General features: G+C 58.9%; 44 protein-coding genes (1 of these 44 only partly in view). 24 read left to right on the top strand and 20 right to left on the bottom strand.

Annotated elements, in window-relative coordinates:
• Window positions 1-1,277: 1,277 nt before the first annotated feature.
• From repA to serA, 5 genes are all read left to right on the top strand, one after another.
• A complete protein-coding gene (gene repA / locus M2267_RS13325; protein WP_429114945.1) occupies window positions 1,278-2,453 on the top strand; it encodes a plasmid partitioning protein RepA in 1,176 nt (391 codons plus the stop codon).
• Entirely contained in the window at window positions 2,450-3,442 is a 993-nt protein-coding gene (repB, locus tag M2267_RS13320; protein WP_429114944.1) for a plasmid partitioning protein RepB, read from the top strand. Before repA ends, repB begins: the two co-directional genes overlap by 4 nt.
• Before the next feature lie 185 nt (window positions 3,443-3,627).
• Entirely contained in the window at window positions 3,628-4,842 is a 1,215-nt protein-coding gene (gene repC / locus M2267_RS13315) for a plasmid replication protein RepC (protein WP_429114943.1), read from the top strand.
• A 254-nt stretch (window positions 4,843-5,096) separates the two neighbouring features.
• Window positions 5,097-5,342 (top strand): type II toxin-antitoxin system ParD family antitoxin, encoded by a 246-nt coding sequence (locus M2267_RS13310; protein ID WP_327512372.1) that lies wholly within the window; start codon window positions 5,097-5,099, stop codon window positions 5,340-5,342.
• Between the two features lie 145 nt (window positions 5,343-5,487).
• Entirely contained in the window at window positions 5,488-6,726 is a 1,239-nt protein-coding gene (gene serA / locus M2267_RS13305; protein ID WP_429114942.1) for a phosphoglycerate dehydrogenase, read from the top strand.
• A 32-nt stretch (window positions 6,727-6,758) separates the two neighbouring features.
• On the opposite strand, the gene M2267_RS13300 is transcribed toward serA, so the two are convergent.
• From M2267_RS13300 to M2267_RS13260, 9 genes are all read right to left on the bottom strand, one after another.
• Entirely contained in the window at window positions 6,759-7,919 is a 1,161-nt protein-coding gene (locus M2267_RS13300; protein WP_429114941.1) for a site-specific integrase, read from the bottom strand.
• A gap of 186 nt (window positions 7,920-8,105) precedes the next feature.
• Window positions 8,106-9,083 (bottom strand): hypothetical protein, encoded by a 978-nt coding sequence (locus M2267_RS13295; RefSeq protein ID WP_429114940.1) that lies wholly within the window; start codon window positions 9,081-9,083, stop codon window positions 8,106-8,108.
• A gap of 80 nt (window positions 9,084-9,163) precedes the next feature.
• Window positions 9,164-10,266, bottom strand: a protein-coding gene (locus M2267_RS13290; RefSeq protein WP_429114939.1) for an IS3 family transposase whose coding sequence is annotated in 2 segments (ribosomal slippage) — window positions 9,164-10,005 and window positions 10,005-10,266 — 1,104 coding nt in all. Because the reading frame shifts where the segments join, the coding sequence is not laid out codon by codon here.
• Window positions 10,267-10,985: 719 nt separating this feature from the next.
• Window positions 10,986-11,915, bottom strand: coding sequence for a DUF2971 domain-containing protein (locus M2267_RS13285; protein WP_429114938.1), 930 nt, complete (start codon window positions 11,913-11,915; stop codon window positions 10,986-10,988).
• A 191-nt stretch (window positions 11,916-12,106) separates the two neighbouring features.
• A complete protein-coding gene (locus M2267_RS13280) occupies window positions 12,107-13,468 on the bottom strand; it encodes a type II restriction endonuclease (RefSeq protein WP_429114937.1) in 1,362 nt (453 codons plus the stop codon).
• A gap of 147 nt (window positions 13,469-13,615) precedes the next feature.
• Entirely contained in the window at window positions 13,616-15,283 is a 1,668-nt protein-coding gene (locus M2267_RS13275; protein WP_429114936.1) for an NERD domain-containing protein, read from the bottom strand.
• Window position 15,284: 1 nt separating this feature from the next.
• Window positions 15,285-17,111, bottom strand: a complete 1,827-nt coding sequence (drmB, locus tag M2267_RS13270) for a DrmB family protein (protein ID WP_429114935.1) — start codon at window positions 17,109-17,111, stop codon at window positions 15,285-15,287.
• Complete coding sequence (locus M2267_RS13265; RefSeq protein ID WP_429114934.1) at window positions 17,108-20,269, bottom strand: helicase-related protein; 3,162 nt, start codon at window positions 20,267-20,269, stop codon at window positions 17,108-17,110. Before M2267_RS13265 ends, drmB begins: the two co-directional genes overlap by 4 nt.
• Window positions 20,270-20,290: 21 nt before the next feature.
• Window positions 20,291-22,621: a UvrD-helicase domain-containing protein gene (locus tag M2267_RS13260; protein WP_429114933.1), complete on the bottom strand. Its 2,331-nt coding sequence runs from the start codon at window positions 22,619-22,621 to the stop codon at window positions 20,291-20,293.
• Between the two features lie 158 nt (window positions 22,622-22,779).
• On the opposite strand from M2267_RS13260, the gene M2267_RS13255 reads away from it, so the two are divergent.
• The 5 genes from M2267_RS13255 to M2267_RS13235 all read left to right on the top strand — a co-directional run bounded on the left by M2267_RS13255 (window position 22,780) and on the right by M2267_RS13235 (window position 31,800).
• Window positions 22,780-25,746 (top strand): hypothetical protein, encoded by a 2,967-nt coding sequence (locus tag M2267_RS13255; RefSeq protein WP_429114932.1) that lies wholly within the window; start codon window positions 22,780-22,782, stop codon window positions 25,744-25,746.
• The gene (locus M2267_RS13250; RefSeq protein ID WP_429114931.1) at window positions 25,746-28,673 is read left to right on the top strand and encodes an SNF2-related protein; all 2,928 of its coding nucleotides are present in this window, start codon (window positions 25,746-25,748) and stop codon (window positions 28,671-28,673) included. The genes M2267_RS13255 and M2267_RS13250 overlap by 1 nt, the downstream gene beginning before the upstream one ends.
• Before the next feature lie 206 nt (window positions 28,674-28,879).
• A complete protein-coding gene (gene dcm, locus M2267_RS13245; protein ID WP_429114930.1) occupies window positions 28,880-30,136 on the top strand; it encodes a DNA (cytosine-5-)-methyltransferase in 1,257 nt (418 codons plus the stop codon).
• A complete protein-coding gene (locus tag M2267_RS13240; RefSeq protein ID WP_429114929.1) occupies window positions 30,129-30,581 on the top strand; it encodes a very short patch repair endonuclease in 453 nt (150 codons plus the stop codon). The genes dcm and M2267_RS13240 overlap by 8 nt, the downstream gene beginning before the upstream one ends.
• Window position 30,582: 1 nt before the next feature.
• Window positions 30,583-31,800 carry a type II restriction endonuclease gene (locus M2267_RS13235; RefSeq protein ID WP_429114928.1) on the top strand — a complete coding sequence of 406 codons (1,218 nt, stop codon included), beginning with the start codon at window positions 30,583-30,585 and terminating at the stop codon, window positions 31,798-31,800.
• A gap of 229 nt (window positions 31,801-32,029) precedes the next feature.
• On the opposite strand, the gene M2267_RS13230 is transcribed toward M2267_RS13235, so the two are convergent.
• Complete coding sequence (locus M2267_RS13230; RefSeq protein ID WP_429114927.1) at window positions 32,030-33,346, bottom strand: hypothetical protein; 1,317 nt, start codon at window positions 33,344-33,346, stop codon at window positions 32,030-32,032.
• Window positions 33,347-33,940: 594 nt separating this feature from the next.
• Here M2267_RS13230 and M2267_RS13225 point away from each other — a divergent pair.
• Genes M2267_RS13225 through M2267_RS13210 form a run of 4 tightly spaced genes read left to right on the top strand, consistent with a single transcriptional unit; the run spans window position 33,941 to window position 37,217 of the window.
• Complete coding sequence (locus tag M2267_RS13225) at window positions 33,941-34,615, top strand: hypothetical protein (RefSeq protein ID WP_250807282.1); 675 nt, start codon at window positions 33,941-33,943, stop codon at window positions 34,613-34,615.
• Window positions 34,616-34,633: 18 nt separating this feature from the next.
• Window positions 34,634-36,100: a glucosaminidase domain-containing protein gene (locus tag M2267_RS13220; protein ID WP_429114926.1), complete on the top strand. Its 1,467-nt coding sequence runs from the start codon at window positions 34,634-34,636 to the stop codon at window positions 36,098-36,100.
• Window positions 36,101-36,109: 9 nt separating this feature from the next.
• The gene (locus M2267_RS13215; protein WP_250807286.1) at window positions 36,110-36,691 is read left to right on the top strand and encodes a G-protein coupled receptor; all 582 of its coding nucleotides are present in this window, start codon (window positions 36,110-36,112) and stop codon (window positions 36,689-36,691) included.
• Between the two features lie 10 nt (window positions 36,692-36,701).
• Complete coding sequence (locus tag M2267_RS13210) at window positions 36,702-37,217, top strand: hypothetical protein (protein WP_429114925.1); 516 nt, start codon at window positions 36,702-36,704, stop codon at window positions 37,215-37,217.
• Window positions 37,218-37,528: 311 nt separating this feature from the next.
• On the opposite strand, the gene M2267_RS13205 is transcribed toward M2267_RS13210, so the two are convergent.
• A complete protein-coding gene (locus M2267_RS13205) occupies window positions 37,529-37,864 on the bottom strand; it encodes a helix-turn-helix domain-containing protein (protein ID WP_429114924.1) in 336 nt (111 codons plus the stop codon).
• 117 nt (window positions 37,865-37,981) lie between these two features.
• Between M2267_RS13205 and M2267_RS13200 the strand changes: the two genes are divergently transcribed.
• Entirely contained in the window at window positions 37,982-38,872 is an 891-nt protein-coding gene (locus tag M2267_RS13200) for a LysR family transcriptional regulator (protein WP_429114923.1), read from the top strand.
• Window positions 38,873-38,927: 55 nt separating this feature from the next.
• Here M2267_RS13200 and M2267_RS13195 read toward each other — a convergent pair whose 3' ends face one another.
• Genes M2267_RS13195 through M2267_RS13185 form a run of 3 tightly spaced genes read right to left on the bottom strand, consistent with a single transcriptional unit; the run spans window position 38,928 to window position 42,008 of the window.
• Window positions 38,928-39,251 carry a helix-turn-helix domain-containing protein gene (locus M2267_RS13195; RefSeq protein ID WP_429114922.1) on the bottom strand — a complete coding sequence of 108 codons (324 nt, stop codon included), beginning with the start codon at window positions 39,249-39,251 and terminating at the stop codon, window positions 38,928-38,930.
• Window positions 39,241-39,600, bottom strand: coding sequence for a type II toxin-antitoxin system RelE/ParE family toxin (locus M2267_RS13190; protein ID WP_429115113.1), 360 nt, complete (start codon window positions 39,598-39,600; stop codon window positions 39,241-39,243). Before M2267_RS13190 ends, M2267_RS13195 begins: the two co-directional genes overlap by 11 nt.
• Before the next feature lie 56 nt (window positions 39,601-39,656).
• Window positions 39,657-42,008, bottom strand: a complete 2,352-nt coding sequence (locus tag M2267_RS13185) for a hypothetical protein (protein WP_429114921.1) — start codon at window positions 42,006-42,008, stop codon at window positions 39,657-39,659.
• 143 nt (window positions 42,009-42,151) lie between these two features.
• Between M2267_RS13185 and M2267_RS13180 the strand changes: the two genes are divergently transcribed.
• Complete coding sequence (locus M2267_RS13180; RefSeq protein ID WP_429114920.1) at window positions 42,152-43,063, top strand: HNH endonuclease; 912 nt, start codon at window positions 42,152-42,154, stop codon at window positions 43,061-43,063.
• A gap of 285 nt (window positions 43,064-43,348) precedes the next feature.
• Here M2267_RS13180 and M2267_RS13175 read toward each other — a convergent pair whose 3' ends face one another.
• Window positions 43,349-44,254 (bottom strand): LysR family transcriptional regulator, encoded by a 906-nt coding sequence (locus M2267_RS13175; protein WP_429114919.1) that lies wholly within the window; start codon window positions 44,252-44,254, stop codon window positions 43,349-43,351.
• 121 nt (window positions 44,255-44,375) lie between these two features.
• Between M2267_RS13175 and M2267_RS13170 the strand changes: the two genes are divergently transcribed.
• From M2267_RS13170 to M2267_RS13140, 7 genes are all read left to right on the top strand, one after another.
• Window positions 44,376-45,005 carry an RraA family protein gene (locus M2267_RS13170; RefSeq protein WP_429114918.1) on the top strand — a complete coding sequence of 210 codons (630 nt, stop codon included), beginning with the start codon at window positions 44,376-44,378 and terminating at the stop codon, window positions 45,003-45,005.
• Window positions 45,006-45,044: 39 nt separating this feature from the next.
• Entirely contained in the window at window positions 45,045-46,559 is a 1,515-nt protein-coding gene (locus M2267_RS13165) for an ABC transporter substrate-binding protein (RefSeq protein ID WP_429114917.1), read from the top strand.
• A 95-nt stretch (window positions 46,560-46,654) separates the two neighbouring features.
• Window positions 46,655-47,572, top strand: a complete 918-nt coding sequence (locus M2267_RS13160; RefSeq protein ID WP_113554695.1) for an ABC transporter permease — start codon at window positions 46,655-46,657, stop codon at window positions 47,570-47,572.
• 1 nt (window position 47,573) lies between these two features.
• Window positions 47,574-48,497 carry an ABC transporter permease gene (locus M2267_RS13155; RefSeq protein ID WP_429114916.1) on the top strand — a complete coding sequence of 308 codons (924 nt, stop codon included), beginning with the start codon at window positions 47,574-47,576 and terminating at the stop codon, window positions 48,495-48,497.
• Window positions 48,494-50,122 carry an ABC transporter ATP-binding protein gene (locus tag M2267_RS13150; protein ID WP_429114915.1) on the top strand — a complete coding sequence of 543 codons (1,629 nt, stop codon included), beginning with the start codon at window positions 48,494-48,496 and terminating at the stop codon, window positions 50,120-50,122. The genes M2267_RS13155 and M2267_RS13150 overlap by 4 nt, the downstream gene beginning before the upstream one ends.
• The gene (locus M2267_RS13145; protein ID WP_429114914.1) at window positions 50,112-50,693 is read left to right on the top strand and encodes a chromate transporter; all 582 of its coding nucleotides are present in this window, start codon (window positions 50,112-50,114) and stop codon (window positions 50,691-50,693) included. Before M2267_RS13150 ends, M2267_RS13145 begins: the two co-directional genes overlap by 11 nt.
• Window positions 50,686-51,213 (top strand): chromate transporter, encoded by a 528-nt coding sequence (locus M2267_RS13140; RefSeq protein ID WP_429114913.1) that lies wholly within the window; start codon window positions 50,686-50,688, stop codon window positions 51,211-51,213. The genes M2267_RS13145 and M2267_RS13140 overlap by 8 nt, the downstream gene beginning before the upstream one ends.
• Before the next feature lie 893 nt (window positions 51,214-52,106).
• Here M2267_RS13140 and M2267_RS13135 read toward each other — a convergent pair.
• On the bottom strand, window positions 52,107-52,409 hold the full coding sequence (locus M2267_RS13135; RefSeq protein WP_429114912.1) for a hypothetical protein: 303 nt from the start codon (window positions 52,407-52,409) through the stop codon (window positions 52,107-52,109).
• A 108-nt stretch (window positions 52,410-52,517) separates the two neighbouring features.
• Here M2267_RS13135 and M2267_RS13130 point away from each other — a divergent pair, with 108 nt between their 5' ends.
• Window positions 52,518-53,489 (top strand): autotransporter outer membrane beta-barrel domain-containing protein, encoded by a 972-nt coding sequence (locus tag M2267_RS13130; protein WP_429114911.1) that lies wholly within the window; start codon window positions 52,518-52,520, stop codon window positions 53,487-53,489.
• Between the two features lie 55 nt (window positions 53,490-53,544).
• On the opposite strand, the gene M2267_RS13125 is transcribed toward M2267_RS13130, so the two are convergent.
• The 4 genes from M2267_RS13125 to M2267_RS13110 all read right to left on the bottom strand — a co-directional run.
• Entirely contained in the window at window positions 53,545-54,777 is a 1,233-nt protein-coding gene (locus tag M2267_RS13125) for a hypothetical protein (protein WP_429114910.1), read from the bottom strand.
• Between the two features lie 351 nt (window positions 54,778-55,128).
• On the bottom strand, window positions 55,129-56,169 hold the full coding sequence (locus M2267_RS13120; RefSeq protein WP_429114909.1) for a DUF2950 domain-containing protein: 1,041 nt from the start codon (window positions 56,167-56,169) through the stop codon (window positions 55,129-55,131).
• Window positions 56,170-56,190: 21 nt separating this feature from the next.
• Window positions 56,191-57,552 carry a DUF3300 domain-containing protein gene (locus M2267_RS13115; RefSeq protein ID WP_429114908.1) on the bottom strand — a complete coding sequence of 454 codons (1,362 nt, stop codon included), beginning with the start codon at window positions 57,550-57,552 and terminating at the stop codon, window positions 56,191-56,193.
• Window positions 57,553-57,577: 25 nt separating this feature from the next.
• Window positions 57,578-57,671, bottom strand: partial view of an HAD family hydrolase gene (locus tag M2267_RS13110; protein ID WP_429114907.1) — the final stretch only. The gene runs 893 nt beyond the window's last position; 94 of the gene's 987 nt are visible here — the last part of the coding sequence; its start codon lies off the right edge, out of view; its stop codon occupies window positions 57,578-57,580.

Here is a 57,671-nt window from a genome sequence, read left to right as displayed (position 1 = left end):
CGTGGACTTCGTCGCCACCGTGCGCTGATCGTCTGAAAGTTCCCCGCGGGGGACTATTCGGGCCAGTCCGGTCCCTACACGTGTCGGTGGGGCGTGATCGCACGCCGTCGGAGTTTCTGGCCGGGCCTTCTGCGCGACGGGTCCGAGACCTTGTCACCTTGGTTTCATCGAAGTTCCCCGCGGGGAACTTTTGGATGAGCCCCTTATACAAGCGGTTTAGGTTGGTGGTATTAGAGCGCCCCAGGCACGCTCGGGTTGGAGCGGTTCATCGAGAAAGTGGCCCGTGCTCTTTCGAGATCGTCAGGAAGTTCCCCGCGGGGAATTTTGGCAGTGCCGACTTAACTGGCCGCGCCGTCACCCCTAGAATATGCCGCCCTCCAAAAGTTCCCCGCGGGGAACCTCTCTGTGAAAGCGACGGTGGAAACCTTGATGGCCCGCCGCCAGCGGTTCGCCGTCTGGCTTGGCGGCTTATGGAACGGTGTTGGCTCCTTATCGTATGCCGAATTCGCCAGATGAGAGATTTGACCCCGATGTATAGAGGGCGGCCTGTGATCTCGCAGTCCTGTGAAGGAACGAGAGCCGAAAGTTCCCCGCGGGGAACTTTTAGGCAGAACAGACCCAATTGCGGTCAGTCTGCGCTGCGGGCTGTGGATAGCTGGCACGCTCTTAATTTCGATCGTCGCGAAGCTCCCCGTCGGGAAAAATGGCTGCCGACGCCTATGGTTCCTTTCGTCGTCCCGTAGCGGTCTGCCTGAGGTAACGAAAGTTCCCCGCGGGGTGTGCGAGGCCGCAAATCAGGTCATATTGGCGGCAGTCGGCGGACATTTCGTCGTGGTTTTCCGCGGGGATCGTTCGTTGGCGGGCCGGCCCGAAAGCGTTTGGATTAATGGCCAGCTGTGGATGACCCGTTGCCGGCGCATTGCGGTTCGTTTCTTGGTTGGCCCTCGAAAACCGGAAGTTCCCCGCGGGGAACTTTCCGCAAAACCGGGTGGCTGGCTGCCGGTAGCCCGTTGGCGCCTGACGGTCGCCGCCGCTGTTTTGCGGGTTCTGGTGTTTCGCGAAACTGGAAGTTCCCCGCGGGGAACTTTTCGAATGGACCTGTTCACAGCTCGATTGCACCGGCATGCCATAATTGATGCGCCTGCCCGAATCGGGGTACCCCTTAGTTGCGAAGAAAATCCGAAACTTCGGGTTTTTGAGTAGTTACGTGGTTGTTAGCGGATCGTTAACCACAGCGCCCGTTAAGTAGCGACAGTGACCACCGAGGATTCTTATTCATGACGCGACATCTCAGCAGCCTTTCCTTCATGGAGAATTTCTCCAGCAAGCTCGAGTTGGCGTTGAGCAATCTGAGCATGGCGCAGTTTCCGCCAGATGCGCGGCGCAGCATGCGCAAGTTTACCTCGACCGAGGTCGCTCAGCTCCTCGATGTGACCGAAGCGTATATTCGTCAGGTCGCGGCGAAAGAGCAGGGGCCTTCGCCCGAAATCGCCAACGGCCGCCGTCTCTACACGTTGGAGCAGGTCCTCGAATTGCGCTTGGCGCTCGCCGCCAACGGACGCAAGAAATGGATGAACCCTCGCCGCACCGGAAGCGAGCAGTGCCAGATCATCGCGGTGACCAACTTCAAGGGCGGCTCGAGCAAGACGTCGACGACGATCCACCTTGGCCATTATCTGGCGCTGCGTGGTTATCGCGTGCTGGCCGTCGATCTTGACCCGCAGGCATCCCTGACCGCTCTGCACGGCAATCTACCGAACTTCGACTACCGGGGAGGGGACACGCTCTACTCCGCAATCCGGTTCGAGGATCCGATTCCGACGCGGTCGATCATTCATCAAACGCACATTGCAGGTTTCGACGTCATTTGCGCCGGTCTCGAACTGACCGAATTCGAGACTGCAGTTGCACTGGAAATGCGGCGGGCTGGCGGAACAGGCTTCCTGCTTCGCGTTTCGCAAGCCCTCGAACAGGTTGCCGACGACTATGACTTCATCCTCTTGGACTCGGCGCCCTCGCTGAACTTCCTGACGCTTTCGTCATTGACGGCGGCGACCGGTGTCGTCATCCCGGTTCCAGCCCACATGCTGGATGTTGATTCCACGGCGAAGTTCCTCGAGCTCGCTGCTTCCTACATGCAGATTCTCGACGAAGTGGGAACATCGGCTCAGTGGGATTTCGCAAAGTTCCTGGTCACCAAGTTCGAGCCCAACGACCATCCTCAGGCCAACATGTCCGCACTCATGCGCCAGGTGTTCGGTGAGGATCTACTTTTGAACTCCGTCATCAAGTCCACTGCCGTTGCAGATGCGCTCACCTGGAAGCAAAGCCTCTATGAGGTACAACGGACGCGCTTCTCCGCACCGAAGACCTATGACCGCGCCATCGAGTCCATCAATGCGGCGAATGCCGAACTGGAAGCCCTCTTTCGGAAGGCATGGGGGAGAGAATGAGCCGTAAGGATTCCAAAGGTCTTTTTGCAAACGTCCTCAATCAGCTCGACGCGACGCCTGACAGGGCGGGGGCCCAAAGGACGACGTCTCCGCATCTGCTGAAAGTCGCAGCCGGGGTCAGGCAGATCCAGGAACGTAGCGAGCTTGCAGAGCGGCTCTTAAAGGATGGCGGACAGATCATAGAGCTCGATCCGGAAGACGTCCTTGATTCAGCCATTCCAGATCGCTTTGCCTCGGCTTATGAGTCGGCCAACCTTACAGAACTCGTTCAGTCGATGGCTGAGCACGGACAGAGCACGCCAGGCCTCGTTCGGTCGGTCCATGGCGCACCCAAGCCGTTTCAGATCGTGTTCGGGCGCCGTCGTCTTGCTGCGGCCAGGCTGCTGGGTGTCAAGTTCAAGGCGATCGCCCGGGACCTGAGCGATGAAGATGCAATCGTTCTGCAGGGCGAAGAAAACAGCAACCGCTTCGATCTCTCCTTTATCGAGCGGTGCCTGTTTGCACGCGCGCAAGAAATCGCCGGCTTCAGCCGCGACGTCATTAGTAAGTCGCTCAACACCGGAAAGGGCCATGTCTCGGAGATGATCCGTCTGGCAAGCGCGTTGCCCCATGACGTGCTGCAGGAGATCGGCGCCGCACCAGACGTCGGCCGTCGGCGCTGGGTGGATTTCGAAGCGAAGTGGTCATCACATGACGCAGCGCTCCAAGTGGCTCAGTCGGCACTGGCGAAAGAAGACGTTCGCAACGCGGACACCAACGCCCGTTTTAAAAGCGTCTTCGAAGCACTTTCCGACAAGGCCGAGGGGGCACTTTTGTCCGTTGACGCGCCCCAGCTCGTTGCGCACGGTCTCGTGCTTGGGCAGGTAAACCACGGGAAGTCCGGTTCGAAGCTTGCATTCAACAAGTCCGTACCGAGTGGTTTCGTCGATTTCGTCGCCGAGCAGATCGAACACCTGCATGATCAGTTCATGCAGAGGAATGCCCGATAGGGCGTGATAGTTGAAAGCTGGAAGATAACCGCAAAAGAAAAAGGCCCCCAAACGTTGCCGTCGTGGAAGCCCTTCTCAGTGTTGTAGCAAACCGAGAATCGCATTTCCCCGAATCCCCGTCAAGAGTCTTTGGCACCGTTTTTGGTGAGCAGGTTTCTTTTGCCTTCGAAGAGAGGTGAAGGAAAATGCAAGGTGGAAATGTGACGACGCCCTTTGGGCGGCGGTCGATTTCGCTTGCCCATGTGAGAGGGCAGTTGCGGACGGCCGAAATCAAATCCGGGAAAAGCGTCGACAAATGGAAGGTGTTTCGCGACGCTTGCGAGGCGAGGGCCGCGCTCGGTGTACAGGATCGTGCCCTGGCAGTGCTGGATGCACTGCTGACGTTCTATCCGGAGAGTGAGCTTTCCGAAGACCGTGGTCTGGTGGTGTTCCCTTCGAACGACCAACTGTCGGTTCGCGCTCACGGCATTGCCGGAACGACGTTGCGCCGGCATCTGGCAGCCCTGGTCGAGGCCGGATTGATCCAGCGGAAGGACAGTGCCAACGGCAAGCGCTACGCGCGCAAGGGCAATGCAGGCACGATCGAGGAGGCTTTCGGCTTCAGTCTGGCGCCTTTGCTGGCGCGCGCCGAAGAACTTGCACATCTGGCCCAGCAGATTGCTGCCGAGCGCAGGCGGTTTCGTGCGACGAAAGAGGCCCTGTCGATATGCCGACGCGACGTTCGCAAACTGCTCAGCGCGGCGATCGAAGAAGGAGCCGCCGGCGATTGGGACCGTATCGAGGACATGTTTATCGAGCTAACCGGACGTATTCCACGCACCCCGACGGTCACGGATATCGAACCGATCCTCGACGAAATGCAACTGTTGCGCGACGCGATTGTCAACCGGCTGGAAATTCAGGAAAATTCCGAAAATTTGGACAGTAATGATGTCCGAAATGAACGCCACATACAGAATTCAAATACCAAATCCATCCATGAACTTGAACCTAGCTCTCGAAAAGAGCAGGGGGCGAAGTCGAGGCCAGAAATCCGGCCGGTGCGGGAGCCGATAAAGGCGTTTCCGTTGGGCATGGTGCTGCAGGCCTGCCCGCAGATCCGCGACTATGGACCGAATGGCGCGATCGAGAGCTGGCGCGACCTGCTGACGGCCGCCGTCCTAGTTCGATCGATGCTCGGGGTCAGTCCGAGCGCCTATGAGGAGGCCTGCGGGATCCTTGGGGCGGAGAACGCAGCCGCCGTCATGGCCTGCATTCTCGAAAGGGCAGGGCACATCAACTCGGCCGGCGGCTATCTGCGCGACCTGACACGAAGGGCCGAGCGCGAGGAGTTTTCGCTGGGACCGATGCTGATGGCGCTGATGCGGACGAGTACCGGGCCTAGAAAGGCGAGTGCCTAAGCCTGTGATTGTTCGGCGCTTGATTGGCGGAGGAGGCTCCCCATACCTCACTTTCCGATCGCTTCTATGGTTATACCTTTCCACAAAAAAGGTATAACTGCTTCGAAAACCATCGACCCCATGTTCGCGCCGCATGATCGGTCAACCAAACCTCAACGCTACTCGAATGCGGGATTGAGCGCTCACAAAGCCCGATGTCAATAATTGCTCAAATTCTGTTATTGTGACATGCTGTGGGCAATCGGAGGTGTGACATGAACGTTTCCATTGGTGACCGTTGGGAAGCCTTTGTATCCAATATCGTGAAGGACGGCCGTTACGGTTCGGCCAGCGAAGTCGTGCGCGAAGGACTTCGGCTGGTCGAGGAGCGCGAACAGAAGTTGAGGGCTCTGACCAGCCTGCTCAACAAATCTATCTCCGACGGTGGCGAAGTGTCCGACGCAGATATTGACGCGGCGCTTGAAGCCAGGGCCGCTCAACTGACCAAGGAAGGCTTCTAAGGGTGCCGCAGCTTCGTATGCTGCCTTCGGCACTCACAGATCTGGTCAATATTCTCGAGTACATCACTCGACAGAGCGGTAGTTTGGTCTCTGGGCGACGTGCGCGCCGCAGCCGCATCGCCTTCCGCAGATCGGAGCAATAGTTATGACCCGCCAGCTTTCTCTCCCACGCGAGCGCATTTCCGTGCTTCTGCTGGAAGGCATTAGCCAGACCGCCGTGGACTACTTTTCGTCGTCGGGCTACACCAACCTCATTCATTTGCCGAAGGCGCTCGACGACAAGGATCTTAAGCGCCACATCGCCGACGCTCATATCATCGGCATTCGTTCCCGCACGCAGCTGACGGACGAGATTCTCGAATCCGCCAAGAAATTGATCGCCGTTGGCTGTTTTTCCGTCGGTACGAACCAGGTCGATCTGGATGCAGCGCGGCGGCGCGGCATTCCGGTGTTCAATGCACCTTATTCAAACACGCGATCAGTGGCCGAGCTTGTGATCGGCGAGATTATCATGCTGACACGACAGATCTTTCCGCGCTCGGCTTCCGCGCATCAGGGTGGGTGGGAGAAATCCGCTGTCGGCAGCCGGGAGGTCCGCGGCAAGACGCTCGGAATTGTCGGCTACGGCAATATCGGCTCGCAGCTCAGCGCGCTTGCCGAAAGCATGGGCATGGTGGTGCGCTATTTCGATCTTTCCGATCGGCTGCGCCGGGGCAATTCGGAGTCGATGGCCTCGCTCGGCGACCTTCTCGAGATCTCTGACTACGTGACAATGCACGTTCCCGAAACACCCTCGACGCATAACATGATCACCGAAACCGAATTGCGCCGCATGAAGAAGGGCGCCATCTTCATCAACAATTCTCGCGGCACGGTGGTCGATCTCGATGCGCTTGCGAAAGTCCTGAAGGACGGCCATCTGGCGGGTGCCGCGGTGGACGTGTTCCCCAAGGAGCCGGCATCGAACAACGAGCGTTTTGAGACGCCGTTGCAAGGATTGAGCAATGTCATTTTGACACCGCATATCGGCGGCTCCACCGAGGAAGCCCAGGAGCGCATCGGCGGGGAGGTTTCAAGGAAGCTGGTCGAGTATTCCGACATCGGCTCGACGATGGGCGCCGTCAACTTTCCGCAGGTGCAACTCCCCGAGCGCCCGAACGGCACGCGTTTCATTCACGTGCATGAAAACCGCCCGGGCATGCTCATCCAGCTCAACGAGATCTTCTCATCGCGCGGGCTGAACATCGTCGCCGAGTTCCTTCAGACGCATGGCGACACGGGCTATGTGGTGGTCGAGGCCGAAGGAATTTCCGGAAGTACCGATGAAATTCTTCAGGCTCTACGCGATATTCCTGGAACGATACGAACGCGATTGGTTTACTGATAGCTGTTAGCACCGTTCCGCCCGTATTCCTCCTAGACGATCAGTCGCGCCGCTCGTCCGTTCTTGCGTTCGGCGTTGTTGTAGTAGCTCGCGGCCTGCGTGACCGACTTGTGTAGCGACTGCTGCATCGCTTCAGGCAGCGGTATGCCGCGATTGGCGGCCTCGGTCAGGTAGCCTGATCGCAGTCCATGCGCCGAAAACAGGGTCGGGTCGAGCCCCGCCTGCCTGCAGCGGCCCTTCAGGATCAGATTGACGGATTGCGGCGTCAGCGCCCGGCGATCGATGTTCCCCCACTGATCGATGCGTCGAAACACCGGCCCATTGTTGATGCCGGCTTCCTGCAGCCAACCTTTCAACGCCAGCACCGGCCGGCCGATAAGGACCACCCGTTCGTCGTCGTCAGTTGTCGTCGTTTTGGTACGGCCGACGCGGATCGACAGGCAGGGGAGGGGAGGGGAACCAGGATCCGTCGGATCGGCCTGCACGGGATCCTCGTCGCTGAGATCGTCGACACGCAGCCCCGCCAGTTCCGACCGGCGGCGTCCGCCGGATGCAAATGCCGTCAGAAGCAGTGCCCGATCGCGTAGGTCGACCGTGCGCTCGCCGGCGCAGGCCGAGAGCAGCTTGGCCAGGACATCACCGGTCACCGCCTTTTTGCTCTTTCGTTGTCGCGGCCGGGCGCTGGCCCGGACCGCAAGCCGCAACGCCGACTTCAACGAGGGACCATCGAAGGCACCCGTCAAGCCTCGCCAACGGGTGAGGATTGACCAGCTCGTCAGCCGTCGTCGTACGGTCTCGGGCGCATGCGGGCCGTCGGCGCGCAGGAGGCGCTGGCCCCGCAGGCCAGCTCCAACCTCCGCCGGCATGCCGTGGGACGGATCCTCTGCCCGCTTGGCCGGATCCCAGAGATGGTGGGCGACAAACTTCAACAGCAGACTCTCGGGCGCCGGCCAGGGGAGGGGGCTTCCCGTGGCTAGCTGACACCAGGTCTCGAGATAACCGATGTCGGAGGCAAGCGCCCTGAGCGTGTTGTCGCCCATGCCTTCGTTGGCAAGGTGCTTGAGCGTCGCGACGTCGTCGTCTGTCAGAAGGGTGGCGAGCTGATCACGGCGATCGAACGGCAGGATGGCGTCGAGCGCGTCGAGTTCTTCGGCACGCCGGTGGACGGCATCGGACGGTGTCTTTTTCGCCATTTTCGCGGCTCCATCAAGCTTTGGGCCTTTACCGAATCTAGGTGACTCCAAAACTATCACTATCGATACTTGAAACCTATCGATAGTGAGTAGATCCAAAAACCGCAGTCTGGACGACGGAAATAATACGCACATTAGATTCCATTTAGTATATTTCAGACGTTAAATCATATGGTTAATATATGATTAATCTGTCGTGAGACCTGCGGAGAAGGAGGTGCCAAGAATGCGTTCAACATCGGGCCAAGACCGGCGTGAGGCAATGCGAGGATGTCTCGGACCGAAGCTGGCGTCGCCCTCTCCATCGCGCTCGAAGTCGATACGCTCGAGGTAGTCGGCGGCGAATACTGCTGTCTCGCGGTCGGCCGATTGCGTGAGGTCGAAGAGCCCTTCTCGAAGCCTCTTGATGTCGCGCGGGATCAACTCAAACGCGTTCCCTCCAATCGGCTCGTGGTGATACAGCAAGCTTTTCCGTGCGCTCCACCTAAGGTTGGCGATTGCGGTCCGCCCGGCCGGGTCGGACGTGAGCATCAGGAACACGTCATGATCAGCGTCAGCAAGCAGCATCTCCGCTAGATAATGCTTCACCTTCACATTTTCGGCCCGTTCGAAGCGCTCCGGTAGATTTTGGCGATCCTCTGGCGACAGGTCGCCGAATACCTGTTGCGGATAGTCGAACCGCGCCCCGCGGTCTAACGATTTCCCAGCAAATTGGCCCGATACGATTTGCTCCAGAAAATCGAGGGTGAGGGCACCGGGCTTTGGCATCGCCAGGTAGAACTCATACTGCTCAATGAGATCGGGAACCCGTTGGGCGATTCCGCGCAAGAGGTTGATGCGTTCGACTTCCGGTAGGTATTTGATTGAGAGGCAGACGTCCCTCAAGCGCCACCACCCGAAGTCACACTTCGGGGTGATGGCATCGAGACCAACAAAAAAAGCCATAGGGTCGTCTGAATACGGAAGCAGCTTCAGCCAGTCCAGTATCTCGGTCACTTTGCTATCGTCGACCCATGTTCTATCAGCCAGCGATGCAATCCATTCCTGAAGCCCCGACATGATTGTCTGTGAGGCAGGCACCAAGCCACCGACGACCATTAGTTTCGCAAGGTCCAGCTTTGCCCAACTGTCGGAGCTGGATTTGACCTGCCATGGAACTTTCATCCAGCGGCGACTAGAGTCCCTGCGGTTTTGAACCGCCCCAGGTTTTTGGACCAGCGGAGGCTGGAGTTTTCCTGCTTCATTCAGGGAGGCGGACTGGTTGCGCCTCCGGAATTCATCAACGAGATCGGCACCTTGTTGCCGATCGCACCATGCGGCCGAACCTCATTGTAGTCTCTACGCCAATCCTCCATCTTTTCGCGCGCATCCGCAAGGGTCAGGAACCAGTGCTGGTTCAGGCATTCCGCTCGGAAGCGGCCGTTGAAGGCTTCGATGAAGGCGTTGTCCGTCGGCTTTCCCGGACGTGAGAAGTCCAGGGTCACGCCCTTGGCATAGGCCCAGAGGTCGAGATCTCGTGACACGAATTCCGTGCCCTGATCCACCCTGATCGTCTTCGGATAGCCGACCTGCCGGCACACCCGTTCCAATGTCTGCACCACGTCTTCGCCGCGATAGCTGTGACGCGGATCAAGCACCGGGACATAGCGCGAGAAGGTGTCGACCACCGTCAGAACCCGCAGCTTCTTTCCGGTCGCGAGTTGGTCGTGAACGAAGTCCATCGCCCAGACATCGTTCGGTCCCACAGCTTTTTGCCGATCCTCCCGCAGCTTGGCTTTAACCCGGCGCTTCGGAGTTTTGTTGCGCAATTGCAGACCCAAGTCTCTGTAAATGCGATAGGTTCGCTTGATGTTGATGCCCCAGCCTTCGCGTTCCAGGAGCACATGCACGCGTCGGTAGCCATAGCGCACACGGGTCTCGCAGATCTCGCGAATACGACGTTCCAGGCCGGCCTGATCGGCACGGCGAGAGGTGTAGTGGTAGGTCGACCGATCGAAGTTCAACGCTCCACAGGCACGCCGGATCGAGATCATCCAATCCCGGCACATGCCCTTCACCACCTCACGCTTGCGAGCAGGCCTCAGAGCTTTCGGCGGATGACATCCTGCAACATCTCGCGGTCGAGTGTCAGGTCCGCGACGATCTTCTTCAGCCGCGCATTCTCGTCCTCGAGCTGCTTCAGCTTCTTCATCTCCGGCGGCAACATGCCGGCGTATTTTTTCTTCCAGTTGAAATAGGTCGCCTGGCTGATCCCTGCCTTCCGGCAGATCTCAGCAACCGGCAAACCTTCATCACCCTGCTTCAGGATGAACGCCTTCTGGGCGTCCGAAAACTGCGATGCCTTCATCGTCTTCCGTTCCTTTCCCAGCCAGGAAAACACACCGGAAAACTCTAGCCAAAACTGGTCCAGTTTGAAGGGTTCAGATCAGCGAACGCAATGAACCCTGACGCCAAGTTTATTGTCGACCCTAGCCTCCCGAATATACTGGAGCAGCTTAGTGGAGTTGATGCCGTCATACTCAAGTTTTATCACGATTCCTATGAAGAGAAGATAAGGTTGTTTGGCGAGCGCGATCGTATGATGTATGGTAAGGCGGAAAACCGCGAAATTGTAATTATATCCGCGACAATGGTGGCCCAATAGTTGAGTTCTTCGGCAAAGAGACCGCCTCTTCTTCTATAAGTAACCTTCTGAGAAACGGTCTTATTTTTGTTGAGGGGTCGTTTAACGGCTTGAGCGACTTAGTAACAGCAGAACTGGTCTCAGACGCCGAGATAAGCCTTGATACCAGTGAACTTAAAAACGAACTCTCCAACATCTATTACCACCTGAATATGTCCTACGATAACGTGCAGGATCACGAGGTAGTGCATGAGGTTACGTTCATTGGTGGCGGAAAAACGTATTACCTTCCCTACGATTTAACGCGGCTGGCGAAAAGGCTCGTCAAAGCCTGTTCATGACCCGAAAATCTCCGAGTTTGGGGCATTGCGAGGGAAAAGAAGCGAGTCACGATCGGCGCGAAGTATCGGCACCCCAACGAAAAGGATATTGCGTCTACCAGACTATTGGTACGGCTTCCTTGGCCTTGCCGGGTACCTCTCGATATACTCCTCAAGCAGTCCGTGATGCTCAAGTATCCTGAAAGGATTGTTTGCGGCGGCGGCTATCCGATCCGCGTCGTCGATTGAACACCAAGGACACAAATCCCCGTTGGCTCTCAGCGGCTCCGAGCATTCTGCACATTCCGCGATCGGAGGAGCTATCTCCCCGCCCGCAAACACTCTGCCGCTACACGTGTCCGTGATCATGTAAGGCGTCGGGTAGCTGCGACCTATTTTACCCATATAGAAGCCGGCATCGAGTTCTTGTGCAGCCTCCTGAAGAGTGTCTTTCGTTTGCGAGGATGACTTCGCGCCCGATATGATCGCTGCGACACATCGTTTCGGAATGTAGAAGATTCTGTTGCCGCTCACGTCCTCGACATACCCCTCGAGGTTAACGGCTCGCACTTCCTGCTCGTAGCTCCATTCCACATACTTCGAGAAATAGCCTTCGTAGAGGACGGCGTCCCGCAGAGCCATAGCGTCTCTGGGCTTCTTACGGTATGCGGCCATCTGCGCGAACGAGACCAGCGTCTCACTCGGGCGATCTCGGTATGAAATCTCGCGGATCAGGAGATCCGGAAAAACCTCTTGCAGTTCGGAAACGTCGAACCCGATCACGAAGCCTTTATGGTTGTTTCCGTAGTGCGCCCACATGGGGGTCACCACTGGCGATTTCGAAAAGCAGGTGGTCAACAGCGGCGGGATTTCCTGGACTACTTCGCTATACGTCGCCAGCAATTCAGATCCTTGATCAAGATCTACTCCAAGGAATAGCTCAAAGGGATCGTTGTAGTCTTGTGGCAAGGTGCACTTAATGCCGACATGGTCATCGCGAACGAAAACATGCTCAGCGACGTTCTCAGAGAAGTACTTGAAGATCATCTTCATTAATAAGTGCCCCAGTTCCGTGGCATTGATATCTCAGGCAAGCACGAAAGCAATTCTGATTGCGTGGCGAAAGGCGAGACCGTTAATAGAGTCCGTTTGACATTAGAACTGGCGTTCGTCGCGTGGTCACGAGGCCCTCTGCGCTCGGACTGGATGTGCGTCAGCGTGAAGCCGCTGGACCACTCCGCGATTCAATCTGCCCAGGTTGCCAGATGAGGGCGTACGATATCGGTGCAGAACTCCCGGAAGCTCAGCACGTTCTTGTGCCCCTTGTACTCGGTCTCTTTCGATTTGCGCAGGCTTTCCGGAATGACGAGGCTGACGCCAAACGATGCCATATCCTCGATGGCACTGCCGGCGATGTTTTCATCGACCGTGGTCAGGAACAGCTGCCTCGAGCCTTTCTCGCGCTCCACCTGTTTCCAGCGCTCACGCAAGGTGGTTTTCGCGCTGAGGATAAGCCCCGTCTCCGATCCAGGCCTGCCGCTGTCAATAAATGCGAGCGAGGGCAGGATAAAATCCGGACGTTTCTTCGAGGCAAGAATAACCTGCTTCTCGAACAGGATATCGCCATCCGCCAGCATCGCCTCGATGTGATGTTCATACGAATAGCCCGCCCGCGATTTCCGCTGCTGGCTGGCCGACAGCATAAGGGCGTCGATTGCCGGAAGCTCGTCAATCAGCTTGCGGATGACCGCAGATGCGGAAACTTCACGGGGCCTGTCACCGAGAACAAGCCGAACCAGTTCGACCGAACGCTCGCGGCGCTGATACTCGCGGAACAGGTCCCACTCGATCATGCGGCTGATCTCGCGCAGGGCATCGCCCGGCGCATCAAGTGTGAATGGGTTGATCTTCTCGAGCCCGTACTTCTGCATGAATGAGTTCCGGGCAAGACGGGCCAGCTCGGCCGTGACCGGCATGACGGCACTGTCGCGCGCAAATGCCGCTATATCGCCGCTCATCCATGCAGCGATTACCTGCTCGGCGAAATCGAGGATGCGTTCCTGCTCCGCCTTTTTTCGCTCGGCCGGCTCATATATGCCGATCAGGAAATCAGCCTGAAGATCAAACAGGTCGGCCAGCAGGTCCGCCACGTCGCTGTCCGAGTCAATGGTGAGACATTCGAAGAACGTCTCCTTGTCATGAACGCGTCCCATTATCAGGAACGACGCTGGCAACAAATCCGCAAAGGCCTCCTTGGGCACACCGGTCATATGCGTTTCCTGGCCCTTGCTCTTGTAGTTGACGAGTCTCGTCTTCCTGTCGAGGTCGCCGACCTGCGGCCAGTCCGTCCGGAAAAACCTCTCCCATATTTCGTCCGTTTTACCGTCGTTCCGTTCCTTCAGTTCGAGAGAGGGAAAGAAGCCGCTGTCTCGCTGTTCGTGCGGAATATAAACGCCGGCCTGATGTTTGTTGCTGTATCGGGCCCAGTCGCGGTCATTGTTTGACAGCTTCTTGACCAGCACAAGGTCTGCTCTATCCAGCAGCCGCGTCAACAAGTCGGCATCCGCTTCCCATTGTTTAAGTGCAAACTCAGTCTGCGCGCTCATGCTGTCCCGACTCTTCTATTGTTGCGAGTGTGGATGCCATTAAACCCGGAAGGACGCGGGAAGCCGGATTATGCTGATGGTTCGGAGTTACGCTCCACCAATGCCGGCCGCATCGGCGATGAGATCGTCCTCTAACAGGACGCTCAATCACTCCCTCACCGTTACGCCGAAACGCGTAATGTCGTATTCGGTCCCTGCCAGCTCCAGGAGCAGATTCGCCCGACTGGTGGCGACATAGACTAGTTCAGGCTCAAGGATGTCTTCGATTCCCACGATGAAGACGCAAGGACGGGAAAGGCCCTTGAACCTGCGCACCGTGTCGAAGACAATCCGCTCAGGGTGGATACTGTCTGCCCGGCAGGTTTCAGCACCTGCGATACGAAACAATTCTGAATCAATATCGGTAGCCCGACCTGTGAGGACGGCAATCTGACCGGGTGTTGCCTGTCCGGAACGCACGAGTTGGGCAACGCGCTCCTTTACACGGCCAATTGCCAGATCTGGCCGTTTGACCTCGATTACGCCGACCGCTTCTCCTTCCGGTCCCGCGGCGCGGCTCGATTTTCCCTGGTACCACTTCGACATTAGGAGATGGATTTTGCGCGTATTGCGAAGGTTTCGGGTGAGTGAGATACCTGATTGTGGCAGTGCGCGGATAAATGTGTCGTCGTGAGAGAAAAGCCTCTGATTGTCGTCGTAAAAAACATAGAATTCGCTATCGGGAACGTCACGCAGGCAGAGCCGAAGTGCATTCAGCCAACTATCGCGGAAGTCCTGTCCCTCATCGACAATGATTGTATCGAACCCGAGTTCAGGACTATTTGTGACGGCTTCAATCAGCACTTCCGGCAATAGCGTACTGAAGAATTCCGGGCCGCTATTTTTCGGGAGTTGCGTTCCTGATTGTTCCGCAAGTGCACGGCAGATCGAATGAAAACTTGCGACCACCAGGTTTGGGCGATCCTTGCAAACATCTTTGAGATAGTTGGCCAAGGGAGCATTGAAGCAGGTCAGGAGCGTACGTCGGCCGTTAGCAGATGACCGGAAAGCCTTCTCGATGGCCAAAACAGTTTTCCCGCTTCCTGCGCCTCCGGAGATTGCTATCTCACGATTGTCTTCAAGTGAATCCAGAAGCCACGCCTGTTCGGCCGTCAGCCGCTCGATTACAAGTGCATCCTCAGCGAGGCTAGTACCAATGTGAGCGCGCAGCTCGAAGTGGCCCGTGACCAGTTCATCTAGCGCGTGCATACCGTCGAGGCCGAGTGCCGTCTCACGCACATCGCCGCCTTCTTTCATCCGGTCGACAAGCCATTTTCCCAGAGTATCCATGTCATCCCCGAACGCTATGATTTCGAGCGGGGCATCCGGGCCGAGTGCGCGCGCAGGTTTGGCGCTGCCCGGAAGAATTGCGGCGTGACGAGCCCGGATAAACCGCTTCCCTAGTCGCCTGTTATCGTTCAGCCGCTTCAGGAAATGATGCTTGCTGCTTTTTGCCTGAGCTATGGGATTTTTGATTTTGAACCGGAAGCCGTCCCGGTCCGTGCTCAACCACTGTTCGTCCTCTTCGCGGCAGCTGACACGCCCGCCCTTCACTTCGATAAAGAGCAACCCGTGTTGTGCGTGAGCGAGAATGAAGTCTGCTTCTCCGTCATACTCTGCGCCGTCGTCGTCGGCCTGATGCCAGGAACGCGAATAGTAACAGACGTAGTCGTCGGGAACCTGGTCCCTGATACGATCATAGACTCGGACTTCCGAAGAACGTTTCGGGTCCTTCAGGATATGCGGTGCCAACGACCTGGGATGCATGCGAGCCATTTCAGTTGCCTTTGTCCAGAAGTTTGCGAAAGAAGCCGAGGGACGGATTTTGTGGCGTGCCTACAAGCAGACCGCGGTCGAGATGCCGGTTGAAATGCTCGCAGGACGTTTCCGGAACGAAGGTGCAGCAATGACATGCGGCAGAACCGGATCCCTCTGACAGGGACAGAATACCGGTGCTGCAAAGCGGGTCGGAGGAGCACCATTCCATTTCCCGAAGTGCAGCCAACAAGATGGGGGCCAATTCATCTGCCCGGCCCTTGCGCGAAAGGCCACCCAGCGTTCCGTCGGAGTCAGGAGCCGAAGTATAAAGCAGAAACCCGCACATCCCACTTTGCCCCGCCGACACATAAAGGCGCTCGCGAATTGAGGCGGTTGAGTATCCGCTATCCAGCGACAGACGCTCAGCCAGTGCATGGGCCGTCGTATGAACAAGCAGGAATCGTGGTGATATCTCCATCGGAAAGGGGCGGTCCGAGCCGTTATGCTCCTCCCACGACCGTTTGGCAGCGGCATGGGCTGCCGCCGCACGAGCCTTGACTGCCTCATCATTTTCCCATTCGTCCACCTTGTCCGGCGCGAAGTTGATGAAGATTCCCTCTCCGCGGACTTCAATTGCGGGAAGCCAGTTGAGCTTCTCGCGCGACAAGGGAGCAATCTTTGCATTGCGATCCTCGGCCTCTGCCGGGCTCAGGCGCGTGAAACCCCGCAGGGCACGCACCTCTCGCAGTCTGTCGACCGACACGAGGTTCGAAAGATAGTCCTGAAGAGGGTTCGGAACCTGCTGGGGGCTGATCTTGAACTCGGGAAATTCCTCATCTTTCGAACTGTCGGAGCAGAGCATCATGTGTTCGTTCAGACGAAGGTCAGCCGCGTCACTTGCCAGCAGGTTCAGCAAGGTCATGATTCTAGAGGTCAGCTGATCCGCCGTGACCGACTGATCGGGCCACATCGGATGGATCCGCTGCCTGACATATCGGGGTAACTGTTCCGGATCGTCGAGTTCTGTCAGGTCGCCCCAGAACTCCTCGAGCTGGTCACGGAACGAGCCACCGAATGGAGGGACATCCAGCGCTGACGCGATAACAGGAAAATAGGCGTTCGAAGCACCCCGCTGTATGGCGACCGGTTCGTTTGCGCATTCGCAGCCTTCACTCTTCAGCCATGGCTGGAGCCCGTCACATCGTATCTTCATAGACTTTAGCGCTCCGGGGCTGAGAGCGCCGTCGAGATCTCTTTCAGCCGCACACTCTGTGCACTGAACTCTCAGACCTTTCAGGCCCGATCCTTCACCTTTCAGCTTCAGAGGCTTTTTGCGGCTGCATCCCTCAGCGTGCCGGGGCCAGGACATCCATGGGAAATCCTGAAGGTGACCATCAATACAGGTGACGACGAACCTGACCGGGACGACGAACATTTTTCTCGCGCGTCGACCGCGACCCGTGCTGCAAACCGGGCAGAAAAGTTCCGGTCGGTCTGTTTCGTTGCCCCAGAAGCGGCTTCGCTGCAGCAATTCGCATTTAGGGCATACGTGCCAGTCGGGAAACCTGTAGGCAGGCAGAAGACGGTCGCGCTCAACGTTTCCGAAGCGCTCTTTTCCAACCGGGGGCAGTCTGAAACCGCGAACGCCAAGGCGAGATTGCAGTGGCTCATGTGTGATGCGTTGGTCATTTAGCAGCCCTTGCCGGGCCGAAAGCTGGTCCCATGCCTCCAATCCCGCGGCGACAACCGACAGGGGGGCTCCCCCGTCGCCACGGAAATCGATGATGGCACCGGGGCCATTCCCTGACAGAACCTGGCTACGCCGAATGTTTCCAATCGGTTTCATCGTACTTCCTCTCTAGTGCGGGGGTGCTCCAGCAAGACAAACGGGGTCGACGCCTCAACGGAGCGCAGGCTGTTCGGGGTCGGCTTCTGGCCGCGATACCGGCTCCTGTTCCCACGGGCCGCAGCGGTTTCCGCGGATGTCAGCAGTGCCGGGTCAAAGTCGTTCCAGTACGATTTCAGGCCCTGGAAATCGAACCATCCATCCAGAAAATCATTCAGCTGCTTCCTGGCCGATCCGGCTTCGCCAGGATCGATCCTCTCAATACGCTGAACAATGCGCTCCAGCAGTGCTTCGGCGTCATTCTGGTGATCCTCGATTGCACCAGGGTCAGCCATTCCGGCGACCAGATGGCGGACGAGCGCGACAAAGGGAGCGTGCAGGGCCCTGTCTCTGGCACGGGGCGCAAAGGGTGTAACGCTCGTAGCTTCAACTTCGCGATAGAGACTGTTGTGCCAGCTCGCGAACGTTTCGTAGCGGCTGCGGTCACGTGACTTCGCTGCGTTGAACAGTGTAACAACAAGTCCGGGCCAGCGCTTGTCGCGACCAACACGGCTGGTCGCCTGAATATATTCAGCTATTGTCTTTGGCTGTCCGTTTACGAGCATAAGTCCGAGCCGCGAAACGTCCATTCCAACGGAAATCATGTTGCTCGCCAACACAATGTCGACATGTTCGGGGTCTTGCCAGCCACGTTCCAGATTCTTGAGATATCTCGGGATCTCGATTGAACGAACCCGGCTGGTAAGCTCAATCTGGTTGTCGGTGACGCGTTCAGCCTCACCGGAGCGGCGCGCAGCGTAGTCGCCGATACTTCTTGTGACGTCATCACGCATGAGCACCAGTGCACCACCCAGTTCACGCAGTGAGTTGAAGTAGTTGATGAGCGTCCAGTACCCGTCACGAACATGGTCCGGAATTCCGGGATCTGTTCCGCTCTGGAGGAGGGTGGCCGACACTGCCTGCTGGGTAAATTTGGCTGAGCGGCCGACGGTGCTGATGCCGACATACCGTCGCCCGGGAAGCGCTCTGTCTTCAACGGCAAAGCCAGAGTCGCTGTAGTCCAGGCCGGGTGGCGGAAACTGGAACGAGGACCGGTCGAAGAGTGCGCGTATTTGATGCGAGGCGCGTCGGATCGTGGCGGTGGAACCAATAACCTTTGCGCGGCGCCCTTCCGGGGTACGACAAAGCTCATCAATCGCGGTTTCGTAGAGGCCGGCAAGGCTCCCTAGCGGGCCGGAGATCAGATGCAATTCGTCCTGGATAATGAGATCGGGAGGGGAGGCGGACGTTCCAATCCCGAAGAGCTTGCCTGTATCCTGATTCCGGGTGATCTGCGCGTACTTGTCCACTGTCCCGATTACCAGGGTTGGCTGGCGTTTGTAAACATCATCATCAACAGTCCAGACCGGGAGGCGCTCCATGCCGGAAGAGACGGCGCATCCTCGGGTCTGGCATCGCACTTCCACGCAGCTGCGGTCAGGCGCAATACGCCAGTCGAGAGTTTCGCGGCAGCAGGGGCAGGCGCGAAGCTGCGCCGGCGAGTTTTCGCTTTCAGTGGAAAGTGCCGACTCCGCGTCCGTGACAGAATTCGGTGTGGCGCCCTTTCCTACCCACAGTCCAAGTGAAATCGGCGCATCGGTGACGAAATGCGAAGGAGCCTGTGCAATACCCGCTTTTGCCAGACCTTTCCTGATCATCTCGCAGGCAAGGACAAGGGCTGCAGCTCGCTCGAACTGCTGGATCGTAAGAAGGCGAAGCGTGTAGCGCATGAAGGTTGTAACGCCGCCACCTGCCGGGTCTCCGGCCGCCCGGAGCCTCCGGAGGAAGATCGTGAAAGCTGTCAGCAGGAGGTATGCTTCTGTTTTGCCACCACCCGTGGGGAACCAGAGGAGGTCCATGGTATCGCGATCGTCGTCGTCAGGCCCGGCGATCGAAGACATGCAAAGAAGGGCGAAGCCCAGCTGGAAAGGTCGCCACTTCAGCCCGTCCGGGCTGGTATCGGGCCGCCAGGAGTACTGCAGGGCCATGGCGGCATTTGCCATTCTGAAAGCGCCTAGTGCATCTCTGTCGGTCCGGAGAAGCTCGATCCCCGCTCGCATGCGGGCTTCTGCCGCGCGGCAGGTGCGCATGTGGAGATCGCCTTGTCCAATGAGACTCGCCGGCAGGCCGCTGACCTGGTCTTCGGCATCTTTTATCCAGTCGCTGTAGGCATCAACGAACTCGGCCAGTCCTGTGACCAAGTCTCCGTCGTCTGTTCCTGCAAGGGTGGATGCAGACAGGATCTTGTCAACGGAACCGGTTCGGAAACTGTTGGCGCCGCTTGCGCTGACGACATGAACCGTGGATTCTGGAAACCAGCTGGTCGCGACCCAACTGACGGTTTCTTCTGCGGGCTCGTCCCAGATTGCCGAGCAGGTGTGCCCAACTGCCCATTGCTGCGCCCGGCGATAGAGTAGCGCAGAGCTCGCCCGATCTTCATCATCCTCGCCCGGCACGCCTGTGGGCGCGGGTTTGGGCACAAGCCTGCATTCGGCTTCACAAACGACTTTCACTGCCACCTGGAAAAGCGCGGCCTTCTCGTTTGCAGACCGGCTTGTTTTTTCCGAGGGGCAGGCGTCGTTGCTGATGGCGAGCGTCACCAGCAAAACGGATTGCCATTGCGCGACCCGCACGTGGAGGGTCACTCCGGGCTGCCCTTTGTCGCCCAGCGGTATTCCAGGAAAACCCGGTCGCGACGCAGCAGCAAGATCGATGAGTACCTCGGCACGTCTTGGGTCTCTTTTCCAGCTCTGCCGTTTGCGCGTACCGGTCTGACCATCGCCCTCTTCAGCCTCATGCTCGAGATAGCGAGCACCATCAACCCTCACCCTCAAGACCGGGTTCTCGCCTACTGGTTCCACCGCAAAAGAAAGGCCTGCTGTGCTGGGGCGAAAGGTCGAAGCCGCTTTCACGCCATCCAGCGCGGTCCCGTTAACCTCGGAATCTTCACCGTCGGCCGCCTCATCGTCCTCTTCGGGCGGGACCGCCGTTCTCGGCGGAAACAGGATGCCGGTCAGGTACCGATCGGTGGGCCGATCCGATATCACTTCATCGGGCGTCTCCGGCCCCATGAGATCTATCTGCATCCGTTCAACCAATGTATCCCGCGCATCGGACATGATCGCAGCCCTCCTCGTATGTTATCCGGAAATTCTGGCAAAGCCGCCCAGCAAGGGCATCAACCCCAGTGATGGTTCCCTTGCCGCTGTTCCCGCCACCACCACCGTGGTTGCTCCCGTGATTGAAATTCCGGACAGCTCCGGCAGCTCCGACCCTTTCGGAACGTTGACTATTGCCCGCAACACATCGGTAAACTGCTGTCCGAGCAGACCGATGGACTGTCCACTGTTGGGCAACTGGAGCAGCAGCTGATCTGTACCGAAACGCACTGCATTCACGGTTGAACCGTCGGACGCCGCTCGCCAGACGGAATCGATCATGTCTTGTTGAGAAGCGACACGGCCGCAGTTAATGAACCTGGCCCATTCGATCAGGTCTCCTTCGAGCCCAATCTCTATCTCTCGATAATCTCGCCGCGCTCGCCAGTGACGTTCGGGTGTCCCGGCTGTGTAGAAACTGCCAGTTGGCGCCCAGCCTGTGCGGAGCTCATCGCTGGCACGGGTAGCTGCAACATAGAGGATGCGCGCCTCCTCTGACCAGTTGACACCCTCATTCCGGCGTTCCGCATTCATCAGCATTAGGACGCGATCTGACTGTCGCCCCTTGATAGCGTGTATTGTCGAGAGAAGCGGGCCAGACGTGCCCTCATGATCACTGACGAGATCTGACGGCGGATACTCGAGCCCTTCAGCAACTCCGCCAACAGTAATCTCACTACGGCCTGCTCCATCGAGCTCCCGCAAAATCTCCCAGCATTCGTCGACCGTTCGGGAAATCGAAGTCCGGAACCCGTCGTAGAGCTGGCCGAATGCTTCTCGGGTCACCCTCGTGTCCGGATCCAATCCACCAAGACAAGCACCAAGCCACGGCTCAATTCGTAACGGTCTGTCATTGAGGCGAATGCGGAACTGTCTCCCCTTCATACGCATAGCTTCCGCGATTTCCAGAAGACTGGAGCGGTATCGAGTAAGGATCAGCCCGCGCGTCGTCGATGGATGCCCGGTGTAATCCCGGATTCCTGTTTCCGACGAGCTTGCTTCGATAAGGTCACGAAGCTCGAAGTAATTCTCTCGAGTCGCTGGATCGTTGTCCCGGAGATAGTCGCGGGCGGATCGGAAAAGCGATCGGAGGCTGTTTGTTCTGGCGCGGTGGTCCCGGGTTATTCGCATCGGGCGGAATTGCGGTAGCCGCTGCACGAGATCGAGGAGTGTGTCGTTTTCGCTCCCAGGACTCTGGTATCCGTAGATCGCCTGGGCGAAATCGCCGAAGACGGTGATCCCGCACGTCCGGTGGACCTCCGTGATCAGGGCCTCACAAAACGCCCTCCGGGATCCGACGAGGTCCTGCGCCTCATCGATGATGACGTGCTCGAGCGGATCAACCAGATTGACCACAAGGGGATCGCGCGTCCGCAGAAGCCTCGTTGCAACCTGGACGGTAGCTTCATGACTGCCGGTAGTCTTTGCTCCTGCTGCGAGAACTATGCGCGCCGCATAGGAATCAAAAGTATGTATCTGGACCATCGCGATGCCCGGAGTGGATGCAAGGCGATCTCTGATCCTCTCCCTTAGTTCGGCGACTGCAATGCGGGTGAAGCTCAGGAGGACAATCCGGGACGGTGCAAGCCCCTCCTCGACCAGCCTCACCACACGTTCGCTGGCTGTGTTTGTCTTTCCGGCACCTGGTCCGGCTTCCACAACAATGCGCTCGCCGCTGTCCGCCGCAATTACAAGCTGCTGTTCCGGGTCCGGAGCGGTTTCTCTATCGGCTTCATTGCTGGACGGAACTCCGAACCAGTCTCTCAGGAAAGCGGCGTTTTCTTCGCCAATTGACCATGATCCCGAACGGGGATCCAGGCTTCCGCAAAGAGAAAGGATTACGGCTGTTTCGGTCGGAATGCCGTCAGCGGGTGGAAAACGGCCATTGGCAGTAAAGTAACGCGACGCATGTTCTTCATCCGCGGTTCCCCATGTTTCCAGCAGATCGACAAGTGTTGCGGTTGCCTGTCCTGGGACAGTCGGGAAAAGCTCATCAGGGCCCCGATCGGTCGTTTGCCCATGGTCGCCTAGCCCGACAACCCTGCCATCAGGGAGTGCAATGCGCCGGGACGGTACAGCGACAAGGACCGCCTCGCCATGCACCACGCCGTTACCAATATCTCCAGCGTCGCAGAGAATGTCGATAACGGACTCGATTTCCGGCCGACCTGCGGCAAGATCATCTTTAACGAGAAAGCCTGAAATCCATTCGCAAACAGAATATCTGCTTACGCCACGTCGAGACCTGACCATTGCGCGAACCATGTCAGCCACAACGCCGCGATCCAGTTGGTTGTCGCGATAAATCTTCATTAGTCTCGGGGGCGAAAATGTTTTCAATTCCAAGGACTTTACTCGACAACTACACATTGCGAAGATTGTCTGCCCGAGTGATTCTCGTCAATGAATTTTCAATCGGGACAAGAGCAAATTGTCTCGCTGTACCCGTCTGATGTTGTTGGAAGCTTATCATGCCGGTAACTATGCTCCTGAAGGATTATCACCAGGCTTTTGGTGATCGCTTCCGGCAACTTGCAGCTGCTCGTTCTGGCCGATCGGTTTTTGCAATCGAGCACGGCCTTGAGGTAGCAGCTCTGGCAATCGTCCGCCGCCAGGTTGCCAGGCAGCTGGAAATCGATCCGGATCTGGGGAGTGTAAGCTGGGGTTTCTGCTACCTTCCCCTCATCGTTGTCGCCTCGGAGGTGGGATACAGATATCGGGGAACCGGAACCGATTTCTGGCCATTGCTTGCCCAGGATCTGAATCTTGATCCCAGGTCAATCCCTCCAGTACATCTGTCGCGTCTCTTCGAATTGTCGCACAGGACATATGGTCTGGCCCGACCCGGCGACAGTGCATGGGAACAGCATTTTCCCCACATCGCTTGGCCAATAGGGAATGCGGCAGTCCCACTTGAGGTGCAGGGTCCCCTCGCACATGCCCTGAGGGCTGCTGTGCGGGCCGGCATTTCTTATGAAAGCAAGGACAGTCTGCTCGACTACGTTCGCAATATAGCATCCGGGCAATCAGGCCGAAGGTTTGAGAACTGGTTGAAGCGAAGCGATCTGTCCGGAGAGGTAATGACCCGCTTGCTCGACCCTGCAGCAGACGGCTGGCTAACCGAGACATTTGTCCGCAGGGTAGACGCGGACGTTCGTCGGGATGTGGAGTCCCGCCGGGCTATCGGCGAGGCAAGGCGATTGACCTCGCGGCGGTCCGGACGGCAGGCCAATATTCCAGCTTCCAGGTTCTCGATTGCTCTCGACGGCGACCTCGTCACCAGGATTTCAGTGCGCGGGCCAACCCTGACTGCTGAACTCCGTGATCAGGTGATTTCGACCCTGCGAATTCAGCGAGACGTCCTTGGCACCGCAACGTCCCGGGAGTTCATCCAGCTTCGGTTGTTTCTGGCAGGTGGTGAACTGGATCTCGGTATGACCGCCGATTGGCCTGAGATGCCTCTCCGCCGCGGCGATGGTATCACAAACACCTCGCCGCAAAGTACACTGCTCCTGGAGAGGCTGCAGCCCGATGAAGCAGAACTTTTCCAGCTGGAGGCTGACGGGCGATCAGCAGTAGCTCTCCTGCCGAGTGAACAGGTCGCACAGGGCGCGATAATCGTCAGAATCCGCGGGGAAGGAGAGGGCTTATCGGTCATCCAGAGGCTGGACGCGTCCTCAGCCAGAGATGTCGAGATCCTGAGAAAGCACGGTTTCCCTGTCCGCGAAGGCCGTTCGATGACGCGGTTATCAGGGTTGCCGATGCCAGGCACCGGCGTGCAGTTCTCTACAGGCTTTCCGATATTGGCCCTGATGGCATTCGATGAGACGGTCTTGGTACTCGATCAGAAGTCAGCTGCGCAGGGCCATCTGGAAATCGCTGGATTCGACTGGACGGTATTCGAGCCCGAAGCTGGCGAGCATACAATAGGGCCGGAGGGTTTCGACGAGGCATCGCATACGCCGTTCCGGATGGTTGATCCGCCTGAGATCGAAGCGGCAAGTATTTCGATCCATCCGAAAAACGCTACGCTGACCGACCTCATGGACGGAACACTGGAGGTCCGGATCAGGGCGCCTCTGCCGCTTGAGAACGTTCACGCCCAGATCAAACTGGTCATGGCGGGTGAAGAGGATCTCGTCACGGAGGGTAATGTAGACCGGCTGCCCGCCCATATTGGTGGACGGATGCCACTGCTGCAGGGCCTGAAGACTTCACTGGCAAAAAGGGGGGCAGTGCCAGCGACTGCGGCTCGGCTGCAGGTCAGCGTGAAAGGGCTGCTTGCGGAGCAGTTCCTGCTTTTGCCCTCGAGGCAACTGTTCCAGTATGATGAGCGTCGCCGGTCGTGGACTGCCCGGCAGGGCAGTGAAGGAGAACTTGTCTCCCGAGTGGCAACGTTCTCAAACCTCCTGCCTTCAAAATCGACTGCTGCGAGTGCCGAGTGCACGCTTGTCCTCCCCGACAGCGAAGCGTGGGGAGCCCTTGGCGCGGGCCGGATCGTGCGTGAGAAAAACCTGCTTCGCCTGGGGCAAGGGACATGTGAACAGCCTTCACTTCCACGCACAGTAAGGGAAGCTCTCTCAAGAGGCGGCTCCCCCGGCCTCTTTGAAATGGCAAGCGCATATCTGGCATGGCGTCTGGCAGAGGCCAGCGATCCCATTGCGAATTGGCAGCAGCGTCAAGCTGCGCATAGCCTGGAGGCTGGTCTGGTCGACCTTCTTTGCGGGGAGAACTGGCGCCGAACCGAACACGGCCTAAATCTATCGGTGCTCTCGCCGGCAGGTGCATTCCGTATCAGTGCGCAGCGTCTCGGGTTGTTGTCTGGTGACGATCTGCCGCCGATAGCCCGCTCTTTCGATATGGACTTCCTCACGCGAAGGATCACACTCCGTCTTCATCAGGCCGTTCCGGATCACGAGATTGCTTTGGCCGGATGGAATGAGGACCTCGGTGGGGAGCTCGATCTTGCTGTGATCGAGGCATATGAGGATCTGCGCAGTCATATGCTTCAGGAGGGCCGCGACGCTTTCGAGGAAGTCGATATGCAACGGCCGGCAAGCACATGGCTGCTGGCGCTCGAGCGCGCTCGCGACATACCTCGGCTGGCAATGTTCCGGCGGTTTATTCTTCCGGAAGCCAGATGGGAGGCGCTTTCCGCTTTCCCCTACGAGACGACGACCGAGGACGACATCGTTGATCTGCTCGACAACTGCCATGTCGACGCCTTCCGTCGGCCGGGGCTGCGCTGGATCGGACGGCCGGAGTTACGTGCAATGCTCGAATTGTGGATTTCACCGCGTGCCCTGCTCGAGGCAGGCGAGTGGCAGCAATATCTCGCAAAAAGCCTTTCTGACATGCAGACAGCGAGGGCGGTGCGTTACGCCGCCCTGAGGCGAAAGCTGTCGAGGCTGGATTTTCCTGAAGAAAGCCTGGCGTGATGGATCACTACCTGCTTTTTGTAAACTGCGTTCAGGCCTTGCGGCGTCGAACCGAGGCGCTGACGATCGCCATGGGAGGAGCACTTGGTGTTGCAGCTGATCCGCTGCCCCACCAGCTTGCGACTGTGCGCCGAATACTCTCCGACACCGACGTCCGGCATCTCCTGTCCGACGAGGTGGGACTTGGCAAAACTGTCCAGGCCCTGATGATCATCAACGCTCTCAGATGGCAATATCCGAAGCACCGCACCCTTATTATTGCGCCAGATAATCTGCTGGCCCAATGGCAGGAGGAATGCTGGATTCGCGGCCACGTAATGCCTGCACTGGCGGGTGTTGCGTCGGACAAGGATGCGGAAACGGCTCCGGTTTTGCTGGCCAGACCCCGCGATCTTGTCAGACGTCAGGGCGAGGTGGAGCGAACCGTGGAGCTCGATAGCAGCAAGTTTGATCTGCTCGTCGTCGACGAGCCGCAGACTATGCCGCGGGAAACGGTGCAAACCCTGTCGCAGGCAGCTGACAGTTTCCGGCAGGTTCTTGTCCTCTCGGCAACACCGAGGCTGGGAGATGCAGTCTGGCGCGATCTCATCATCCGTATGATCGAGCCCGCGGCAGCGTTCAGGGCCCGCTTTGAGGAGAAGAGTGTAAGCGATGTCCTCGCGGAGCGCGAGACGCTAGTGCACTCAGAGGAAAAAACGGAAGCTTCCAGAAATTATCTGCAGTTCGCGACGACACGACGCGTTGTCAGGAACGGCAGAGATGGTTGGGGGCCTTACCTTCCAGTCAGAAGGAATACGGAAGTCAGAATTCAGCCGCTTGTGGCCGAGCGTGAGCGGCATGAGATCGCGGCGGAACTGCTCAGGGACGTCAATTACAGCGCTGATCTGCAAGGCCGTCCCTGGACATTTGTGCGCGCTTTGCAAAGAAGTGCGCGGGCGGCAAGGGACGTCTTGGCTGAAATCGCCGGCCAGGATGGAGGTCTGGCTGAAAAGGCCGAGCGCGCACGAGCCGCTTCACTTGATGATCCCGGTGACAGCAGGCTGGAAGCGCTGCTGGATCTTCTGTCCGAAGAGTGGGAAAAAGACGCGACCCGAGCTCTGATCATTGTTTGTGGAGATAACCCCACAATCGACATGTTGAGAACTGCTCTGCCGCGATACTTTCCTGATCTGGCGGATCGTATCGGGATTCTCAGGCGGCCGGCTACTGCCGAGATCGAGGCAGTTACCAATTTGCGCGAAGTCCAGGAAACTCTTGCGCCCTTTCTGGATGGCTCTGCCCGTTTGCTTTTGGTCGGCGACTGGGTACAGGCGGGACTAAACCTGCATCACGCGGCGAGCCGGATAGTCTTCTATTCGATGCCATGGGAAATGGAGAGTATTGACCAGCTGATCGGTCGTGTTGACCGCCTCGGATCGGCGTCCCGACGCAAGGGTCGGCAACGGCAGGTTCGAATCTGGCGTCTAGTTCACGATGGCGCCCAGGAGGCGGCCATCGCTGACGTTGCAGCGCAGCTGGGGGTTTTCAATGCCCCACTGCCGCCGTTGTCTGATGATGAACGGAAAGGCGTGTATGAACTGCTGTCACAAGCGGCCATCACTGGCGCTGCACCCGACGGACTGACCAAAATAAACCCGGAAACTACAGGACTTGTTACCTCCCTCGGGCATCTCGATCCGTTCACGCCGCCAAATGCAGTTGCCGATTTTGACGCCTGGCAGAAACTGCCCGTTGTCGAACCCGCAATGTTGAAGCGAAGGGAACAGGGGCAAATTGAAAACTCTCAGGGCGCGATGCGTTCCTGGCTGGAAACGATCACGAGATCTGGAGACTTTGAAGTTGGAAGCAAACCGGACAAGCTGGATCCTGATTTCTGGTTCAATACGCTTTGGTACTATCGTCTCGATGGAAGAGGGCGTCCAGGTCACATACCTTTCCCACTGCCCGGGACAAGGGCAGAGAACTGGATGTCGGATCATCAGCCCTACATCATCGAACGTTCTCGGATTCCCGTACCGCCACGTAAAACGGTGATCACAGATTCAGGGGAAGATACCGGACGGCCTCTTCATTTTCTTGATCATGGCAGCCTGCTTCACGATGCCCTGGTCGAGGGATACATTGCAGAAGGCCAAAAGACCTTTGGAAAGGCACAAACCCTCATCCATTCAACGGTGACCTTGCCCGAAGGGCATTCTGCAAAAGGGCAACCACCGACGATGGTGACTGTGGCAGAGTTTGATCCGTTCCCAGACGAAATGCTTCCGCCGATTTGGTCGCCGGCGGCCAAGACAATTCTCGCGGCCGCTGTCTCAGAATCTCAGCGACTAGGATTGGCTGCTGATCGACTGTCCCTTCATTTTATGGCGCGCGCTGTTCAACGGTGGGTCCGTTTCAATGTGCCAGCGCAACTATGCAAGCTCGGTTCATCTGCGTCGGGTGAAAGATGGACAGATGTGCCGGCTGAGAAAATCGATTCCATTTTAAGACCGCTTGTTTTTGGCTCAAATATCCAGTGCGCCAAAGGTCGGCAACCTGTCCGGCCTGTCTTGCGGACCGACGTTGTGAACGCGGCAAGGCGGACGCAAACTGAGGCAATGAGTGCCCGAATCCGGGAACTGGACGATAAAGCCCGAGCCATCATTTTCCCGCTCGCGGACTCATTTCAGTCCAGGCTCGCTTTTCATTGGCAGGAAGAGTCTCGAAACCGGGAATTGGTACTCGAACGGAGAAAAACCGCACCTGCGGATACAGGGCCGCGCGAACTTCGCCTCGGCCAGATTGCTGCGCTGGAGCGATCCCTCGAGATGTCTCGGCTTTGCGAACAGGAAAGCGCGGCCCTACTCAAAAACTTCATGGCAACAAGACGCACTCCTGATCTCATAAACCCTCTAAGCATCCTGCTTGCATTCGCCGAACAGTCTTGAAACTGCGAAAGCCATTTTCTCCTGCTGCGGAGCTGAGGTGGAGCCAAGCGGCAGGATTCAACTTGGAAACCTCGGTCAACAAACGGAGGTCGTCCAAAGGCAATTGACCGGTGAGTAAGGTTGGAACATTTGAGGAACATACCTTGTTCTCAGGGTGAAAATTTGCCAGTCTGGCAAAAAATGACCCAGAGAATGGCAGGTGATTCGTGCAACAGACGCATCCGGACGACAACGAGTTCAATCATTTGTGTCAGCGAGCCGGACTGACGCCTGCTGAAGCTGCTTCCTTCATCTCGGTTTCCGATCGCACTGTTGCTCGCTACGTGAACGGCGAGGGCCGCCCGACTGATCTTGCACTCAGGGTTCTCAAGGATTTGGCCGATCGCAAATGTGCGGGCAAGGAACCGATCTCATTCCGCTTCGTCGATCTGTTTGCGGGCATTGGCGGCCTGCGCATCGGTTTCCAGGGCATCGGTGGGCATTGCGTTTTCACATCGGAATGGGACCAGAACGCCCAGAAGACCTATGGTCTGAATTTCCGTGACAATCATCGCCTTGCGGGAGATGTCCGGGAATATTCCGAAAACCCTGATCTGATTCCTGAGCACGACATCCTGCTAGCCGGCTTCCCTTGCCAGCCGTTCTCGATTGCCGGTGTTTCCAAGAAGAACGCACTTGGTCGTCCCCACGGTTTCCTTTGCGATACGCAGGGTACGCTGTTCTTTGATACCGCCCAGATCATCGCGCACCATCGGCCCGCCGCTTTCGTGCTCGAAAACGTGAAGAACCTCGAAAGTCATGACAAGGGCCGGACGTTCGCGACGATCATAAATGTCCTGACAAACGAGCTTGGCTATCATGTGCAGACACGCGTAATCAGCTCTGAGCACTGGGTACCGCAGCGTCGCGAACGCATTTTCATTGTCGGCTTCCACGAGCCGACTGATTTCGACCTCAAATCCCTGAAGCTCCCGGACAACGGACCGACACTTGGCAGCATCCTCGAGCCGCACGATGAGGTAGATCCGAAATACACCCTGACGCCGCGCCTCTGGGAGTATCTGCAGGCATACAAGGAAAAGCACACGTCAAAAGGCAACGGGTTCGGATACAGCCTGTTTGGCCCTGATGATGTCACACGGACGCTTTCGGCCCGCTATTACAAGGACGGATCCGAGATTCTTGTGGCGCAGCCCGGAAAGCGACCGCGCCGGCTGACTCCACTGGAATGCGCCCGCTTGATGGGCTTCGATCGGGGCGATCGCCGCTGGAAAATACCGGTTTCAGATACCCAGGCCTATCGGCAGTTCGGCAACGCTGTTGTCGTTCCGGTCGTCGAGTTTCTCGCCGATGCGATGAAGCCGTTCATCGAGTCCGCTCTGCTGAGAGGCGCCGGCCGCACGATGGCAGCACCGGTGACCGTAAGCCGTCCCGATCGTGAACCTGCGAGCTCTTATGGTTGACATTGTCACGGCTGAGGTTCGCAGCCGGATGATGTCGGGAATCCGTGGCACCAACACAAAACCGGAAATCCTGCTGCGCAAAGGGCTCCATGCACTGGGCTTTCGTTTCCGGCTCCATGATCGCTCGCTTCCTGGGAAGCCGGACATAGTCCTGCCGCGCTACAAGGCCGTCATCTTCGCGCACGGTTGCTTCTGGCACGGCCACGACTGCCATCTGTTCAAATGGCCATCAACCCGGCCCGAGTTCTGGCAGGCGAAAATAGCCCGCAATCGCGCGGTTGATGAGCGGACAGAAGTAGCTCTGTCGGAGTCAGGCTGGCGACAGGCGATCGTTTGGGAATGTGCACTTAAAGGCAAAACGCGGTTGCCTCTCGAAGAGGTAATTCTGTCCTGCGCCGAGTGGCTGAAATCTGACCGGCCGCGACTTGAAATCAGGGGAGGCTAGATTGCGCCGCGGGCTGTTGTCGGATCTGTTCACCGGCGTTGTCGCCAAGCGGCTGACGCTGGTGGAAACCATTACCCCGAAATCGAACCAGCATGAGCTTCAGGGGACAAAACCCCTGCGCCGACTTCTGGGTGATGATGATCGTAGGGGTATCGCGACACGCTTCATATGGATATCCGGCGAGCAGGAAGCCCTGGCCGAAGAAGGCTTCATGAGCTGGTCGAACGTCCGCAAGGGAAAGCCTCGCGCTCCGGAGTATCATCTGTATTACTCCTCCAATGCAGTCACGGAGCTGATGCAGCCCGGAGATATGTTGTTCCTGGCCCTACAGAGAGACGGCTCGATCCTTGTGATCGTCACACCATCTGCGACGATCCAGAACCAGTTGCTCTGGCTGTTTGCGCTGGAGGAACAACCGGAGTTCGCTTTCACATTCCAGGAGGTCGATGGCGCGCACAATGCCGAACTCGATTTCGCGGCACGCTACATTCTTGATGAACTCGGTATTGAGCCGGAAGAACCGGAAGCTGACCGGCTTGATACGCTGATCGAGCGCTTCGGTCTGGATTTCCCGAAAACGCGGGTATTTTCGGAGCTTGCCCGCACATCGATGCCCGAGGTTTCAGCCGCAGATGACCCGGACCTGGCGCTGATCTCGTGGATGGATCGCGAGGAGCAGCTGTTCAAACGTCTTGAACGACGTATTGTTGCCGCGCGCATTGGGAGTGGCTTCGGTGCCTCTGACGGCGCTGACGTTGAGGGATTTCTGGCGTTTTCGCTAAGTGTGCAGAACCGGCGAAAGGCGCGAGCGGGGCACGCACTGGAAAATCACCTAGAAGCTGTGTTTGCCGCCCAGCGAATTCGATACGTCCGCGGAGCGGAGACAGAGAACCGCAACAAGCCGGATTTTCTGTTCCCTGGACAGGATGAGTATCGTGATCCGCTTTATCCGGACGCAATGCTGACGATGCTCGGCGCCAAATCCACGCTGAAGGATCGCTGGCGTCAGGTCCTGTCAGAGGCTGTCCGGATTCCTGAAAAGCACCTGTTGACCCTTGAGCCCGCTATATCAGAAAACCAGACAGACGAGATGCAGGCCAAGAAGCTTCAGCTCGTGTTGCCACGCCGATTGCACAACACCTATCGACTGACGCAGCAGGCGTGGCTGATGGATATCGCCGGTTTCATCGCTGTCGTCCGGTCTCGGCAGGCTCCCTGAGCACCTCCAGAAGCTCGTCAATCCGGGCGCTTTCGACAGAACCGTGCGACGCTCCTGCTCCGGGCTGGCCGCCCGGCAAACGGAACGGGACATACGGGGCCAGTCGGTCCCGCTTCTCTGGCGACCGCTATGCTGAAGCTCCTGCGGCTGGCCTGTTCCCGTCTGTCCCGTGTCGAGAACTCCCGAAATCCCGCCAGAGGCGGCGCCTTGCTGATTTCTCCGGTACTCTTCATTGCTCTTTTGTGGGTCCGCCTGACGGCGATCGAGACGACGGGTCATATTTAGACCGGTACCTGTCGTCAGGTGCCCGCCAGTTTGCCATGAAGTCCAGTGGGTCTATGCTACCCATCATCTGGCGAGCGAGCTTCAGCCGTCCTTCCAGATGCTGTCGGAGCGCTTCATCGACCCCTTCCATCCGTTGCTCTACATCGGAGAAGAAGCGTTCAACAACCATCGCCTTGCCCCAGCTCTCGATAATCTCTGCCAATTGTTGCTGGCTATCCTTCATCGCCTGGGCAACTTTGCGTTCATCCTCGCGCCGCTGGTAGCGTTCCCACTCCTCCTGCCGCTCTTTTTTCCTTCTGGCCTCAGCTTCATCTTCTGCTGTCATAAGGGTTTGCAGCTTGTCTCTCGCTGCCCGTAACGTCTCGACAATATTCGGAATTGCTTTGGTTAGTGGCTCCGTTTCCGTATCCTGCCAGCTCAGAGACCATTCAACGCCATTCTTCGGAGAATAGGCAATTATCCGGAAGCGCCCGGAAGGCATATCCTGCTCGGTCGTCCATGAGTGCGTCAGCTGCCAGGATTTCATCGACCGGACGAGCCTGCTGTCCTCACGATGGTAATCACCGTTCAGGTACCGCATCGTCACCCGTTCGGTCATTTCAGTGATAGCGAGACCGATCGGCACTGTGTCGATGTAGAAAATCGTTGGCCTGTCTGGCCCCCAGATACTGCCGGAATTATATCGACCGTACTTTCGATCCTTCCGCTCAACCTCCTGCTCCTGAACATGAATGCGTCGGTGGCCTTCTCCGGCCGGGGGGATGTGAACGCGATAGCCCTGCCTGTCCAGCGCGACGTAGAGGTCATTGGCGATCGATAGTGCGCGAAGCAGAGCGGCTTCTGATGAAATCACGTCTGGCAGAATTCGCTTGTAGGGCCGAAGGAACTCTCCGTCTTTTGCAGCGCGAGATTTCCTCAGATGCTCTTCAGCGCCAAAAAGCAACGGGTGATGCTCGAGGCGGCGGGTCCTCGCAACGGATCTCGTCTTTGGACGTGCATTGCCTTCAAGCGCCTTCTGCTTCCGCTGCTTCGGGGCCACCGGTATGATTTCGATGATCTCGTCTGAGCCATCAGGTAGCGCAGGCAGCTCTGCAGGAAGGCCAAGGGACTTGCGTGTCCAGTATCCCGATCCGGGATATGGTATCTGATGTCGCCTGCACACGGCGGCCAATGCCGTGCCGGTTATACCGAATTCCGGGGCAAGTTTGCTCAGTGGTGCCTTGCATACCTGGCTGTAAAGTTCGCTGCGTTTCAATTGCATAGATAAATCCGCATTTCCAAACACGTGAATATCACACCACAATGACAACCTGGCGAATGATGAGAGTTGAAGAATTCCTTTGATTGGAGCCTGATCGTGTCAATCAACATCCAATTTCTGCTCTGATTGGCTCCAAGTTGCTCCGAGAGTCACGAAATGATGTCTATCGGTCCCCAGAAAGTTCGTGAAATGTGTCTGCAATGGCTCGACGAACAATGTCTGCCGGCGAGCGGAACGGCATTGGACTATGACGGCTTGGAGAACACACCGCTTTCGCGGTTCGCGCCAGATGGCCACCTCCGCAGAGAACGCGCAAGTTCGGTTGCGACCTAGGCGTTAGCTGAATGAGACGCGGTTGCATATTTCAATAAGAAATTGTATAAACAATCGCTAAAAGAATAAGCTGCATGGGACTTGGGGAGAATGAGGCAAACGCGTATTGCGAGTCGGGGCGGGAGGGCGCTCGCGTATCGACAAGTTATTGCGTCCGTTTTGCTTGGGTGGATCACAAGCGGATGTGTAAACAATGCGCCAATTGAAGAGACAAGAGCGTTTGCGAAGGCGGCTGGGGCGGTAAACGATGCAGGGGCGCTGTTGTTCGACGGCCTCGCGGTGGCCGAACGCAATCGTCGGCACGCGCTCGTTAAAGCAAACCCGGCGCAACGGTACGACTTCAAGGTCGAGGACGCGGCCTATTTCGCCACGATTGGCGAGCCGCCAAACACCGAGGCGTTCCGCCGATCACTGACAGTGGTGACTGCGTACGCCAACCTCCTCGCCGCGCTGGTTGAAGGCAAGGATGTGGCGACTTCGAAATCCTATCTCGTGGAGATTTCTACCAATCTGGAAAAGATAGGCGGGATACCGGGGGCGTCCGCTATCGTCCAGGCCCTCGATCCGATCATCGATCACGCGTTGCGGGCCTATAGCGTCGCGGAGGCTCGCCGACTTGTCCTGCAGGGCGCCGACAGCGTCGAGCGGCTACTAGTCGCACTGAAGAACGCGGCGCCATCTATCTACAGCGCGATGATCTACATGGACCGCCAACAGCCGATAATCACGGAAACTCAAATCTCCAAGATCAATGGCGAACGGACCAAAGTAGCGAATTTCGTGGTTCTGTTGGATCGGCTCCACGACACGTTCCAGTTGTTAAAATTCGCTTTGGAGAATCCGAACAGAGGCGTTGCGCTCGCCGAATTGGCCGGAGAGTCCGCCCGTCTTCGTGCAGACGTCGAAGCCGTACGCAAAGTCTTTGCTGGGGGATAGAAATCATAGGAGGGTGAAGTGACGTCGGTAATTCAGGCTCAAGCCGCCGTAAACGCAAGCATTCTGGCAATTGAGCAGCGGCTGAGAGCCAGCTCGGACGGGGACGAACAAGGCAAGCTAAGAGCAGCCTACTCCCGACTATGGATCATCCTTGGTCAATTGGAGGAGGCCATCATGGAGCAGGCGGCGGCGGCCGTGAGCGTTGCGGCTATGCGCCTAGAGCAAATCGTGTTGTCGGCGAATACGTCTCCGTTCGCCGAGTACAAAGTGGCGCTGGACCGCGCGCTGGTCGGGATAGGAGTGAATGTCGCGCCGTATACGCCAGCGACTGTTAGCCCCCCGCTTGCCCAGAAAACTGTAGCTCCATCGAGTCCTCAGCCGCAGCCCGGCGCACAACCGCAGCCCGGATCTGCAAACGCGGATGATGGAAGCGTGTGGTGGAAGGATCTGGTTCTCTACTATGCTTCCTTCAAGGGAATCCCGGACGGCCTGAAGGTGGCGAGTCTCTCGCAGTGGATCCTCGAGTCCGGTAGGGGGACCAGCAGGCTCGCTCGCGAGCACCGGAACTTCGCCGGAATAAAGTTTCGGGAGAGGATGGCGGGACACGCGACCCCAGTCGACTACACTGGCACGGATGGCGATGCGACAACCTACTGCAGCTTCGACTCGATTGCCGCGTTCGTTGCGGGCTACTGGCATTTCATTAGAAGCGGTCCGTACGACGGCTGGGATCAGCTTGGCGATGATGGCGTCAAATACATTCGGCATATTGCCGGCAACTACGCGGCGGATCCCGCGTACGTGGGCAAGGTGTTGGCGTTGTTTGACGAGGCGGCCGGCCTTTTGCGCATTACGCTTGGCACCGCCAGCATTTCGGCGGGCGGCACGCCCGACAACGCCGCGCGGCTGGCCGTTGTCGTTGGACACAATCGCCTCAGCAAGGGAGCGAGTTCGGGCGCGCCGATAAATCAGATGGAATTCGACTTCAACCAGATCGTCGCTGAAGAAATGAAATCCGAAGCGGGGCACTACAATCTGAACGTCGAACTTTTTTGGCGCGAGGCGACCGGCAGCTATTCGAAAGAAATCCAGGACGCCTATGCGAAGGTTGCCTCGTGGAATCCACATTGCATTCTGGAACTGCACTTCAACAGCAGCAGTGACGCGCAGGCCAACGGACTGGAGATGCTTTGCCTTTCCAACGAGCAAGCGAAGTCGCTGGCCGCGAAGCTGGTGGTCTCCACCACGGATCTTCTAAAGATTGCCGTTCGTCACGCTGATGGATTGCGACTGCTGAAAGTGGGAGACAGGGGGTGGGGCTCGGTGTCGGCGCTACCAAACATCCCCACCGTTCTGTGTGAGCCCTTCTTCGGCTCCAACTCGAACGACTGCGTAGCCGCAGCCACCGTAGGCCGGGAGGCGATCGGACGTGCGTATCTTCGAGGGGTTCGCGACTGGCTCGAGGGGCAGGCTTTAGATGCGTGAGGCCATCCAATGACGCTCCGAAACCTTGTCGCGACCTTCACCGTGGCTGCCGTGGCCGTGTTGAGCCCAACGCTGCCACTTCTCGCACAGAACACCGCCGGGGGCGAACCCGCGCAGGCGCAGACCGCACAGACGACGCAGTCCACAAATCCGCCACCGAAAGCGATTAGCGCTGGACAGGAGGCTCAATCAGCCGGGCCGCGGGAAGGTCAGGTCGTCGCTACCCAGAACAGCGAGGCTCCTCGCGCCTATTGGACCTATAAGACACCTTACGAGTTCTGGCTCACTGCCATGACCGTTGCCATCATGGCGGTTACGATCCTCGCGCTTTGCCTGATGGCCGGCCGAGCGGCAATCACGCCAGAATTTACACGGACGTTCATCATTATCGTCGTCGTGTTCGCCTCGCTCTTCCTGATCTCCGCCGGTTACTCCGACAAGCAGGCCGCTCCGGTGTACAGCCTCCTCGGAACTATCGTTGGATACATCTTCGGCCGGATGACCGGAGAAGCGCGGGCCGGGTCGGCGCCGGAGCCCGCGCCCGAAACGCCAGGGGCGAATAAAAGGGACGAAGCGAAATTCCCTCGATAGGAGAAACGTGATGAGGAACACCGGCATTTTGACATCGGTTGCTCTGATTATCAGCACCGATCTAACATTCGCGCAATCTGCGCTGCCCGACCGTACCTTTCTTGGGGGACTCGCGCCGGAGGCCGCACCCGGCGTGATCGGCTCTGGAGTGCCAATCTTCGATCCGTCGGTAATTATGCCTGACATCTCAACGATGCCCCCTGCCTTTGCTCCAAATCCACTTGTGCAGGAACCGCTCCGATCACCGCGCGCCCTGTACGATCCTGTAATCGGATCAGAGAACGTAGGCTTCGTGAACGGCTACACCGAGGCGCTTAATGTCGATGTAGTCGTCGGAGGCAGCCATCAGACCCTGCTTCTGGCGCCGAGAGAAATCGCGACGGTCAAACTTGGTGCGGCTTCAGGCGTCACTGCTGTAATAGGAACGGGCGGTACGAGTTTCGTGCTGGCTATTGAACGTGGCAAACTCTATCGCCTGCATGCAGCAGACGGGAAGTACGTCATCTCCGAGTTTGTCGGAGAGTAGCGCAAGTTAGGTATGGCGCATGAGCGCTCGTGGTCAATCCGCCTGCGGTCGCAGTGCGACGTCTTTTGCGGAACGTTCGCAATTCCCAAATTGTCGAACAATTCCATCCATCCTGGCCGAAGCTACTCGTGCTCGTCACCTGCAGCAAGCGTCCACACGGCAGCATGATAGTCGTCGAGCTTTGCCTCGGTACAGCTTGCTCAAGTGAGACGTTCCCCAAGACCCTTTCCACCGCTTGTTGCCAGGACGTTCACGTTTTAGGCCAAAAAGATCGCATAATGTATCGAGTGGAATGCCTGGAACGGCAAAGGCTAGGCGCGGTTTTTGGCGGCGACAATTGCCTCTGCCTGAATCACACAGAGCTCGATTTCTTGTTTGGTCATGCCGTTGGCTGCATTGGCGAAGCGCTCGACCAAGGCGGCGAGATGAGCATCTTGCGCGGTGCTCACGGTCACGCCTAACAGCCAGTTGGGCGACGTCCCTAAAGCGTCGGAGATTCTCACAAGCGTTGCCAAGTCTGGCTCTCTACGCCCTGACGCGTAGTGCGCGTAACGACGTTCATCGAGCCCCACCCGCCGAGCTGCTTCAGCGTTAGAAATGCCCAACTGTTGGGCTCGCTCCTGCAATCGTCTCGCGAGTGTGTCCATGGGAACAATTTGTTCCTTAGGGACACGAATATAGCCACGAACGATATGGAGTGTTATAAGAACAATATGTAGTGTTGATTGCAACGATGGACCCGGCCTGAGGAGGTGGAACCGCACATGGAACTACGTCAGCTTTCGTTCTTCGTCGCGGTGGCCGAGGAACTGCACTTCAATCGAGCGGCGGCGCGCATGTGCATCGCCCAGCCGGCATTGAGCGCGCACATCCAGGCGTTGGAGAAGGAGCTGGGGGTTCGGCTGCTGGATCGGTCGACGCGTCGGGTCGAGCTCACGCGGGCAGGGGAGGCGTTCTACGATCGGGCGGTTCGGATCATTGGTGATGTCGGGCTTTCGATCGATGTCGCGCGATCGGTGGCCGGCAAGGCGGCGCGGACGATCAAGATCGGAACCGTCTATCCGGCGACCATAGGAGTTCTGCCGGCGTTTCTTGCGCGCATCGGTCGGAAGTTTCCTGATGTGGCGCTGCATGTGACGAGCGGCTCGACCTCAGACATCATCCGCGGCTTGGAAAACGGCCAGATCAATCTCGGCTTCATTCGTCCCGTCGAAAACATCGGTTCATTGCGCTTCTTCTCGATCGCCCATGAGCGCTATATGCTGGCAGTCGAGAAGACGAGTCCTCTGGCACTTCGAAGCGAGATCGACATCGAAGATCTGAGGAGAGAGAAGATCATCGCCTTCTCCCGTCAAAACCTTTCCTATTCGGAGCGCTACTTCTCCGAGATGTTCGAGACCCATGGGCTGACCGGCAACATCGCCTACAGCTGCGACGACACCTTTTCGCTGGTGTCGCTGGTCTCCGCCGGCCTAGGTATCGGGTTTGCGCCGGAGTGGACGAAAGACCTGCCCAACCGCAGTTTCGAGCTTCGGCCCGTGCGCGGCGTTGATCTGAAGATCGGGCTTGGAGTTGCCTGGAACAAGGAAGACCCAACGGCGTCGCGGGACGACATCATCGACATAGCCCGGTCACTGGCGCGGCCGGGTAGGTGAAGGGGAGGTAAGCGCTCAGTTGCACCCTGCTCACGCCTTTCGCAGCAACGTGCTTCTAGGACAGCATCTCCAGGCCGTGTTTCCGGACGATCGAGAGCAGCTTCAATGCGGGGCCGCTCGGCCTCTTCGCACCGGTTTCCCACTTTTGTACTGTCGATTCACTGGTATTCAGATAGCGCGCGAAGACTGGCTGGCTGACATGGTTGTTCTCGCGCAGCGCCTTGATCTCACCCGGCGATAGCTCCTGCGGGATGGACAGGCAAGTCTCATCAAAGGTTTTCATGGTTTCCTTGTTGATAGTGCCTGCCGCATACATATCTTCTACGGCGCTATAAATTGCCTCAAAGGCATCGCTCTTGAACTTGCGCTTAGTCGTCACTGCAAATCTCCAGTAGGGCGCCGGTCCCGATTTCGGCATCAAGCTCGGCCTGCGTCTTGCGCCGATAGAGTTCGGCGAGCTTCCGGAAAGCCAGGAGTTCGTCGTCATTGATGTTTGCGCGGTCCTTCTTCGCGAACAGATAGGCGAACACCCAGTACTCACCCGCTTTCGCCAGAACGATCGAACGGTGCATGTTATCGTTGAGCCGCTTCTTGAACACGCCGCCATCGAGATCATCAGCCTGTCCGCGTGCGACTTGGTCAATTGCCTTGCGAAGGGCTTTGTCGGAGATCCGCGCTTTCTTCGCTGCCTTGGAAAACCACGCCGTTTTGAAAGTCTGTCGTGATATCGCTTTATATAGCACTAGGTGCTACACCTATCAAGTTGTCGGGAAAATTGCGGAGACTACGCTGCTTCCCATACCTGATTCAAAATCCTGGCAGCAAGCGCCGCTTTTTCCTGCGGCAGGAAACGACCGTAGTGGTTCGCAACCATCTCCGGCGTGTCCTGGATGGCGTAGCTTGCCTGCTCGTAGGATCCGGTTTGTTTCAGGATATGCGTCGCAAGGACATCTCGGACGTTATGGGGACCATGCGGAAGCAAACCCTTGATGGCGCCGCGACCGGTATATGGATTGTAGATGCCATAGCGTTGGATCGCAGTCCGCCAAGCCTCGTAAAAGGTCGTCTGGTCGTAAGACGCATCCTTGGTTTTGGTTTTGACCGTCTTCACGAAAAGGGTGCCTGGATCTTCGGCGCCAGCGAGCAGCACGGCACGATGACGCTCGATATACGCGTTCAGATGGGGATAGAGATCCTGCAGGTTCGGAAGCACCAGACGGAACGGCTTCGAACCGAAGAATGAGGAGTTCGCATTCTTGAAGGCATTGGAAGGGATCAGGACTTCCCAGCCGCCATCGCGGTCGCTCCAGCGGATCTCACCACGCTTCATGTCTTCAAGACGACGCTCCGACGTCGGGAAATGTCCCCGCGGGCAAACAAGCAGTTGCCTGAGGTTCTTCTGGCGAAGACCGAGATGGAGGCCAAGGCGCAGCATCAGGAAGGATCGAACGGATTCCGCCGCCGAACGCGGATAACGATCCTGGTCCGGCATGCGCCGCATGATTTCGTCGGTGATCTTGCGATACTCGGCGAGCGGACTGTCAGCCTCGAGCACGGACATAATCGGCTCGAAGGGATCACGGTGCACACGCGCGACACGCTGAATCTCTCTCGAGCGTTGCGACGCATGCTTGAAGACGATGTCGCACGACGAATGCCAGTCCTTTTGTGCCGCAGCGATCTCCGCAGATGTCACCAGGCCGGGGATTGGGCTCGCATTCTGGACGAGCTCCGGATGCTGCCACATCCAACCCGTCTCGGGCCGAACCATGCCGAGAAGCACGCTCAACATGTCTTCTTCCCATGTGGTGTAGAAGCCACGGCGCTTCTCTCGCCAATGCAGGTACCAATCCCAGATCCCGGGAAAGACAAGCAAGCCAAAGGTCAGCTGGCTGAGCGGCACGCCATAGCCTTTGACAGCGCTCTTTGGTGAAGCTGCCAAGGCACCGAACATGAGGCCCAGATGCTCAATCTTCTGTGCAGCCGTCTCCTCTCCCCAGACCCCATTACGCTGGAACCCGAGGGTCGTCAGGGTCGCGGTCTTGAAGCGTACGAGGTTTGCCATCTCCATCGCGAGCCGGGCAGGGGCATCAACAACACCAGCAAGCAGATCCGGATCTTCGATCGTCGCATGACCGGATTCTCCTCCCCATTCCAGATCGTTCGATGCAAGCCGCGGCGAAAGCGAGCTTCCATAAGAGAGACCAGGAAAGCGAATGGCATATCGCTGCCGGATCGCTGCCGCCTGGAAGCGCCGATAGTCGGTGGTGCCGGAGATGATCACGCGCCGTACCCAATCGACGATCTCTTCGCGCTTGCTAAATGGCAAACTGTTGAAGTCATCCGGCAGGTGCCAGGCGAGCCGCCGCCGCTCGGCAGGACTGACGTCACTCTCGAACTCATGTCCGGATACTGATCGTGACTGATGTGGCAGCCGTTCTTTGAAGTATCCGCTAGGGAGCCGATAGCGTTTCTCAATGAGGGCGAGGATCTCGAAACTGTCCGTCGATCTTGGGACGCGCGTGCCGTTCGTCCAACTGAGCAGTGTCTTATTATCGAAGGTCTCGTGGTCGCCGGCGACTGCCCGGTGAAGATGCCAGTACGTGTCACCGTGTCGGCGCATGTGGTAGTTCAGCGCTTCTTGGAAATCTGACGGATTTTCTGTCCAATCGAAGAGAGGCCCTGGGTGTTCCTCGACCGCCCTCGGCGGGACCCCGGGCTTTGTCCTCGTCTGCGTCGACGGTGTTGGTCGTGGTGAGCTCGGAGATTTGCTCGCCTTCACGTCAGGTTTGCGGGTCGCGCAGCGAGGGCTTTCGATCGGCGGTGTAGGCGTGGGCCGGTCATGCTCGACTGGTCGTTGCTGATCAATCCAGCGGATGATCGCTTCGAGCCCGGATTGCAGGCCCTTCTTTAGCGCGGGGGTCATCTCGTCTTCCAAAGCGCAGGCATCAGAAACGGATCGCCAATCGATGCGGCCCATCCGCGTCGGCGGATGCTTGCGGTAAAGGATCAAGCTGGAGAGGTAGGGCTTTATGTTCTCCAGGGTCCGCCTGGAAACAAGTGGCGCGACGCGAACATCGCAGAAGTCGGAAATTTTACGCTGAAAATGAAGTGATGAAGCAGATTGGGTTTTCATGAGATCCAGAATTCGTATCGCTGATCGGCACGAGTGCCGGGGCGTGGCCTGCTAAGACCATGTGGTAAACGAACTCTAAATTTGACCCAGAGATGCGTGTGAAATCGTATCGGCGAACGCACAGGCTGTGCTAAGCGTCAATCATGGGATTCGGGGTCTTCATTCATCGCTCAGATTCGATCTACGACGACAGCCCGGCAGAACAGTACCAGTTTCCAAGCCAATATCTTGGAAGGGTGCGGGCCTGCCTTGGCGATTGGATCATCTACTATGAGCCGCGCAAGGTTGCGGCGACGCGGGGCTATTTCGCTGTCGCCAAGGTGGCCGAGGTCATCCCAGATCCAAAGGCGCCGGGCATGTATCTCGCGCTCATCGAGCCGGGCAGCTATCTCGACTTCATCAATCCGGTTCCTTTCAGCGGAGCAGAAGGTGTGGTTGAGCGCGGCGTCCTGAACGAAGAGGGCAGGATATCGGGGAGGGCGCAGTCTGCGGTAAGGCCCATTTCGAGCGCGGACTTCAATCGCATTGTGGGCATTGGGCTAGATGAGCAAGTGCCAGAGTTGCCGCGGACCGGCGAATTGGACACTAGGATCTCGGTTGAAGGACTGGGGGAAGGCGTTCAAACGCCGTTCGTGTTCGAGCAAGAGCGCAACCGCGTCACACAGCTCTCGTCACGGATTGTTCGTGACCGGTTGTTCCGCCGCCTCGTCGTTCAGGCCTACGATAAGCGCTGTGCAATCACTGGCTTGAAGCTCATCAACGGCGGTGGACGCGCCGAAGTCGATGCAGCGCACATACGGCCGGTTGAGGCGAAAGGGCCGGATATCCTCACCAATGGCATCGCTCTATCCGGCACGGCGCACTGGATGTTCGACCGTGGCCTGATCAGCCTTTCAGATGACCTTGACATCTTGATTTCAAGGCATGCCAATGATCGGGGGAGTATACGAGGGCTGATAAACAGGACCGGACGCGCGATCGTACCGATGCGGGCATTCGAGCGGCCGCATCCGCATTTCCTGCGTTGGCATCGCGAGAACTGTTTCAAGCAGTAAAGCTGGTGCAGAACCCGATAAACGTCGCCGTAAATTCGAATCTGCTCAAGGCGGGGGATAGGAGACATCAGCGCCAGGCGGCATATTGCCGGCTTCCATTCTCGTCGGTCCGTTGGAGGTTTGGCGTTGCCGCCCTGGATTTGGACGCCCGGACCGTTGGACCAAAAGCCACTCATAAACGCCGCCCGATATAAGATTTGCACCGAAAGATAACTGACGTGTCCAATCCGCTTGGAATCTCGCATCGCCGGTGCAAGGGGATTCGTATCCGGCAATGGAGCGGGCTTAACCCCCAGAGGCGGTTCGGCCCGTGAAATCGCAAAGGGCCCGGCAGAGTTCGGCGATCTCTTCAAAAAATGCGCCATTGTAGTCGTTGCGGTAGGTGATGAAATATTCGAGCTTTGGCAGCGCGATGGCTGTTTTCATGATCCGCAACCGCCCATCACTGACATATTTGCTGAAGAAGGCCTTCGGCAGGATGGTGATCCCGAGGCCAAAAGCCGCAAGCTCGGCGAGTGCCGCCATGTTGTTGCAGGAAATGGTTTTGGCGAATGGCAGTTTTGGATTGTCGATGACGTCGTGAAGGATCGGCCGCAGGATCGAGCCGGTCGACTGGATCAACAGCGGAAAGCGCAGCAGTTCGTCGTTGCCGAGAACCTGGTCATCGCCGTAAACCTTCGGGCTCGCCATCCAGACGAGTTCGATCTCGCCGAGCCGCATGTTGATGAACTGCGGATGCTGGGTAATCCGCGGGCAGATAACGAAATCGATCTTGCGGTCGGTCAGGCGTTCCATGAGCCCCGCCGTCAGGTCGATCTCCGGCTCGAGGCTGATGTCCGGGTACCGCTCGATGATGGTCGCCAGCAATTCCGGCAGCCAGGACAGCGCAACGAGGTCTGTCACGCCGAGCCGGAAGCGCAGGGGCGGCGCGACCGATGCCCGCGCGGTCAGAACCAGCCGGTCGTTCAGCCGCAGCATCTGTTCGGCTATATCCCGGATATCGCCCCCTTTCGATGTCAGCACGGATTGCCGGGCGGAGCGATCGAAGAGCGGGACGGAGAAACGGCTTTCCAGCTCGCCGATCCGTTTCGAGATCGTCGATTGGGTGACGTTCAGATAAGACGCGGCAGCTTCGAAACTGCCGAGCGTCGCGACCCAGTAGAGGGCTTCCATCTGCTTCAGGGTGAACATCGGCGTTCCATGAAGAAAAGCGATTTATATAGGACGAAATTTATCGCTTTTTCGCGGCGTTTGGCAAGTTTAGATTTCCTTCATGAAGGAAGGCCGTGGGATGGCTTTCGTTGGAGGAAACATGTCAGTCGAAGAATTCCCGTTACCCGCGCCTCTGGGCGCCGAACTCCTGGTGCAGTTCCGAGGCGTGCCCACGTCCATCATTAGCGACAACATGGAGCGTCTTCCGGGGGCGACGGGGATCCTGCCCTATCACCGGAGCGGCCAGCTCATCGGCACGGCGCTGACGGTCAAGACCCGTCACGGCGACAATCTCGCCATCCATGCGGCCCTGAAGGTCGCGCGCCGGGGCGACGTCATCGTCGTCGATGGCGGTGGCGATATCAGCCAGGCGCTGATCGGTGAGATCATCATGACCCATGCGGAATCGCTTGGCGTTGCCGGCTTTGTCATCGACGGCGCGATCCGCGACGTCGCTGCCATCCGGGCGTCGGATCTGCCCTGTTTTGCCCGTGGCGTGACCCATAAGGGTCCCTACAAGAACGGCCCGGGCGCGATCAACGTTGCCGTTTCGATCGGCGGCCTGGTGGTCAATCCCGGCGACCTTATTGTTGGCGACGACGACGGGATCGTCGCCGTCTCGCCGGAAATCGCTGCCGGCCTCATTCCCGGTATCCGCGCCCAGGAGGAACGGGAGCGCGACAAGATTGCAAAATTCAGGGAGGCGCGGCTTCAGCTGGTCAAAGGCTGAAACGCGCGGCATGACATAAGGCAAGAGGAGGATACGCCTTTGAAAATTTGGAAATCGTTTGCGGTCGCGCTGGCGACAACGATGGCGCTGCCGGTCGGGATGGCACTGGCTGGGGAGAAGACCTCGGTCACGATCGTGCTTCCCGCTGGACCCGACAGGCTCGACCCGTGCGAAACGCCGCGGTCCGTCATCGGCCGCATCATCAAGCAGAATGTCGTCGAAACGCTGGTTGAACTCGACTACGACAAAAACACGACGCTGCCGCGACTGGCCGAAAGCTGGGAGCAGACCTCGCCTACCGAATGGGTTTTCAAGCTGCGTGAGGGCATCAAGTTTCATGATGGCGCGCCGTTCGACGCCATGTCCGTGATCCATTCGGTGGAGCGCACCGTCGATCCGAAGCTGACCTGCATCACCCGCACCAAATATTTCGACGGCACTGATGTGACGGCGAGCGAAGTGGACGCCCACACGGTGAAATTCACCACCAAGGCGCCCGTTCCGATCCTGCCGACGCTTCTGGCGCAGCTGGCGATTTCCTCGCCCAACACCCCGATGGGCGAATACACCGCAAAGCCGGTCGGCACCGGCCCCTACCGGTTCGATCACTGGACGCAGGGTGAAAACGTCGTGCTCGTCCGCGACGACGCCTATTGGGGTGAAAAGCCAGTCATCGACAAGGCGACCTATGTCTGGCGCACCGAATCCTCCGTGGCGGCCGCCATGGTCGAGACGGGCGAGGCGGATCTCGCCTTCTCCATCGCGCCGCAGGATGCGACCAACGACCAGACGGACAAGGTCTATCCGAATTCCGACAGCGCCATGTTCCGCCTGTCGGTCGACATTCCGCCGCTCGACGACGTGCGTGTTCGCAAGGCGATCAACCTCGCCATCGACCGGCAGGCCTTCCTCGGCAGCATCGTCAGCGACAAGGCAAAGCTTGCCATGCAGCAGGTCGGCCCGAACGTGCTCGGCTTCAACCCGAACCTGAAACCCTGGGCCTATGACCCGGCGGAGGCCGAGAAGCTGCTCGCCGAGGCAAAGGCCGACGGCGTCGACGTAACGCGCGAGATCCGCATGATCGGGCGTCCGGCGATGTTTGCCAACAGCAACGAATTCGTCGAAGCCGCGGCCGAAATGCTCCGGCAGGTCGGGTTCAACATCAAGCTCGACAACCTCGAAATGTCGCAATGGCTGCAGATGGCCAACAAGCCGTTCGCTCCCGATCGCCAGCCCAACATCTTCCTGACGATGCACGACAACAACAGCGGCGACGCGGCGTTCACGGCCTTCTTCAAGTATCATTCGAACGGTCGCCAGAGTGAACTGCACGACCCCGAACTCGACGATCTGATCGTGCTTGCCGGAACCGAGCAGGGCGACAAGCGGGCCCAGACCTATCAGGAAGTGTTCCGCAGGATCTATGAGGACAAGGTCGCCGACGTGCCGCTGTTCCACATGGTCAACTACATGCGGGTCGGCAGCAGGCTCGATTTCCAGCCGACCATCGCCAACGCGGTCGAATTGCAGCTGGCAAAGCTGACCCTGAAATAGCGACGCGCGCGGCGCCGGGCGATATGTTCCGGTGCCGCGGGTTTCCGTCCGGTTCCGGGGCGGTTCGTCAATCCACATCCGGCGGAGGAGCTGATATGGGTTCATTTATCTTCAAGCGATCGTTGCAGAGCCTGTTCTCGCTCATCGTCCTGATCATTCTCGTGTTCTTCCTGGCGCGCATGACCGGCTCGCCCGCCGACCTCTATCTGCCACAGGACGCGTCCGCCGAGATCCGGCACGAGTTCAACGAGCGCCTCGGCTTCAACGATCCGCTGTATCTGCAGTTCGGCCGGTTCATGGCCGGCCTGATGCATCTCGACATGGGCCAATCGCTGCAGTTCTCGCGGCCGGCGCTCGACGTCGTTCTTCAGGCCTTTCCGACGACCCTGATGCTTGCGGCCGTCACCATGCCGCTGGTGATTACCCTGGCCGTCGTCATCGGCTCGCTTGCCGCCTTCAAACCAGGCGGGCTCTTTGATCGGCTTGCCAGCTTCGTGTCGCTGCTTGGCGCCAGCACCCCCAACTTCTGGGTCGCGATCGTCGGCGTACTGGTGTTTGCCGTCACGCTGCGCCTGCTGCCGACATCGGGTACCGGAACGGTTCTGCACTGGGTCCTTCCGGTGGCGGTCCTGACGCTGCGCCCGACCGGCGTGCTCGTCCAGGTCGTTCGGACATCGATGATGACGGCCCTGTCGTCGACCTACATCAAGACGGCGCGGGCAAAGGGCGTCGGATCGCGATCGATTGTTTTCGTGCACGCGTTGCGCAACGGACTTCTGCCCGTGATCACGGTTGCCAGCGACCAGGCGGCCGGCATCGTCAACGGCGCGGTCATCGTCGAGACCGTGTTCGGCTTTCCCGGCATCGGCAAGCTGATGATCGATTCCGTCATGCTCCGCGACTTCGCCGTCATCCAGGCCGCCGTGCTCGTGACCGCGCTTGCCGTCTTCATCATCAACATCCTTGTGGACATCACCTATGCCCTCGTCGACCCGCGCATCCGGTATAACTGAGATGGCCGCCCCACGGGTGGCCAAGGCGAAACCTGCGGCCCGATCTGCCGCGGCAAGGCAGATCGCCGCGCTTCTGTGGCAGGACAAGGTTGCCTTCGTTTCAGCCATCCTGCTGCTCATCGTCATTTTCTGCACGATCTTCGGACCGTGGCTGATGGCCGACCAGGCGCGGGCCGTCAACCTCATGGCGCGCAACGCGCCGCCGTTCTCGCTGAGCAAAGGCTGGATGTTCGTGCTCGGCGCGGATGCGCTCGGGCGCAGCTTGGCCGCCCGCATCATCGTCGCCAGCCAGAACACCATCCTGATCGCCAGCAGTGCCGTCCTCCTGTCGATGACGATCGGTGGCGCGCTCGGGCTCGTCGCCGGCTACAAGGGCGGGTGGATAAGCGCGACCCTTCTGCGCCTGGCGGACGCGATCATGAGCTTCCCTTCGATGCTGCTCGCGGTCATCGTGCTGTTCGTCTTCGATCCCGGCGTCGAGAACGTCATTCTGGTGCTGGCGGTGTCGCGCATTCCGATCTTCCTCAGGACCGTCAGGGCAGAGGTTCTCGAAATCAAGGAGCGGATGTTTGTCACGGCGGCCCTTGCCATGGGCGCGAACACCAACCGCATCCTGTTCCGGCACATCGCCCCCATGGTGATGCCGACAGTCATCAACCTCGCAGCACTCGAAATGGCCTTCGTCATGCTGGTCGAATCCGGCCTGAGCTTTCTCGGCATCGGCATCCAGCCACCCGAAGTGACATGGGGGCTGATGGTGGCCGACGGCCGCAACTACCTTGGGTCCGCCTGGTGGCTTTCCTTCTGGCCGGGCGTCGCGATCATGACTGTGACGATGGCATTGAACCTCCTTTCGAATTGGCTCCGGCTGGTGACCGACCCGGTCGAACGCTGGCGCTTCCAGACTTCAGCAGGTGCACGATGACTGAGCAGGCCCTTCTCGAAATCCGCAATCTGAGCATCGAATTTCCGAGCCGCGCGGGGACCGTGCATGCGGTCAACGATGTCAGCTGGTCGGTCAATCCAGGCGAAACGCTCGCCATTCTGGGCGAGAGCGGCTCGGGAAAGAGCGTCAGCGCGTCCGCCGTGCTCGACCTCATCGACACGCCGCCGGCGGTGATCTCGCGTGGCGAGATCCTCTATCGCGGCCGGGATCTTCTGAAGACCTCGCGCGAAGACCGCAGGGCGATCAACGGCAAGAAGATCTCGATGATCTTCCAGGATCCGCTGGCGGCCCTCAACCCCGTCTACCCGATCGGCTGGCAGATCGCCGAGACATTGCGCGTCCACGGCGTCGACAAGGCCACGGCCCATGCCCGCGTCATCGACCTCCTGGCCAAGGTCGGCATCGACGATCCGGAGCGCCGGGCGCGCCAATATCCGCACCAGTTCTCCGGCGGGCAGCGGCAGCGCATCATGATCGCGTCGGCGATCGCGCTTGCGCCCGAGCTGTTGATCGCCGACGAACCGACGAGCGCGCTCGATGTCACCGTTCAGGCGCAGGTGCTGGCGCTGCTCAAGCAGTTGCAGGCCGAAAGCGGCATGGGCATGGTGCTGATCACCCACGACCTCGGTGTCGTGGAAAAGGTGGCGGATCGGGTCGTCGTCATGCAGGGCGGGCGGATCGTCGAGGCGGGCACGGCTCATGCGATCATGAACGCGCCGGAGCACCCCTATACGCGCAAACTGCTGGACGCGATGCCGGGCCGTCATGGCTTCGAAGCAAACACGTGTGAAGCGAAGGGCAGGGTTCTGCTGGACGTCGACGGGGTTTCCCGGATCTACGGCGTCGAGCCAGGCAAGGCGGCGCAAGCCGGACCGAAAGCGATCCGCGCCGTCGATGATGCGAGCTTCAAGCTGCGCAGCGGCGAAACGCTGGGGATCGTCGGCGAATCCGGCTCTGGAAAATCGACACTGGCGAGAATGCTGCTTGGCCTCGACAGGCCGACAATCGGTACGATCCGCTTCGATGGGCGCGACCTGCATGGGATGAGTCCGACTGAGACCTTCAAGGTCCGCCGCCGCATGCAGTTCGTTTTCCAGGATCCGACGGCATCCCTCAACCCGCGTATGACCATCGCCGAAATCGTCTCCGAACCCTGGGCGATCCATTCCGACGTGTTACCCAAGAGCGAATGGCGTGACGAGGTTGTCGGTCTTCTCGAGCGCGTGGGCCTGAACGCCGATCATATCGATCGGCATCCGCATCAGTTTTCCGGCGGCCAGCGCCAGCGTATCGCGATCGCCCGCGCGCTTGCTCTCAAGCCCGAAATCATCGTCTGCGACGAGGCGGTCTCGGCGCTCGACGTTTCCGTCCAGGCGCAGGTGATCGACCTGTTGAAGCAGCTGCGCAGTGAGCTCGGGCTGTCCTACATCTTCATCGCTCACGATCTGGCGCTGGTCCGCGATTTCGCGACCGAGGTCGTGGTGATGTATCGCGGCCGCATCGTTGAGCAGGGAAGGACCGAGGCGGTCTATGGTGATCCGCAGCACGACTATACGAAACGGCTCCTCTCCGCGAGCATGGCACAGCTTCCGAATGCGGCCTGACAACGAAGGGCAACACGACCGTGCCGATCGGCGCGCCAGCCTGCCGGCGCTCTTCGCCGTCTGCCTGAAGATTGGCGTGCTGAGCTTCGGCGGCGGCCTGTCCGCCTGGCTGCACCGCGAATTCGTGGAGCGGCACGGATGGATCAGCGAAGATGACTTTGTCAGCAGCTTGGCGATCTCGCAGATGTTGCCGGGCGCAAACGTCGTCAACCTGGTCGTCTGCATGGGGGAGCAGCTGCGTGGTCCCCTTGGCGCGATCGCGGCTGCTTTCGGCTTCCTCGTCGGCCCCTTCTTCGCGGTAATCGGCATGAGCGCGATCGTCGACCGGGTTCACGACCTGGCTGAGCTCGAGGGCGTATTGACCGGCGTCGCGGCAAGCGCCAGCGGCCTGCTTCTCGTCATCTGCTGGAAAGGCACGCGGCGAGCGGCCCGACATGCATCCGGTCTTGCCATCGTCGCAGCCACGGCGATCGGCGTCGCGGTCCTGAAGCTGCCGTTGCTGCTGGTCGCAGCCGTCATCGCGCCGATCAGCGTTGCGCTCAGCTGGAGGCGTGTCAAATCCGATGCGTGACGATGCCTATCTCGGATTGCTCGCCGTCTTCATTCCGTTTTCGCTGATTTCCATCGGCGGCGGCGCGAGCATCATCTCCGGCATGGAAGGTGAGGTCGTGCGGGCACGGGCATGGCTCAGTTCTCGCGAGTTTGTCGAACTGTTTGCGATTTCGCGTGCCGCTCCCGGCCCTGGAACCATGCTCGCCACCCTGGTCGGCTGGAAGATTGCCGGCTGGGGCGGGGCGGTGGTCGCGTCGCTTGCGCTCTTCGTTCCGTCCTCCTTGCTTTGCTATGGAGTGTTCAGGCTGACGAGCGCCCACCGCGAAAAAGCCTGGCACCGTGCCATGCGCGAAGGCCTTGCGCCGGTCGGGACCGGACTGATCATTGCCGGCGTGCTCTCGATACTACAACTCTCCGGCGCTGTCGGTTTCACCGCGGCTGCCGCGGCTGCCGCCGCTGCTGCGGTGACGGGAGTGCCACGCATGCCGATCCCGCTGATCATTGCCGGTGGTGGGTTTGCCGGATGGCTATTAGGATGACGGTTCCTCATCGGATCGAGAGCTTCGGTTCTCGAAATCAGAGGCGTGGTATCCAAATCCGCATCTGCCCAGTTTGAGCAAGGCTATTCTTCAACGCACCGTGAGGCACGCCCTGACTCGGTGAGTATCGGCTTAGATGTCTGCGAAAACAGAATGAGTTCTCGGTTGACAGTAACGGCTGCCTTGTGGCGCGCTGATCGGATACGCTTCTTCAACTGGGAAAGGAGAGAGGCGTAACCGTCACCGTCAGACGAAGAGATGGTTGTAGTCATGCGTGAGTCTTTAGCAGACCGGATTGCAGAAGCTCTATCCTTCATGCCGCGCTGCAGACACGTGGCTACAGTTCGCTTCCTATCAAGGCGACAGATCTGTAGACCGTTTTCCGTGATCGCATGCGATATTCACGCCAGACGACGTTAGCTCGCGCCGAGCAACACAAATGGCCACCAGTCTCAGAGCGCATGCTCAAGTGCCGAGACGGCGCAATAATGGTCCGGCCCCCTCAATATCTGGGGTAGGCGCTAGTCAAGGGTTGGGAAAGACTGTGATTTGAGCCGGGGGCTCTCGGAGCACGAAGGTCGGCGGCGCCTGGCGATGCGTCTCATGCGACGCTCGTTTCGAGGGGGCAAGTGAGTAGTATCGGGCGGGTTTCTCTGGCCGCGGCAATCGTTGGTCTGGGTAGCCTTTGGATATCCGGCGATGCCATCGCGGCCAACTGCAGTTCCCGCGGTGGCCTTGGCTATCTCGGCAACACCAAAGGGGGCACCGGCTCTGTCTGGATTTCGGGAACGAGCGCCGGCTCTTTCGGCCTCGAGGCGGCGCAGGGCAATCAAACGGTCGATAGCTGGAATAAGTCCAGACGCGGCCTTCACCTCTCGCTTTCACCGGTCGTTTCAAACGGCAATGGCGGCACGCACAAGCTCTATGACCTCTAAGGCGGAAAGCCCTGCCTGCTCGACACTCAGAACCAGGTGCGCAGCGGGATCCTCCCGAACATCGACTGGCCCGATGGCCGCCCGGATGTCGGCCCCCAACCCGTCTTTCCAGGCTTCGACTGGCCCGATGGCCGGCCAGATGTCGGACCGCAGCCTGTCTTCCCGGGTTTCGATTGGCCGGATGGTCGGCCGGATGTCGGCCCGCAACCGGTTTTTCCAGCCTTTGACTGGCCCGATGGCCGGCCCGACGTTGGACCGCAACCTGTCTTCCCGAGTTTCGACTGGCCGGATGGTCGGCCGGACGTCGGCCCGCAACCGGTCTTTTCCGGGTTCAAGCCGCGCACCCCGACCGCGCTCAAAGGCGGCCGCGTGGTCCCAGCCAGAGCACCGGACACCTGTATCGACCCGCGATCGTCCGACGCCAGGAAGCAACGCGATCTGCCGATCTGCCGGGACCTCGAGGCCGAGGAGGCCGCCGCCCGCAGCGCAGGCGGATCGTCTCAGGTGCCCTTGACGCCAGGCCGCGACTTGCCGGCGCCTTCCCTCTGGAATTTCTGGTCCGACATCCAGTTCGCTGACATTTCCGACGACCGTTACGACCGTGACAGCGACACGCTGGCCCGCTCGCTGACGATGGGTCTCGATCGCCGGATCACCGACAACCTCGTCGTTGGCATGACTGTTTCCCTTGAGGACAGTTCAACCGATGCGTTCGACGGCACCTTGGGCATCGATACCAACGGCTTCAGCTTCGGCCCGTATACGGCCTATCGCCTGTCGAAGCACTGGGCGGTCGACGGATCGCTGACCTATGGGCGCTATAACAATGGTATCGACCTTAGCGTGCTGAGCGGCCAACAGGATTCGGAACGCCTTGCCGGCGAAATCTCTCTGCATGGCCAATACAAGGTCGATGCCTCTCTGATCCGCCCCAAGGTGTCGGTCAGTTGGTCGCATATCGACAGCGAGGCCTATGACCTTTCGGGGCGCATCCTCAACACGCCCGTCAGCGTTACCCTTCCCGGCGACAGCTTCAACTACGGCATTCTCGATCTGTCGACCGAGGTCAGTCGTACATTCCGCATGCCGGATGGGCAGCCGTTTCTGGTCTTCACCGAGCTCGGCGCTGAATACCAGTTCGAGCGGCCGAACGACGGCAAGATTCTGACCGGAGACCTGTCGGAAGTAACGCCTTCGCCATGGTCGTTCTCACTGCGATCGGGCTTCAGAATGCTGGTGAACGACAATCTCCAGATCGAAGCGACCGGCGGCTATCTGAGCTTCGGTCATAACGATCTCGATGTCTGGGAAGGCAAGCTGCACATTTCCTGGAGCTTCTAGCTGGCGGGAGGGGCGGTGAACTTCGGCTCACTGCGATCCGACCGAGCGCATGATCTCAAAGTAGCAGCAGCTTCTTCAAAACCGAGAATACCTCCTTGTAAGGCAGCCTTGTCGCGCCTGCGACGGCGAAGGGAATGAGGGCAGCGGCGGCGACCGGCAAGACGGCGTCGCGGCTGATGAGCATGGTCGAAAGCTTCTTGGTCGCGTCGAACAGTTTTCCGGGGTCGGCCACGTCGTCGTCGGGTTCCTCGGTCGCGTCGTCTGCCACGTTGCGGCCGAGGACCTTGCGCTCTGCTGCGCGCTGGAAGCGGGTCGCCTTCACGCCGAACATCAGCAGCCCGGTTTCCTTCAGCCGTGCCAGCGGCTTGGAGAAGGCCGATAACGGATAGGCGAAGAAGGCGATCACGATCGCCAGCCAACCGCTCATGATCATGCTGAACGTCGTCATCGACAGCGTCTCCTGCAGCAGGTGTTTCATGACCGCTGCCGCGATCGCCGCGCTCATGCCGAAGACGAAGAACATGTAGGCGTTCGGATATTGCGACAGAAAGCCGAGGCCACCCTTGCCGTCGGGATGGGCGGCGACGAGGCGAAGCTCCAGTTGAGCGATCTTGCGCAAAAGTCGCGCCCAGACGAAGTGCCGCCATACGCCGCGCAGGAACAGAAAGACGAAGAGCGGTAGGCTGACGCAGATCGACCACCAGCCGGGAACGGTAATCCTGTTGCCCTCGGCCGTATGTTCGACGGCCCAGAACGAGGCGTCTGTCGTGTGGAAGTTCAGGAAGGAAAGCAGCGCCGCGACCGCGGCGAGCGCCAGGCAGACGGTTTCCGCCAGCCCGGAATCGCGCTGTTTCAGCGCGTTGGAAATCGCGCGCGCGGCTGATGGCATCGAGGTCGGAGCGATGAGCGGCGCGCGCGAAAACTGTCCGAGCTTGATGCGCAGCCCGCGTTCGACCTGCTGCTCGGCCAGCACGAAGGCGGCGATGGCAATGAAGAACTTTGCCCAGACGCCCGGATCGGTTAGATAGGCGCCCTGACTATGGTCGATCGACAGGCTGTCGGGCAGGCCAAGCAGAAAGGGAACGCCCCAGGCAAGCGCGACGAAAAGCAAAGCCCGCATTCCCGACTGCAGCGCGTTCGCACGCAACAGCTTAAGCCGTGCCTGAAGCTCGAAGAACGGGCCGCCATGGGACGCGAGAAACTCGGCGATCTTATCCGCTTGAGGCGGTGTAGCCACGTTGCTCGTTTCAACGGGGACAGCACTGTCGTATCGTGCTGGGTCACTCATCAGCGTCAATCCTTCCTACTGTGAGTTGTCGTTCGAGGTGCCTGCCGGACCCGTCCAGGCTAACGCTCTACGTCTAGTCGCCCGTTCCCGATATTGTTGGAGCTGCCTTGGCTGTCTCCGCGCATGGCCGCGGCGGTCAGATTATGCGACTGCGAAATCGTTGAAACCGGCGCGCGGGAGGGATCTGCCCTGATGACGGCTTCACCCTCCGCTGCAAAGTCCAGCTCGATTGACAAGTCATGCTTATTGCCCCGTGGTGCCGCCAAGCCTGTGCGCGATTAGCCCGCCAAGAAAAACTCAGCCCTTTCGCGGACGGCCTCGAAAATAGCGCGAAACGTGAATTTGCCACCGTCAATCTGCAACAACCGCCCACCTGTCGTCGGGATCGAAACGGTCGATGAAGGGGACGATTGCTTCCGTGCTCGGCCCGAGGTCGCGCTCGTAGACGATGCCCTGCTGGTTGATGACGAAGGTCTTCACGCCCGTCTCCGCATAGGTGACCGGCCAGGCGATCAGCGCAAAGCCGCCGATCATGTTGCTGTTGATGACATAGTCGTAGCGACCGCCGGCAATGTTGTCGCCTTGCGACTTCACGATGCGGAAACGGTAGCCGAAGTAACCTTCGCCGGTCTGGGCCTTTTCCAGCGCCGCCTCGCTGATCGCGTCTCCGACCGGGCTCTCGCCATCCCCCTGGTCGGCCGGCCAATAGAGACCGTCGGTCTGACCGGGCGTGCTGATTAGCTTCTGCGCATATTCGAGCACGCCGTCGGAATCGCGATCCTCGGATGCGTATTCCTTCTGGGCATCGACATAGGCTTCGACGGTGTCGATCGCCTGCAACTCGTTCTCGCCGACGCGACGATTGACGATCTCTTCGAGTCCGACATAGGTATCGAAGGCCCATTTGCCGTCATCGCCCTTGGTGAGCGGGAAGGGCAAGGGCCAGAGCCGGTCGCCGATCTGCAGGATCTTGCGACCCTCCAGATCGCGAACGACGACATTGCGGGCTGCCCCTTCGCGGATAAGAGCGAACGTATCCTTCACCCCTTCGCTGTCTTTCAGCTTCTCGGCATTCAGCCCCAAAAGTTTTGCCAGGCCGTCGAAATCATCCGCGGCCAGCCTGGCCTTGAATTCGCCGATGGCTTTGTCCGGATCGTCGAAGACCGGCGGGTCTTCTGCGGCGGCATAGGCATCCAGCCCACCTACCATCTGGTCCGCCGGCGGCTGATCGGCCGACGGTTGGTCTCCTGCAGGCTGAGCGCCGGCAGCTTGATCGCCAGCAGGTTTATCGGCAGGCGGTTTGTCCTGCGAATAGGCGGAGCCGATCGGCGTCGCTACCAGAACCAGCGCCATCGCTGATCCCAGGAGAAGGGAATTGAAGAGCTTTGTCATGGTCGTTCTCCTGTGATCCGATCAACGTCTGCGGCCGCCGCCGCCGCGGTGCATCGGCGGCCGGCCGCCACCACGGCTCATCTGTGGCCGCCCACCGCCGCGATGACCACCGCCAAGGCTTTGCCCGCCGCGGCGTGACGAAGCGACCTCACGCCGTCCGGAATTGACATTGCCAAGGCCCGATGGCTTCTTCGGCCGGTTCTGCGCCTTTGCCGCCATCTTCTTCTTGCCACCGCTGCGGTTGACCTGCGACGGCTTGTTGCCCGGGCGATTGATGCTCGGCTTTCCGTCCCCAGCGCGGGCTTTGGCGATCGCCTGACCGCCACCGCCGCCGCCGGGCCGAGCCGCCGGTCTCTGCTGCGCTTTCAGCCCGTCGAGCGTGCTCTTGCGCACATCCCTGATCTGGCCGCCGCCACCTCCGCCGGGCCGTGCGTTCGGCCGGTCGCGATTGATCTCTGCGGCGCGGTTGCGCAGGTTGTTGTTGCCGTTCGCCTTGATGTTGTTCTTGATGCTGTTTCGGTCGAAATGCTGAAGCTGGTCACGATTGAAGTTAATCTTGCTGCGATCGACGTTCTTCCAGTCGACGTCGTTCCACTTCACCTTGCCGTTGATGTTGTTGAAGCAGTTGTTGCAGTCGATGTCCATGTCGCCGCCGTTCCAGCGGCCGCCCCAGACACCCCAATCATCCCAGTCGACGATCGCGGCGAAGGCCGCACCCGTCACCGCGCCGGCGAAGAAAGCCGCACCCGGATACCAGTAGGCGGGATAGGGCTCGTCATAGTAGCCGATCGGCGCCGGCGCATAGTTCGGCTCGTAGAGCATCTCCGGCGGATATTGTGGCACGTAGATCGTTTCCGGGTTGGCCGCCTGGATGACGACGTTGTCGCCCTCCTGCACCACTTTCACCTTGTCGTCGGACTTGATGATGTTCTTGGCGACTGCCTCGTCACGCAATTGCTGGATGGCGATCAGCACATCCTTTTGCTGGTTGGCGATGGCGTCGCCGAAGGACTGTGTCCATTCGAGATCTTCGCTCATCATCTTGACGATCTGCGGATAGTTCAGCAGCGATATGATGCTGCCGTCCCAGTCGTCTTTCGGCTTCATGTCGGGTTTGTTCTCGCGAGCCTCAAGAAACCGTTCCGCCTCGACGATCTGCAAAGGATAGAGTGCGGCGGCGGAAATGAGTGCCACCAACTCGTCCGGGTAAAGCGCGATGCGCGCCACCAGCACCTCGAGCTCATCGTCGCTGAGCGGCTCGGGTGCTGTCTGCTGTTCAGCGGCAGGCGCACTTGCCGTCTGCTGTGCCATGACGGCGGTAATGGGCAATGAAGCCAGTATCGTCACTGCGCTGCCGAGCGCGATGATCATTTTCCGGATCATAAAGTTTCCTCCGAGCATGTTTCACCTATCGATCTGGATAGATCTGCTTCCAGTCGTTCTTCATGCTCACGATGGTCCAACCACGCTTGCGCCCTTCATCGAGGCCTTTATCGAGCCGC

Origin of the sequence: Ensifer sp. KUDG1, assembly GCF_050434285.1 — a bacterium.
In the GTDB taxonomy this organism is placed as follows: domain Bacteria; phylum Pseudomonadota; class Alphaproteobacteria; order Rhizobiales; family Rhizobiaceae; genus Ensifer.
The sequence above is the reverse complement of the archived record's forward strand: the minus strand, read 5'-3'. Positions and strand labels throughout refer to the sequence as shown.

Excerpts from the sequence above, each read along its gene's own strand:
- repA (WP_429114945.1), top strand. The coding sequence starts at position 1,278 with ATGACGCGACATCTCAGCAGCCTTTCCTTCATGGAGAATTTCTCCAGC.
- repB (WP_429114944.1), top strand. The coding sequence starts at position 2,450 with ATGAGCCGTAAGGATTCCAAAGGTCTTTTTGCAAACGTCCTCAATCAG.
- repC (WP_429114943.1), top strand. The coding sequence starts at position 3,628 with ATGCAAGGTGGAAATGTGACGACGCCCTTTGGGCGGCGGTCGATTTCG.
- M2267_RS13310 (WP_327512372.1), top strand. The coding sequence starts at position 5,097 with ATGAACGTTTCCATTGGTGACCGTTGGGAAGCCTTTGTATCCAATATC.
- serA (WP_429114942.1), top strand. The coding sequence starts at position 5,488 with ATGACCCGCCAGCTTTCTCTCCCACGCGAGCGCATTTCCGTGCTTCTG.
- M2267_RS13300 (WP_429114941.1), bottom strand. The coding sequence starts at position 7,919 with ATGGCGAAAAAGACACCGTCCGATGCCGTCCACCGGCGTGCCGAAGAA.
- M2267_RS13295 (WP_429114940.1), bottom strand. The coding sequence starts at position 9,083 with ATGAAAGTTCCATGGCAGGTCAAATCCAGCTCCGACAGTTGGGCAAAG.
- M2267_RS13285 (WP_429114938.1), bottom strand. The coding sequence starts at position 11,915 with ATGAAGATGATCTTCAAGTACTTCTCTGAGAACGTCGCTGAGCATGTT.
- M2267_RS13280 (WP_429114937.1), bottom strand. The coding sequence starts at position 13,468 with ATGAGCGCGCAGACTGAGTTTGCACTTAAACAATGGGAAGCGGATGCC.
- M2267_RS13275 (WP_429114936.1), bottom strand. The coding sequence starts at position 15,283 with ATGGCTCGCATGCATCCCAGGTCGTTGGCACCGCATATCCTGAAGGAC.
- drmB (WP_429114935.1), bottom strand. The coding sequence starts at position 17,111 with ATGAAACCGATTGGAAACATTCGGCGTAGCCAGGTTCTGTCAGGGAAT.
- M2267_RS13265 (WP_429114934.1), bottom strand. The coding sequence starts at position 20,269 with ATGTCCGATGCGCGGGATACATTGGTTGAACGGATGCAGATAGATCTC.
- M2267_RS13260 (WP_429114933.1), bottom strand. The coding sequence starts at position 22,621 with ATGAAGATTTATCGCGACAACCAACTGGATCGCGGCGTTGTGGCTGAC.
- M2267_RS13255 (WP_429114932.1), top strand. The coding sequence starts at position 22,780 with ATGCCGGTAACTATGCTCCTGAAGGATTATCACCAGGCTTTTGGTGAT.
- M2267_RS13250 (WP_429114931.1), top strand. The coding sequence starts at position 25,746 with ATGGATCACTACCTGCTTTTTGTAAACTGCGTTCAGGCCTTGCGGCGT.
- M2267_RS13240 (WP_429114929.1), top strand. The coding sequence starts at position 30,129 with ATGGTTGACATTGTCACGGCTGAGGTTCGCAGCCGGATGATGTCGGGA.
- M2267_RS13230 (WP_429114927.1), bottom strand. The coding sequence starts at position 33,346 with ATGCAATTGAAACGCAGCGAACTTTACAGCCAGGTATGCAAGGCACCA.
- M2267_RS13215 (WP_250807286.1), top strand. The coding sequence starts at position 36,110 with ATGACGCTCCGAAACCTTGTCGCGACCTTCACCGTGGCTGCCGTGGCC.
- M2267_RS13210 (WP_429114925.1), top strand. The coding sequence starts at position 36,702 with ATGAGGAACACCGGCATTTTGACATCGGTTGCTCTGATTATCAGCACC.
- M2267_RS13205 (WP_429114924.1), bottom strand. The coding sequence starts at position 37,864 with ATGGACACACTCGCGAGACGATTGCAGGAGCGAGCCCAACAGTTGGGC.
- M2267_RS13200 (WP_429114923.1), top strand. The coding sequence starts at position 37,982 with ATGGAACTACGTCAGCTTTCGTTCTTCGTCGCGGTGGCCGAGGAACTG.
- M2267_RS13185 (WP_429114921.1), bottom strand. The coding sequence starts at position 42,008 with ATGAAAACCCAATCTGCTTCATCACTTCATTTTCAGCGTAAAATTTCC.
- M2267_RS13180 (WP_429114920.1), top strand. The coding sequence starts at position 42,152 with ATGGGATTCGGGGTCTTCATTCATCGCTCAGATTCGATCTACGACGAC.
- M2267_RS13175 (WP_429114919.1), bottom strand. The coding sequence starts at position 44,254 with ATGTTCACCCTGAAGCAGATGGAAGCCCTCTACTGGGTCGCGACGCTC.
- M2267_RS13170 (WP_429114918.1), top strand. The coding sequence starts at position 44,376 with ATGTCAGTCGAAGAATTCCCGTTACCCGCGCCTCTGGGCGCCGAACTC.
- M2267_RS13160 (WP_113554695.1), top strand. The coding sequence starts at position 46,655 with ATGGGTTCATTTATCTTCAAGCGATCGTTGCAGAGCCTGTTCTCGCTC.
- M2267_RS13155 (WP_429114916.1), top strand. The coding sequence starts at position 47,574 with ATGGCCGCCCCACGGGTGGCCAAGGCGAAACCTGCGGCCCGATCTGCC.
- M2267_RS13150 (WP_429114915.1), top strand. The coding sequence starts at position 48,494 with ATGACTGAGCAGGCCCTTCTCGAAATCCGCAATCTGAGCATCGAATTT.
- M2267_RS13145 (WP_429114914.1), top strand. The coding sequence starts at position 50,112 with ATGCGGCCTGACAACGAAGGGCAACACGACCGTGCCGATCGGCGCGCC.
- M2267_RS13140 (WP_429114913.1), top strand. The coding sequence starts at position 50,686 with ATGCGTGACGATGCCTATCTCGGATTGCTCGCCGTCTTCATTCCGTTT.
- M2267_RS13125 (WP_429114910.1), bottom strand. The coding sequence starts at position 54,777 with ATGAGTGACCCAGCACGATACGACAGTGCTGTCCCCGTTGAAACGAGC.
- M2267_RS13120 (WP_429114909.1), bottom strand. The coding sequence starts at position 56,169 with ATGACAAAGCTCTTCAATTCCCTTCTCCTGGGATCAGCGATGGCGCTG.
- M2267_RS13115 (WP_429114908.1), bottom strand. The coding sequence starts at position 57,552 with ATGATCCGGAAAATGATCATCGCGCTCGGCAGCGCAGTGACGATACTG.